At 69.7% G+C, this 49380-nt stretch carries 39 protein-coding genes, 1 pseudogene and 1 riboswitch; of the genes and pseudogenes, 20 read left to right on the top strand and 20 right to left on the bottom strand.

Going from position 1 to position 49380, the window contains the following annotated elements; genetic code table 11:
• Positions 1-700: 700 nt before the first annotated feature.
• The 3 genes from AVS7_RS05350 (at position 701) to nrdR (ending at position 3455) form a co-directional block, all read left to right on the top strand.
• Positions 701-1537, top strand: a complete 837-nt coding sequence (locus AVS7_RS05350) for a lytic transglycosylase domain-containing protein (RefSeq protein WP_034690066.1) — start codon at positions 701-703, stop codon at positions 1535-1537.
• A gap of 22 nt (positions 1538-1559) precedes the next feature.
• Positions 1560-1698: riboswitch (ZMP/ZTP riboswitch) on the top strand.
• 38 nt (positions 1699-1736) lie between these two features.
• On the top strand, positions 1737-2981 hold the full coding sequence (glyA, locus tag AVS7_RS05345; RefSeq protein WP_020227393.1) for a serine hydroxymethyltransferase: 1245 nt from the start codon (positions 1737-1739) through the stop codon (positions 2979-2981).
• A gap of 24 nt (positions 2982-3005) precedes the next feature.
• Positions 3006-3455: a transcriptional regulator NrdR gene (nrdR, locus tag AVS7_RS05340; protein WP_024000986.1), complete on the top strand. Its 450-nt coding sequence runs from the start codon at positions 3006-3008 to the stop codon at positions 3453-3455.
• A gap of 63 nt (positions 3456-3518) precedes the next feature.
• On the opposite strand, the gene aroC is transcribed toward nrdR, so the two are convergent.
• The 3 genes from aroC to AVS7_RS05325 form a co-directional block, all read right to left on the bottom strand.
• Positions 3519-4613 (bottom strand): chorismate synthase, encoded by a 1095-nt coding sequence (gene aroC / locus AVS7_RS05335; protein ID WP_020227391.1) that lies wholly within the window; start codon positions 4611-4613, stop codon positions 3519-3521.
• 84 nt (positions 4614-4697) lie between these two features.
• The gene (locus AVS7_RS05330) at positions 4698-6458 is read right to left on the bottom strand and encodes a bifunctional UDP-sugar hydrolase/5'-nucleotidase (RefSeq protein ID WP_020227390.1); all 1761 of its coding nucleotides are present in this window, start codon (positions 6456-6458) and stop codon (positions 4698-4700) included.
• An 80-nt stretch (positions 6459-6538) separates the two neighbouring features.
• Positions 6539-6997 (bottom strand): CBS domain-containing protein, encoded by a 459-nt coding sequence (locus AVS7_RS05325; RefSeq protein ID WP_020227389.1) that lies wholly within the window; start codon positions 6995-6997, stop codon positions 6539-6541.
• A 99-nt stretch (positions 6998-7096) separates the two neighbouring features.
• Here AVS7_RS05325 and AVS7_RS05320 point away from each other — a divergent pair, with 99 nt between their 5' ends.
• From AVS7_RS05320 to AVS7_RS05310, 3 genes are all read left to right on the top strand, one after another.
• Positions 7097-8410, top strand: coding sequence for an O-acetylhomoserine aminocarboxypropyltransferase (locus AVS7_RS05320; protein WP_024000985.1), 1314 nt, complete (start codon positions 7097-7099; stop codon positions 8408-8410).
• On the top strand, positions 8410-9216 hold the full coding sequence (locus AVS7_RS05315) for an alpha/beta fold hydrolase (protein ID WP_020227387.1): 807 nt from the start codon (positions 8410-8412) through the stop codon (positions 9214-9216). The genes AVS7_RS05320 and AVS7_RS05315 overlap by 1 nt, the downstream gene beginning before the upstream one ends.
• Before the next feature lie 200 nt (positions 9217-9416).
• Positions 9417-12152 (top strand): cation-transporting P-type ATPase, encoded by a 2736-nt coding sequence (locus AVS7_RS05310; RefSeq protein WP_020227386.1) that lies wholly within the window; start codon positions 9417-9419, stop codon positions 12150-12152.
• Here the strand turns inward: AVS7_RS05310 and AVS7_RS05305 are convergent.
• Entirely contained in the window at positions 12124-12849 is a 726-nt protein-coding gene (locus AVS7_RS05305) for an HAD-IA family hydrolase (RefSeq protein ID WP_034690075.1), read from the bottom strand. The two genes, AVS7_RS05310 and AVS7_RS05305, sit on opposite strands and share 29 nt — an antisense overlap.
• Positions 12850-12974: 125 nt before the next feature.
• On the opposite strand from AVS7_RS05305, the gene AVS7_RS05300 reads away from it, so the two are divergent.
• Positions 12975-14090 (top strand): helix-turn-helix transcriptional regulator, encoded by a 1116-nt coding sequence (locus AVS7_RS05300; RefSeq protein ID WP_024000983.1) that lies wholly within the window; start codon positions 12975-12977, stop codon positions 14088-14090.
• Positions 14091-14095: 5 nt separating this feature from the next.
• Positions 14096-15205, top strand: a complete 1110-nt coding sequence (locus tag AVS7_RS05295; RefSeq protein WP_020227383.1) for a helix-turn-helix transcriptional regulator — start codon at positions 14096-14098, stop codon at positions 15203-15205.
• 55 nt (positions 15206-15260) lie between these two features.
• Here the strand turns inward: AVS7_RS05295 and AVS7_RS05290 are convergent, their stop codons facing one another.
• A complete protein-coding gene (locus tag AVS7_RS05290) occupies positions 15261-15629 on the bottom strand; it encodes a hypothetical protein (protein ID WP_020227382.1) in 369 nt (122 codons plus the stop codon).
• A gap of 77 nt (positions 15630-15706) precedes the next feature.
• Positions 15707-17176 carry a hypothetical protein gene (locus tag AVS7_RS05285; RefSeq protein WP_020227381.1) on the bottom strand — a complete coding sequence of 490 codons (1470 nt, stop codon included), beginning with the start codon at positions 17174-17176 and terminating at the stop codon, positions 15707-15709.
• 367 nt (positions 17177-17543) lie between these two features.
• Between AVS7_RS05285 and AVS7_RS25420 the strand changes: the two genes are divergently transcribed.
• Together AVS7_RS25420 and hemH are read left to right on the top strand one after the other, a co-directional pair.
• Complete coding sequence (locus AVS7_RS25420; protein ID WP_369799081.1) at positions 17544-20351, top strand: IPTL-CTERM sorting domain-containing protein; 2808 nt, start codon at positions 17544-17546, stop codon at positions 20349-20351.
• Between the two features lie 33 nt (positions 20352-20384).
• Positions 20385-21377 (top strand): ferrochelatase, encoded by a 993-nt coding sequence (hemH, locus tag AVS7_RS05275; protein WP_020227379.1) that lies wholly within the window; start codon positions 20385-20387, stop codon positions 21375-21377.
• 58 nt (positions 21378-21435) lie between these two features.
• Here the strand turns inward: hemH and AVS7_RS05270 are convergent, their stop codons facing one another.
• From AVS7_RS05270 to AVS7_RS05215, 12 genes are all read right to left on the bottom strand, one after another.
• On the bottom strand, positions 21436-22314 hold the full coding sequence (locus tag AVS7_RS05270; RefSeq protein WP_020227378.1) for an alpha/beta fold hydrolase: 879 nt from the start codon (positions 22312-22314) through the stop codon (positions 21436-21438).
• Positions 22315-22346: 32 nt separating this feature from the next.
• Entirely contained in the window at positions 22347-23501 is a 1155-nt protein-coding gene (locus AVS7_RS05265) for an ABC transporter substrate-binding protein (protein WP_020227377.1), read from the bottom strand.
• A gap of 7 nt (positions 23502-23508) precedes the next feature.
• Complete coding sequence (locus AVS7_RS05260) at positions 23509-25710, bottom strand: 3-hydroxybutyrate oligomer hydrolase family protein (RefSeq protein ID WP_034690061.1); 2202 nt, start codon at positions 25708-25710, stop codon at positions 23509-23511.
• Between the two features lie 51 nt (positions 25711-25761).
• On the bottom strand, positions 25762-26826 hold the full coding sequence (locus AVS7_RS05255; RefSeq protein WP_024000982.1) for a branched-chain amino acid ABC transporter permease: 1065 nt from the start codon (positions 26824-26826) through the stop codon (positions 25762-25764).
• Between the two features lie 4 nt (positions 26827-26830).
• The gene (locus AVS7_RS05250) at positions 26831-27811 is read right to left on the bottom strand and encodes a branched-chain amino acid ABC transporter permease (protein WP_020227374.1); all 981 of its coding nucleotides are present in this window, start codon (positions 27809-27811) and stop codon (positions 26831-26833) included.
• A gap of 68 nt (positions 27812-27879) precedes the next feature.
• Positions 27880-28614 carry an ABC transporter ATP-binding protein gene (locus AVS7_RS05245; RefSeq protein WP_200405912.1) on the bottom strand — a complete coding sequence of 245 codons (735 nt, stop codon included), beginning with the start codon at positions 28612-28614 and terminating at the stop codon, positions 27880-27882.
• Between the two features lie 11 nt (positions 28615-28625).
• Positions 28626-29393, bottom strand: coding sequence for an ABC transporter ATP-binding protein (locus AVS7_RS05240; RefSeq protein ID WP_020227372.1), 768 nt, complete (start codon positions 29391-29393; stop codon positions 28626-28628).
• A gap of 67 nt (positions 29394-29460) precedes the next feature.
• Positions 29461-30663, bottom strand: coding sequence for a substrate-binding domain-containing protein (locus tag AVS7_RS05235; RefSeq protein ID WP_020227371.1), 1203 nt, complete (start codon positions 30661-30663; stop codon positions 29461-29463).
• Between the two features lie 157 nt (positions 30664-30820).
• Positions 30821-32317: a sigma-54-dependent Fis family transcriptional regulator gene (locus AVS7_RS05230; RefSeq protein ID WP_020227370.1), complete on the bottom strand. Its 1497-nt coding sequence runs from the start codon at positions 32315-32317 to the stop codon at positions 30821-30823.
• Positions 32318-32457: 140 nt separating this feature from the next.
• Positions 32458-33993 carry a tripartite tricarboxylate transporter permease gene (locus AVS7_RS05225; RefSeq protein WP_020227369.1) on the bottom strand — a complete coding sequence of 512 codons (1536 nt, stop codon included), beginning with the start codon at positions 33991-33993 and terminating at the stop codon, positions 32458-32460.
• A 267-nt stretch (positions 33994-34260) separates the two neighbouring features.
• A complete protein-coding gene (locus AVS7_RS05220) occupies positions 34261-34809 on the bottom strand; it encodes a tripartite tricarboxylate transporter TctB family protein (protein WP_020227368.1) in 549 nt (182 codons plus the stop codon).
• A 168-nt stretch (positions 34810-34977) separates the two neighbouring features.
• Entirely contained in the window at positions 34978-35937 is a 960-nt protein-coding gene (locus tag AVS7_RS05215) for a tripartite tricarboxylate transporter substrate binding protein (RefSeq protein ID WP_020227367.1), read from the bottom strand.
• A gap of 158 nt (positions 35938-36095) precedes the next feature.
• Here AVS7_RS05215 and AVS7_RS05210 point away from each other — a divergent pair, with 158 nt between their 5' ends.
• The 4 genes from AVS7_RS05210 to AVS7_RS05195 are packed head-to-tail and all read left to right on the top strand — an operon-like array spanning position 36096 to position 39179.
• Positions 36096-36779: a response regulator gene (locus AVS7_RS05210; protein WP_020227366.1), complete on the top strand. Its 684-nt coding sequence runs from the start codon at positions 36096-36098 to the stop codon at positions 36777-36779.
• A complete protein-coding gene (locus AVS7_RS05205) occupies positions 36776-38209 on the top strand; it encodes a sensor histidine kinase (protein WP_020227365.1) in 1434 nt (477 codons plus the stop codon). The genes AVS7_RS05210 and AVS7_RS05205 overlap by 4 nt, the downstream gene beginning before the upstream one ends.
• Positions 38206-38649 carry an RNA-binding S4 domain-containing protein gene (locus AVS7_RS05200; protein ID WP_034690059.1) on the top strand — a complete coding sequence of 148 codons (444 nt, stop codon included), beginning with the start codon at positions 38206-38208 and terminating at the stop codon, positions 38647-38649. The genes AVS7_RS05205 and AVS7_RS05200 overlap by 4 nt, the downstream gene beginning before the upstream one ends.
• 17 nt (positions 38650-38666) lie before the next feature.
• Positions 38667-39179 carry a GNAT family N-acetyltransferase gene (locus tag AVS7_RS05195; protein WP_020227363.1) on the top strand — a complete coding sequence of 171 codons (513 nt, stop codon included), beginning with the start codon at positions 38667-38669 and terminating at the stop codon, positions 39177-39179.
• Between the two features lie 69 nt (positions 39180-39248).
• Here AVS7_RS05195 and AVS7_RS05190 read toward each other — a convergent pair whose 3' ends face one another.
• Positions 39249-40688, bottom strand: a complete 1440-nt coding sequence (locus tag AVS7_RS05190) for a short-chain fatty acyl-CoA regulator family protein (protein ID WP_020227362.1) — start codon at positions 40686-40688, stop codon at positions 39249-39251.
• 112 nt (positions 40689-40800) lie between these two features.
• On the opposite strand from AVS7_RS05190, the gene AVS7_RS05185 reads away from it, so the two are divergent.
• From AVS7_RS05185 to AVS7_RS05165, 5 genes are read left to right on the top strand one after another with little or no spacing between them, the layout of a single operon-like run.
• Positions 40801-41196, top strand: a complete 396-nt coding sequence (locus tag AVS7_RS05185; RefSeq protein WP_034690055.1) for an acyl-CoA thioesterase — start codon at positions 40801-40803, stop codon at positions 41194-41196.
• Positions 41193-42350 carry a 2-methylcitrate synthase gene (prpC, locus tag AVS7_RS05180; RefSeq protein ID WP_020227360.1) on the top strand — a complete coding sequence of 386 codons (1158 nt, stop codon included), beginning with the start codon at positions 41193-41195 and terminating at the stop codon, positions 42348-42350. Before AVS7_RS05185 ends, prpC begins: the two co-directional genes overlap by 4 nt.
• A gap of 21 nt (positions 42351-42371) precedes the next feature.
• Positions 42372-45002 (top strand): Fe/S-dependent 2-methylisocitrate dehydratase AcnD, encoded by a 2631-nt coding sequence (gene acnD / locus AVS7_RS05175; RefSeq protein ID WP_034690069.1) that lies wholly within the window; start codon positions 42372-42374, stop codon positions 45000-45002.
• 27 nt (positions 45003-45029) lie between these two features.
• Entirely contained in the window at positions 45030-46208 is a 1179-nt protein-coding gene (gene prpF / locus AVS7_RS05170; RefSeq protein ID WP_020227358.1) for a 2-methylaconitate cis-trans isomerase PrpF, read from the top strand.
• Positions 46205-47062 carry an oxaloacetate decarboxylase gene (locus tag AVS7_RS05165; RefSeq protein WP_020227357.1) on the top strand — a complete coding sequence of 286 codons (858 nt, stop codon included), beginning with the start codon at positions 46205-46207 and terminating at the stop codon, positions 47060-47062. Before prpF ends, AVS7_RS05165 begins: the two co-directional genes overlap by 4 nt.
• Positions 47063-47108: 46 nt before the next feature.
• Here AVS7_RS05165 and AVS7_RS05160 read toward each other — a convergent pair whose 3' ends face one another.
• Positions 47109-48038: a LysR family transcriptional regulator gene (locus AVS7_RS05160; RefSeq protein ID WP_020227356.1), complete on the bottom strand. Its 930-nt coding sequence runs from the start codon at positions 48036-48038 to the stop codon at positions 47109-47111.
• Between the two features lie 97 nt (positions 48039-48135).
• Here AVS7_RS05160 and AVS7_RS05155 point away from each other — a divergent pair.
• A pseudogene (locus AVS7_RS05155) lies at positions 48136-49380 on the top strand (5-methyltetrahydropteroyltriglutamate--homocysteine S-methyltransferase); the annotation flags it as partial.

Genomic DNA, 49380 nt, shown 5'->3' with positions numbered 1-49380 from the left:
TCCGCATGGCAAACCCACTCCGTCAACGCGTTGGCCCACATACTACCAACACAGATTTGTGACAGAGCCAAAAAGAAAGCCCGGTGAGCGGAATTCTCCGGTCACCGGGCTTGATGGCAGACACAAGGTCTCTTGCCATCTTTTTGCGCCATGGAGATAGCTGTCCACGGTGCAGGAGGCAACGATTGCCTCCAGGGGGTGCCAAGAATGGGGCGGCCTGGCTGGACGGTGCACTGCATGCAAGCCATCCAGAAGACGTTGCCTCATCCGGCGGATGCCTGAATCGATCAGGCAGGGATAAGGTACCAGACTTGCACGGCAGGTGCCAACAGCTTCTTTCAATGGCACCGGCGCCACGATTGCGTGTTTCATTTGCGGCGCCTGCTGGCCTGAAATTCGTCAAAAACTGTGCTTTTTTACAAGTTGTATAGAATTTTTAATTCTAAAAACCTCAATCATCAGTATTGACCTGGAATTTGAGGAACTCCTAGAATCCGCCAGCTCCAAAAACGGACCTCAGCAGAAACCCTCATCCGCTGCCATCCCGGCTACCACAGCCTGCCCTTTCCCCGGCGCGACGCGCCAGACACAGGCTATCGATGGCACCCCCCACCGGGCAACACCGCCTGGCAAGACCGAGTCTTCCGAGCTTTCTTCGGGCCACAGCGCCCCTCGGGACTCGACTCAGAAAGGAAGAGCTATGACAGCGTCAGGAAAAGCGGTTGCCGGCATGCGCACCTTCGCGGCCGATGTGGCCAGCGGTTTTCTTGAAGTAACCCACAGCGGCTTCGCCCTCCTCGGGCTGGCCGTGGCCTTCGCCGCCATCGCGCTGACGGCGCGCCCCGACCTGCGCCAGGCAGGCGAGGAGCAGCTCATGGGCTGGCTCCAGGCGCGCCAGGTCGCGGTGATCGGCTTCCCCGTGGAGCCCGGCGCCAGCGAACGCGCCACCGCCAGCAACCCCAAGGACCTGCCCCGCGAGCAGGCCGCCGTGGCGTACTGGCTCAGCAAGAAGTACCGCGTGGCGCCGGAGCCCCTGGCCGTGCTGGTGGCCGAGGCCTACGACATCGGTGCCCGCACCAAGCTCGACCCGACGCTGATCCTGGCCGTGATGGCCGTGGAGTCCAGCTTCAACCCCTTCGCCCAGAGCCCCGTGGGCGCGCAAGGGCTGATGCAGGTGATGACCCGCGTGCACACCGACAAGTACGAGGATTTCGGCGGCCGCTTCGCCGCGTTCGACCCCGTGGCCAACCTGCGCGTGGGCGTGCGGGTGCTGCAGGAGTGCATCGCGCGCGCCGGCTCGCTGGAGGGCGGCCTGCGCTACTACGTGGGCGCTGCCAACCTGCCCGAGGACGGCGGCTATGCGGCCAAGGTGCTGGCCGAGCACTTCCGCCTGCGCCAGGTGGCCGGCGGCCGGGCCCCGGCGACGCCCCCGGCCCTGGTGACGCCGCCTACGCTGTCCACCAAGGCCGCGCCCGACGCCGCCGTGCCCGCGGCGCAGCCGGCCGCGCAGAAGGTGGCCCTGCTGGAAGGCGTCTGACCTGCCGGCCGTCCGCTACACTAGCGGGGTACGCAACTGGCGATAGGCGCGGCGCCCCTCCAGGCCCGCCGCTGACGTGGAAATCCGGCAAAGACCTCTTTGCAAACCACTGGGGAGCGTACCGCGCACCGCGCGATCCGTCGTTCGCCTGGGCAGCCCTTGAAGATTCCCAAGGGACACACCCGTTCATCTGACTGCCATGTACCAACGCAACATTCTTGTCGAACAAACCGACCCCGAGGTGTGGGCCGCCATCCAGGCCGAGAACCTCCGCCAGGAAGAACACATCGAGCTGATCGCCAGCGAGAACTACGCCTCCCCCGCCGTGATGGCCGCGCAGGGCTCGCAGCTCACCAACAAGTACGCCGAGGGCTATCCCGGCAAGCGCTACTACGGCGGCTGCGAGAACGTGGACGTGATCGAGCAGCTCGCCATCGACCGCATCAAGCAGCTCTTCGGCGCCGAGGCCGCCAACGTGCAGCCCAACTCGGGCTCGCAGGCCAACCAGGCCGTGCTGATGGCCTTCCTCAAGCCCGGCGACACCATCCTGGGCATGAGCCTGGCCGAAGGCGGCCACCTCACGCACGGCATGCCGCTGAACATGAGCGGCAAGTGGTTCAACGTGGTCTCCTACGGCCTGAACGCCAAGGAAGAGATCGACTACGACGCCATGGAAGCCAAGGCGCGCGAGCACCGCCCCAAGCTCATCATCGCCGGCGCGTCGGCCTACTCGCTGCGCATCGACTTCGAGCGCTTCGCGAAGATCGCCAAAGAAGTCGGCGCCATCTTCTGGGTGGACATCGCCCACTACGCGGGCCTGGTGGTCGCGGGCGAATACCCCAACCCCGTGCCGCATGCCGACGTGGTGACCTCCACCACGCACAAGAGCCTGCGCGGCCCGCGCGGCGGCATCATCCTGATGAAGGCCGCGCACGAGAAGGCCCTCAACTCCGCCATCTTCCCCGGCCTGCAGGGCGGCCCGCTGGAGCACGTGATCGCCGCCAAGGCCGTGGCCTTCAAGGAAGCGCTCTCGCCCGAGTTCAAGGCCTACCAGCAGCAGGTCACGAAGAACGCCAAGGTGTTCGCCGAGACGCTGATCCAGCGCGGCCTGCGCATCGTGAGCGGCGGCACCGAGAGCCACGTGATGCTGGTGGACCTGCGCGCCAAGGGCATCACCGGCAAGGAGGCCGAGGCCGCCCTGGGCCAGGCCCACATCACGATCAACAAGAACGCGATCCCCAACGACCCCGAGAAGCCCATGGTGACCAGCGGCATCCGCGTGGGCACGCCCGCGATCACCACGCGCGGCTTCAAGGAAGAGGAAACGCGCATCACCGCCAACCTGCTGGCCGACGTGCTGGACAACCCGCGCGACGAGGCCCACATCGCGGCCGTGCGCACCAAGGTGAACGCGCTCACCAGCCGTTTCCCAGTCTACCGCTGACCCGGCGCCCGACGCCCCGCCGCCATGAAGTGCCCTTTCTGCGGCCACCCGGACACCCAGGTGGCCGAAACCCGCGTATCCGAGGACGGGGACTTCGTGCGGCGCCGACGCCGCTGCAGCGCCTGCGACAAGCGCTTCACCACCTATGAGCGGCCGGAAGTCAACTTCCCTGCCATCGTCAAGAAGGACGGCCGCCGCGTGGAATACAACCGCAGCAAGCTGCTGGATTCGTTCAACCTGGCGCTGCGCAAGCGCCCGGTGAGCACCACGCAGATCGACAGCGCCATCGAGCGCATCGAGGAAAAGCTGCTCAACCTCGCGCAGCGCGAGGTGCTCTCCAGCCGCATCGGCGAGCTGGTGATGCGCGAGCTGAAGAAGCTCGACAAGGTGGCCTACGTGCGCTATGCCAGCGTCTACCGCAGCTTCGAGGACATCGACGAGTTCCGCGCGCTCGTCGACGAAGTGCGCAAGTAGCCCCGCGCTCCTTCATTCATAGCTGCCTGCGCTTGACTGGCAAGCGCTGGAGCCCTTTTCCATTCAAATGCTGGCCGGAATCGGCGGCACCGGCTGCGCCACGTCGCCGCACTGCGCGCGGTGGCGCAGCGCGTGGTCCATGAGCACCAGGGCCAGCAGCGCCTCGGCGATGGGTGCGGCGCGGATGCCCACGCAGGGGTCGTGGCGGCCCTTGGTGACGACCTCGGTGCTCTGGCCGTGGATGTCGATGGACTCGCGCGGGCTGATGATGGAGCTGGTGGGCTTGATGGCGAGGCTGACCTCGATGTCCTGCCCCGAGCTGATGCCGCCCAGGATGCCGCCCGCGTTGTTGCTCGCGAAGCCCCGGGGCGTGAGCGAATCGCCGTGCGTGGTGCCGCGCTGCGCCACGCTGGCGAAGCCCGCGCCGATCTCCACGCCCTTCACCGCGTTCAGGCCCATCATCACGTGGGCGATGTCGGCGTCCAGCTTGTCGTAGAGCGGCTCGCCCAGGCCCACGGGCACGCCCGTGGCCTGCACGCGGATGCGCGCGCCGCAGGAGTCGCCCGCCTTGCGCAATGCGTCCATGTAGTCCTCGTAGGCCTGCACGTCGGCCACGGGGGCGAAGAAGGGGTTGTGCGGCACGTGCTCCCAGCCCTCGAAGGGAATCGGCAGCTCGCCGATCTGCGTCATGCAGGCGCGCAAGCGGGTGCCGAACTTCTCGGCCAGCCACTTCTTGGCCACGGCGCCCGCCGCCACGGTGGGCGCCGTCAGGCGGGCCGACGAGCGGCCGCCGCCGCGCGGGTCACGGATGCCGAACTTGTGCCAGTAGGTGTAGTCGGCATGGCCGGGGCGGAAGCTCTGCGCGATGTTCGAGTAATCCTTGCTGCGCTGGTCCTGGTTGCGGATCAGCAGCGCGATCGGCGTGCCGGTGGTCTTGCCCTCGTAGACGCCCGAGAGGATCTCCACCGCGTCGGGCTCGTTGCGCTGGGTGACGTGGCGGCTGGTGCCGGGGCGGCGGCGGTCGAGGTCGGCCTGGATGTCGGCCTCGGAAAGCTGCATGCCGGGCGGGCAGCCGTCGATCACGCAGCCGACCGCCGGGCCGTGGGATTCACCGAAGTTGGTGACGCAGAAAAGGGTGCCAAGTGTGTTGCCGCTCATAGGGGCGCGATTATCCCAGAGCGGCTCACACTACCAAAAAAGGAGCTGCTCGCGCTTGCAGGACAAGCGCTACAGCCCTTTCATTCAAGAGCCGGCGCGCACGATGCGGCCCGCGCCCGGCGGCGCCACGGGGCTGTGCGTGCGGAAATAGTCCTCCAGCGCATCCAGGTCCTGCCCGCCGCCCACCGCGTCGCGCCCTTCGGTGAACACGGTGAAGTTATCGCCGCCCGAGGCCAGGTAGCTGCTGACGACCACGCGCAGCGTGTCGCCCGGCGCGATAGGCGCGCCATGCAGCGCGAGGCCGGACACGCGCTCGCCGCGTGGGCGCGAGAGGTCGTAGCGGTAGCCGAACCCCTCGGACACCGACAGCACGCGCGGGCGCTGCACGGTGTTGGTGCCACTGTCGAACTGCTGCTCCAGGATCTCGCGCAGCTGCGCGCCGCTGTAGCTGCGTACCTCCAGGCTGTTGCCGAAGGGCTGCACGGCGAAAAGCTGGCCGTAGCGCACCAGCCCCTGCCCGTCGGGCTCCAGGTCGGCGCGCACGCCGCCGGGGTTCATGAAGGAGATCTGCGCCCCGCCGCGCTCGGGCGCGCGCGTGGCGGCCAGTTGCGCGTCGGCGATCAGGTTGCCCAGCACCGACTCGCCCGAGGGCAGTTGCTGGCGCAGGAAGGCCCCGCTGGCCTGCCCCGCGGGCCGCTGCGCGAGCGGCACGGCGGCGGCGCGGTAGCGCTCCACCAGCGCCGCCACGCCCGCATCGGGCGCGAACACGGGAAATCCGGGGTGCAGTTCCACCCGCCCCTGCGCGCCCGTGAACGCCTCGCCTTGCACGATGACCTGGCGCGCGCTCTTGCGCGCCACGCGGCGCGTGCGCGTGTCCACGGCCAGGCGGATCTCGGTGAGCAGCGTGCCGTAGACACCCGCGCTGGTCAGCAGGAAGGGCCGCGCGGAATCGACGCGCCCATAGTCGCAGATGTAGGCCCGGTGCGTGTGGCCCGAGACGACCACGTCCACCTCGGGGCTCAGGCGCTGCAGGATGGGCACGATGTCGCCGCTCAGGCCCTCGCAGCCCGGCTCGGTGATGGGCGCGGTAGTGCTGCCGCCTTCGTGGATGACGGCCACGATCACGTCCGCGCCCTGCGCACGCAGCGCGGGGATGAGCGCGTTGGCCGTCTCGGCCTCGTCGGCGAAGCGCAGGCCCGCCACGCCGGCGGGCGTGACCATGGTGGGCGTGGTGCGCAACGTCAGGCCGATGAAGCCCACGGTGACCGTGGCGCCGTTCTCGGTGAAGCGCTTGAGGCCCGTGGCGGGCAGCAGCGGGCGGCCGTCCTCTTGCAGGGTGTTGGCGGTGAGGATGGGAAAGCCGGCGCCCGCGAAGGGCCGGCTGATCTGGCACGGCTCGCGCACGGTGTGCTTGTCGCAGCCGCCGTGCTGCAGGCGCAGCAGCTCGCGCCAGCCCCGGTCGAACTCGTGGTTGCCCGCGGCGTGGAAGTCGATGCCGATGGCGTTGAACGCCTCCACCGTGGGCTCGTCGAGGAACAGCGCCGACACCAGCGGCGACGCGCCCACCATGTCACCCGCCGACACCACCGCGTGGTGCGGGTGGCGCGCCTTGAGCGCGGCGATGGCGCTGGCGAAGTAGGCCGCCCCGCCCGCCGGCACCTGCGCGGCGCCGGTGGCCGCGGGCACGGGCACGGCCTGGCGCGGCGGCTCCAGCTGGCCGTGGAAGTCGTTGAAGCCGATCACGGCGATGTCCATGAGCGGCGGCGGCGCGCTGGAGCCGCAGCCCGCGATCAGCGACAGGCAAAGCGCCCATGCCGCCCCGTGGATGAATCTGTTGCTGCCCATGCCTGCTTGTGCTCCCCAAAAAAGAGCTGCCAGCGCTTGCTGTACAAGCGCTGGCAGCCGTTTCGACGGTTATTGCGCGATCAGCTCGCGGAGGGCGCTTCCTTTTCCTCCGGCCAGTCGCGGATGTAGGCCTTGAGCATCCTGTTCTCGAAGTTCTGCGCGTCCACCACGGCCTTGGCCACGTCGTAGAAGCTGATCACGCCCATGAGCATGCGCTGGTCCATCACCGGCATGTAGCGCGCATGGCGGCCCAGCATCATGCGGCGCACCTCGTCCATGTCGGTCTCCATGGTGCAGGTCAGCGGCGCGTCGTCCATCGCCGTGCGCACCAGCGTGGTGCCCACGCTGCCGCCGCTCCTGACCAGCAGCTGGATCACCTCGCGGAAGGTGAGCATGCCCACCAGGTCGCCGTGCTCCATCACCACGAGCGAGCCGATATCCTTCTCGGCCATGGTCTCCAGCGCGCGCGCCAGCGGTTCGTCGGGGGTGACGGTGTAGAGGGTGTTGCCTTTGACGCGCAGGATGTCGCTGACTTTCATGGGATGTGTCTCTCTCGTACTCGGTATAGCGGTGCTCCGGAAAATATAGCCCACAAATCCCCCACAATGGCGCACGAATTCACCACATTGGAGACATGGATGCCCGGATATTCCGACCCCGGCTTCGACACGCTCGCGCTGCACGCGGGCGCGCAGCCGGACCCCGCCACCGGAGCGCGCGCCGTGCCGATCCACCTGAGCACCTCGTTCGTGTTCGAGTCGAGCGACCACGCCGCGGCCCTGTTCAACCTGGAGCGCCCCGGCCACGTCTACAGCCGCATCAGCAACCCCACCAACGCGGTGCTGGAGCAGCGCGTGGCCGCGCTCGAAGGCGGCGTGGGGGCCATCGCCGTGGCCAGCGGCCAGGCGGCGCTGCACCTGGCGGTCAGCACGCTGATGGGCGCGGGCGGGCACATCGTGGCCAGCACCGCGCTCTATGGCGGGTCGCAGAACCTGCTGCACTACACGCTGCGCCGCTTCGGCATCGAGACCACCTTCGTCAAGCCGGGCGACATCGACGGCTGGCGCGCGGCGGTGCGGCCGGAGACGCGCCTGTTCTTCGGCGAAACCGTGGGCAACCCGGGCCTGGAGGTGCTGGACATCCCCACGGTGGCGCAGATCGCGCACGAGGCCGGCGTGCCGCTGCTGGTGGACTCCACCCTCACCTCGCCCTGGCTCATCCAGCCCTTCGCGCACGGGGCCGACCTGGTCTACCACTCTGCCACCAAGTTCCTCTCCGGCCACGGCACCGTGATCGGCGGCGTGCTGGTGGACGGCGGCAGCTTCGACTGGGAAGGCTCGGGGCGCTTCCCCGAGCTGACGCAGGCCTACGAGGGCTTCCACAACATGGTGTTCAGCGAGGAATCCACGGTGGGCGCCTTCCTGCTGCGCGCGCGCCGCGAGGGCCTGCGCGACTTCGGCGCCTGCATGAGCCCGCACACGGCCTGGCTGATCCTGCAGGGCATCGAGACGCTGCCGCTGCGCATGGAGCGCCACGTGCGCAACACCGAGAAGGTGGTGCAGTTCCTCGCCAGCCACCCGTTCGTGGCGCGCGTGGGCCACCCGCTGCTACAGGCGCACCCCAGCCACGCGCTCGCGCGCAAGCTGCTGCCGCGCGGCGCGGGCTCGGTGTTCAGCTTCGACCTCAAGGGCGACCGTGCGCAGGGCAAGAAGTTCATCGAGACGCTCAAGGTGTTCAGCCACCTCGCCAACGTGGGCGACTGCCGCTCGCTGGTGATCCACCCTGCCAGCACCACGCACTTCCGCATGAGCGACGAGGCGCTGGCGGCGGGCGGCATCGGCCAGGGCACCATCCGCCTGTCGATCGGCCTGGAAGATGCCGACGACCTGATCGATGACCTGCAGCGCGCACTCAAGGCCGCGGAAAAAGCGGCAGAAAAGGCAGGTGCCTGATGTACATCGAAGTCAACGGCGCCCGCACCTTCTGCTACACCGGCGGCAAGCCCTTCGACGCGGCCAAGCCCACCGTCGTGCTCATCCACGGCGTGCTCAATGACCACAGCGTCTGGGGCTGGCAGAGCCGCTACCTGGCCCACCACGGCTGGAACGTGCTGGCCGTGGACCTGCCCGGCCACAGCGCCAGCGCCGGCGAGGCGCCTGCCAGCGTGGAGCAGGCGGCGGACTTCATCGCCGCGCTGCTCGATGCGCTGCACATCGACCGCGCCGCGCTCGTGGGCCACAGCTGGGGCTCGCTGATCGCGCTGGAAGCCGCCAGCCGCCTGGGCGCGCGCGTGAGCCACCTGGCGCTGGTGGGCACGGCGTTCCCGATGAAGGTGTCGCCCGCGCTCATCGACGCTGCGCTGAACGCGCCCGAGAAGGCGCTCAAGATGGTCAACGTGTTCTCGCGCAGCACGCTCGCGCCGCCCTCCGGCGCGGGCTTCTGGGTCTACGGCGCGGGCATGGCACTGGGCCGGCGCGTGCTGCGCAGCAACCCGCAGGTCAACGTGTTCCACCGCGGCTTCGTGGCCTGCGACAGCTATGGCGGCGGCGAACAGGCCGCCGCCGCGCTGCAGTGCCCCGTGCTGTTCGCGCTGGGCACGCAGGACCAGATGACGCCGCCCAAGGCCGCTCAGGGCCTGATCCAGGCCGCGCGCTCCGCCGGCGTGCCCGTGAAGGTGGCGCACCTGCCCGTGGGCCACCACCAGATGAGCGAGGCGCCCGACGCCACGCTGTTCGCATTGCGCGATTTTTTGATGTGAATCAAAAACGGCTGCAGCGCTTATCCAGCAAGCGCTAGCAGCTATCGATTCAGAAGCATTCGGCATGTGAAGGCGGCGGTTTCCCGCCCCGCGCTCTGGGGCATTGCCGCGCCGCCCGGCGCCGCGCCCTAGACTGGGCCGCTCCGCCCTCCACCACCCGCGTGGCCTGGCGCGCGCAACGCCGGGCACGCGGCCACCGCATGCCACCGACACCACCGACCGGACACAGCGACACCCCCTGGCACGCCCTGCCCGCCGGCGCCGCCGCCGAGCGCCTGGCCACCGACGCGCAGCACGGCCTGCCCCACGCCGAGGCCGCGCGGCGCCTGTCCGTGCACGGCCCCAACCGCCTGCCCGCGCCGCCGCGCCGGCCCGCATGGCTGCGGCTGCTGGCGCAGTTCCACAACGTGCTGATCTACGTGATGCTGGTGTCGGCCGCCGTCACCGCCGGGCTGGGGCACTGGATCGACACCGGCGTGCTGCTGGGCGCGGTGGTCATCAACGCCCTCATCGGCTTCGTGCAGGAAGGAAAGGCCGAGTCGGCGCTGGACGCCATCCGCCGCATGCTCTCGCCGCAGGCCACGGTGCTGCGCGGCGGCGAGCCGCAGCTGGTCGCCGCCGAGCAGCTCGTGCCGGGCGACATCGTGCTGCTGGCCTCCGGCGACAAGGTGCCGGCCGACCTGCGCATCGTCTCGGCCAGGAGCCTGCGCGCCGACGAGGCGGTGCTGACCGGCGAATCCGTGCCCAGCGACAAGAACGACGCCCCCGTGGCCGGGGACGCGCCGCTGGGCGACCGCCACGGCATGCTCTATTCGGGCACGCTGGTGGCCGCGGGCACGGCCACGGGCGTGGTGGTGGCCACCGGCTCGCACACCGAACTGGGCCGCATCAGCGCGCTGCTGGCGCAGGTGGAAACGGGCACCACGCCGCTGCTGCGCCAGATCGCGCGCTTCAGCCGCTGGCTGGCATTGGCCATCCTGCTGTTCGTGGCCGCCACCTTCGCCATCGGCGTGCTCTGGCGCGGGCAGGCGCCGGCCGACATGTTCATGATGGCCGTGGCGCTGGCCGCATCAGCCATCCCCGAGGGGCTGCCCGCCATCATGACCATCACGCTGGCGCTGGGCGTGCGCCGCATGGCGCAGCACCGCGCCATCATCCGCCGCCTGCCGGCGGTGGAGACGCTGGGCTCGGTCACCGTGATCTGCTCGGACAAGACCGGCACCCTCACCTGCAACGAGATGACGGTGCAGCGCGTGGTGACCGCCAGCCACGTCTACGACGTGACCGGCAGCGGCTACGCGCCGCAGGGCGGCTTCCACGTGGGCGGCGCGGCCGTGCCGCCCGCCGAGCACCCCACGCTGCAATGCATGGCCCGCGTGGCGCTGCTGTGCAACGACGCCGCGCTGCACCAGGGCGCCGAGGGCTGGCAGCTCACGGGCGACCCGACCGAGGGCGCGCTGCTCGCCTTCGCCCTCAAGGCCGGGCTCGACGGCCCGGCCACGCACGCGGCGCTACCGCGCATCGACGCGATCCCGTTCGAGTCCGAGCACCGCTTCATGGCCACGCTGCACCACGACCACGCGGGCCACGCGCTCATCCTGGTCAAGGGCGCGCCCGAGCGCGTGCTGGACATGTGCAACACACAGCACGGCGGGCAAGGCTGCGAGCCGCTGGACCACGACTACTGGCGCCGCGCCGCCAACGACTGCGCAGCGCGCGCGCTGCGCGTGCTGGCCATCGCCGCCAGGCGCGTTCCTGCCCGGCAGCACGCACTGGACTTTGCCGACATGGAAGGCGGCTTCACGCTGCTCGGGCTGCTGGGCAGCATGGACCCGCCGCGCCCCGAGGCCATGGCCGCCGTGGCCGAATGCCACGCGGCCGGCGTGCGCGTGAAGATGATCACCGGCGACCATGGGGAGACCGCACGCGCCATCGGTGCGCAGCTCGGCATCGGCCTGGGCCGCCCCGCCCTCACCGGCGCAGAGATCGAGCTGATCGACGACGAAGCGCTGCGCGAGGTGGTGGACAGCGTGGACGTCTTCGCCCGCGCCAGCCCCGAGCACAAGATCCGCCTGGTGCGGGCCCTGCAGGCGCGCGGCGAAGTCGTCGCCATGACGGGCGACGGCGTCAACGACGCCCCCGCATTGAAGCGCGCCGACGTGGGCGTCGCCATGGGCAGGAACGGCACCGAGGCCGCCAAGGACGCCGCCGCCATGGTGCTGGCCGACGACAACTTCGCCACCCTGGGCGCGGCCGTGCGCGAGGGCCGGGGCGTCTACGACAACGTGCGCAAGTTCATCCTGTTCATGCTGCCCACCAACGGCGGCGAGGCGCTGGTGGTGTTCTTCGCCATCGCCTTCGGGCTGGTGCTGCCGCTCACCGCCGCGCAGGTGCTGTGGATCAACCTCGTCACGTCGAGCACGCTGGGCGTGGCGCTGGCCTTCGAGCCCACCGAGAGCGACGTGATGCGCCGCCCGCCGCGCGACCCGCGCGAGTCGCTGCTGTCGGGCCTGTTCGTGTGGCGCGTGGTGATGGTGTCGGTGCTCATGGCCTGCGCGGCGCTGGGCCTGTTCCTGTGGGAGCTGGGGCGCGGTTCGAGCCTGGAGACCGCGCGCACCGTGGCCGTCTGCGCCGTGGTGGCCGCCGAGATGCTCTACCTGCTCAACAGCCGCCACATCCTGCGCAGCGCGCTCTCGCGCGAAGGGCTGCTGGGCAACCCGCAGGTGCTGCTGGCCATCGGCGTGTGCGCGCTGCTGCAACTGGCCTTCGTGCACGCGCCGTGGCTGCAGGCCGTGTTCGGCTCCACCGACCTGTCGCCCGGCGAATGGCTGCGCGTGCTGCTCGCGGGCGCAGGGGTGTTCGCGGCGGCGGAGCTGGAGAAGTGGGCGCTGCGCAGGCTCGGCCGCGCTACGCCAGCCACTGGCACAGCACGGTGAGGCTGGGCACCGTGGCGTGGGGCGCCGCGCCCTCGTGCGCCCAGGCGGCGCCGGCCGTGTTCAGCCACGCGGCCTGCATGCCGGCATCCAGCGCGCCGCGGCAATCGAGCAAGGCATCGTCGCCCACATGCAGCACCGCGCCGCACGCCACGCCCGCGGCCTGCGCGCCCGCCTGGAAGATGCGCGCATCGGGCTTGGCCACGCCCAGCACCGTGGCGCTCAGGCTGGCCTTGAAATAGCGGCCGATGCCGATGCGATGCACATCGGCGTTGCCGTTGGACACCGCCACGACGGGATAGCGCGCCGCCAGGAATTCCAGCGCCTTCAGCGCATCGTCGAACAGGTCCACGCGCTGGCGCTCGGCGAAGAATAAATCGAACGCGGGCTCGGCCAGCCGCGGATCGTCGCCCGCCTGCGTGAGCGCCAGGCGGATGGACTCGCGCCGCAGCGCGCTCAGGTCGTGCAGCAGATCGGGCCGCAGCGCCTCCACCTGCACGCGCACGGCACGCAGCGCCTTGGCATCGGCATACATTGCTGCCGTGGCGGGCGCATGCACGGCCAGCCAGTCGACCAGCGCAGCCTCGGCCCGCGCGATGGTGGGCCACACGGGCCAGAGCGTGTCGTCCAGGTCGAGGGTGACGGCACGGATGCGGCCCACGTCCATGCTGTGGGGATGAGTCCCTGCGGATTGCGTCATGGCCGCGAGCATATCCCGCGCAGCCCGAGCGCCTTTCAGCAAGGGCAATGCCAGCCAGCCCGGGAAAACCCAAGGTGCAACCACCAACAACTGGTTACTAAAATGGCACAGGCAAGGGGAGTGCCATGCAAGAACAAGCAAAACGCATCGCAGGGCTGCTGTATGACGGCGTGCTGTCGCCGCAGGATTGGTACGACGGTCTTGATGGTTTGCGCGAAGCCCTGGGTGCTGGATTGTTCGACTATTTCACGCTGAGCACTATCAGTTCTCAGGCTTCCGGCAGCGTGAACAACCAGGGCTATGTGGGCCTGCATGCCGAGAAACTGCGCGAATATCAGGCTCATTACATCGGTCAGGACCTGCGCATGGCCGCCCTGGTGCAATTGCCCGTGGGGCAACCCATGCTGGACCACGAGCACATCAGCACGCGCGAGATGTCGCGCAACATCGTGTACACCGACTTTCTGCGCCCCCACGGCTTTCAACACACGCTGGGAGCGCTGGTGCGCGACGAAGGGGGGTCGCGCGATTTCCTTGGATTCATACGCCCGTCGGACCATACGCCTTATGGCGCGAACGACAAGGCGCTGGTTGAACGCCTGATGCCTGACCTGACCCGCGCCGCCCGGCTGCGCGCCCGTACCGGGCAACTGGCCCGCCATGCCGCGCTGGGCCTGGCCGCGCTCGACGCGCTGCCGCAAGGCATCGCCGTGGTGGATGCGCAGTGCCGCATCCAGTATTCCAACCCCGCCGCCGACCGCCTGCTGGCCCGCCCTGGCGCGATGAGCGTGCGCCACGGCCGCCTGTCGTGCCACGACGGCAATGCCCAGGCGCGCTGGCAATCCATCGTGGCGGCCGCCTGCGGACGTCAGGGAACGGGCATGGCCGGGGCACTGCAGCCCGCGCCCGGCGCGCGCAGCTTCGTGGTCACCGTTCTGCCGATCAATGCCCGGCATCCCATGGCCTTGCACCAAGCCCCTATGGCGCTGGCAGTCCTGCACGACCCTGCCGCTCCCAACGGCATCAACCCGCGCCTGATCGGAGAGATGCTCGGCCTGTCGCCTACCGAAACCCGGCTGGCGCTGCTGCTGGCAGCCGGCAAGACCGTCAAGGATTTCGCTGCCGCCGAAGGCATGAGCTGGCACACGGCGCGCTCGCACACCAAGAACCTCCTGCGCAAGACAGGCTGCCGCCGCCAGTTGGAGCTGGTGGCCCTTCTGCAATCGCTGCGCATCGGCTGACGCACATGCAGAGCGAAACCCAGGCCATCGCGGGACTTTTCTACGACGGGGTGCTGCAGCCCCAGGCCTGGCACGCGGCCATGGATGCGATGTGCACCCGGCTGCAGGCGGGCGTCTTCCACAGCTTCACACTGGACGAAAGCAGCGCGCCAACGCCCGAGAGCGCCGGCAACCTGGAGCAGTTCGGGCTGCACGCCAGGCACATGGCCGAATACGAAACCCAGCATGCCGGCAATGACCCGCGCCTGGCGGCCACGCTGCGCCTCGCGACAGGCGGGGTCATGCTCGACCATGAGCATTTCAGCGCACGGGAAGCGCTGCGCAACCCTGTCTATGCAGACTGGCTCATTCCCCTGGGCCTCAAGCACACGGCGGGCACCGTCGTGCGCCTGGAGGGCAGCGCGCTCGACATCATCAGCTTCATGCGCCCCAGAGACGCCAGGCCGTATTCCGACGATGACAAACGCTTCATCGAACGCCTGGTGCCCGACATCGCCCGCGCGGCCAAGCTGCGCGCGCGCATGGTCACGCTGTCGCGCAGCGCCCACCTGGGCATGGCGGCGCTGGACAGCCTGCGCCAGAGCATCGTGGTCGTGGACGCGCAATGCCGCATCCATCACGCCAACGCCGCCGCCGAGCGCCTGCTGACCCTTCCGGGCGCGCTGGGCGCGCGTCACGGCCGGCTGCGGTGCACCGTGGGCGCGGCACATGAGCGGCTGGAACAGCTGGTGCGCGGCGCATGCGCCACGCCAGCCAAGACCGGCGCCATCGCCCTGGCGGACGGTCCACAGCGGCTGGTGGCGGCCGTGCTGCCACTGCAGGCCAGCCATGCCTGGGCCGGCATGCAAGCGCCCATGGCGCTGGTCGTGGCCGCCATGCCAGGCGCGGCATCCAGCCTGGACCCTCGGCTGGTGGGCGACATGCTGGGCCTGTCACCCACCGAGACGCGCCTGGCGTTGCTGCTGGCAACCGGCAAGACCGTCAAGGACTTCGCCGCCATCGAGGGCATGAGCTGGCACACGGCGCGCTCGCACCACAAGAACCTCCTGCGCAGGGCGGGCTGCCATCGGCAGACGGAGCTGGTGCAGTTGCTGCAAACGCTGCAATTCGCTTGACGGCCTATTGCCATTCGACGGCTCATGGCGGCCTTCGCCTCTCAGCCTCCATGCGTCATTTCAGCTGAAAACTCACCACCTCGCCGCTGTTGCGCTTCAGGTAGAGCACGCCGTCCTTGCGCCGCATTTCATTGCAGCCCACGTTCTTGCCCGAGTCCAGGCACAGGCTGCTTTCCTTGGTGCTCCATTGGCCGGAGTCGGAGTAGTTGCCCACGCTCAGGTAGAAACGGCCTTCGTTCTTGAACTGCCATTGCCACTTGGGGCCTTGGGCCGGGGCTGTCGAGAACACCTTGTCCGCCAAAGCCTCGCGCAGCGCCTCTTGCGTCAGCAGTTCGGCCCCTTCGGGGTAGGCGGTGGTTTGTGCGGCGGCGCTGGCGCCGAGCAGGGCCAATGCCATGGCAGAGGCCGATAGGAATTGCTTCATGGCGGTTTTCTTCATTGAGTCTTGAGAGTGCAGCAAGGAGCGCCGCCACCGGGCGCCGCCCTTGCCGGGGTTGTGCCTTACTGGGCTTCCAAGGTGAAGTGCATGTCCCGCCCATTGCGGTCCGTATAGGTCAGGCCGAATTCGGCATAGGTGGTGGCCGATGCGCCATCCGGCTTGCCACCGAAGGGGATGGAGGCCGTCTTGCCGTCCGCCGCCATCGTGCCCGGCATGCTGGCCGTGCGCACCACGGCCGGGCCGCTGGCCGATGCGTCCTTGGGTCCCTGGCGGAAGGAGTACAGCGCCGATCGCGCCATGGGCAAACCGCCAGCCGGAGGCTTTGCCGCCTGCAACTCGGCCTGGGCTGTACCACCGCTGGCCTTGAAGGCCGCCACGATCTCGGCTTCGCTGGGCGAGAGATCCAGGAACCGGGGGAAGGCCTCCACATCGAACTGCGCGAAGGGGTACGAAGGGTTCTTGAGCTTCACAACGTAGGTGGCGATGGGTGTCTTGCCCTGCTGGCCGTTGACGGCCTTCCAGCCGTCGTCGGCATAGAGGGCGAAGGTCACATCGGCGCCTGCCTTGTCCAGGCCCCAATTGGCAAACCGGGTGTCGCCCCCGGCAAAGCCTTCGGCATCAAACCGGGTCACTGCAGAGCCCCAAGCATCGGTGCGCACACCCAGTTTGGCGCAATCGGCCGTGGCGGCGTTGGCTTCGGTGTTGTCGGCGTTCGAACGGCAGTTGCGGAAGCGGTCGCCATCCGTCCAGTTGGCATTGCCAACCAGGCCCTGCATCTCGGCCGCATCGCGGGCGATGCGCGGCGACAGCAGCTTGAGCGAATGGGGGGCTGCACCCGCCTTGCCCGAAGCCCAGGACACCACGGCATAGGTAGCCACCTTAGCGGGGTCGGTCACGCTGAACAGCACCTCCCGCCGCAACTGGTACGGTGTGTTGGCCGACGCGCCATCCGCCAGCTTGCGGAATACCTGCAAGCGGTTGCGCGACACCAGTCCCACAGCCGCCACGCGCCGGTTGCCCAGTTCGCGCAGGGCCTCGCCCGTCTGCGGCGTGGCGCAGGCGCCGCTGCTGCTGCCTGAGACAAGGGTCTGCACCTGCCCCGTGACGGACGTTCCGTCGGTGTACTGCTCGTCGTAGCCTATGTCCACCTCATGCCGGGCTGAGCCGTCGGCGTTGGTGGTCTTGCGCTCGGCCAGCACCTGCACGTTGGCCATCTTGCGGCCCACCAAGTGGGCGGAGTTTTGCGCCTGCGCAGCGCTCCAGTTCGCCACCAGCATGGCCTTGGTGCTGCCATTGCCCAGGTAGCACGCATCCACCAGGGAATAGCGCTCTGCCCCGCCGTCGGGCATGCGCTGCGCCAGCAGCGCCTCGCTGGCCTGCACGTACTTCTGCACCAGCTCTTGCGTGCTGGGGCCTGCGGGCGGCGGGGTGGAGGGTCCGCTGCCGTCGCTCCCACCGCCGCAGGCGGCAAGGGCGATGACAGCGCTGGCGACTGCCGTGCAGCGCCACAGGGTGGTGGGTTGGTTTTTCATGGTTGCTTGCCTTTCTTGAGCTTGGAGTCGCGGGATGGATGCGGCAGATGCCTCCCTCATCCCCCGCGATGCAGGCTACCCAGGCGCCCCTGTGCGCACCATCCCGCATTTGTGGGATGGCGTGCGGCCTTGCGCCCACGGATAGTGTTGGGAACTTCGCCATGAATTTTCAAAGATGACTACAAAAATGAGAGCTGCCAGCGCATGCCTGGAAAGCGCTAGGACCCAAAAACATTCCAAACTCTTTGCCTGGTGCCTGCGCTGGCTGCTGGCGCTGTGGCTAGGCCTGGGGGGCGGCGCTGCGGCCTGGGCGGTGGATGCGTGGGCACCTACGGGTCCTTGGGGTGGGAATGTTCGAGCCTTGGCCGTGGGCAGCGACGGCCAGACGGTGTTTGCGGGCACCACCTATGGCGGCGTTTTCAAGAGCACCGATGGCGGCACGAGTTGGGCAGCGGCCAATACGGGGATGGGCACTGATGGCGTGCTGTCCCTGGCGCTGGGCAGCGATGGCCAGACTGTGTTTGCGGGCACCGGCGCCGGCGTTTTCAGGAGCACCGATGGCGGCGCGAGTTGGGCTGCGGCCAATACAGGGCTGGGCAATCTGTCCGTGCTCTCCCTGGCGCTGGGCAGCGGCCAGACCGTGTTTGCGGGCACCGGCGGCGGCGTTTTCAAGAGCAGCGATGGCGGCACGAGCTGGGCGGCGGCCAATACGGGGATGGGCTATCAGCAAGTGCTGTCTCTCGCACCGGGCAGCGACGGCCAGACGGTATGGGCGGGCACCTTTCACAGCGGCGTTTTCAAGAGCACCGATGGCGGCGCGAGTTGGGCGGCGGCCAGTACGGGAATGGGCAATCAACGCGTGCGCTCCCTGGCGCTCGGCAGCAATGGCCAAACGGTGTTTGCGGGCACCGAAGCCGGCGTTTTCAAGAGCACCGATGGTGGCACGAGCTGGGCAGCGGCCAATACGGGGCTGGGCAATCTGTACATGAGCGCCCTGGCGCTGGGCAGCGACGGCCAGACGGTGTTTGCGGCCACCAATGACGGCGTTTTCAGGAGCAGCGATGGCGGCACGAGCTGGGTGGCGGTCGGTCCGATGGGTACCACGCCCGCCCTGGCGCTGGGCAGCGACGGTCAGACGGTGTTTGCGGGCACCGCTGGCGGCGGCGTTTTCAAGAGCAGCGATGGCGGTGCGAACTGGGTGGCGGCCAATACGGGGTTGGGTAGTTATTACGTGCAGTCCCTGGCGCTGGGCAGCGATGGCCAGACGGTGTTTGCGGGCACCGCTGGCGGTGGCGTTTTCAAGAGCAGCGATGGCGGCACGAGCTGGGCGGCGGTCAATTCGGGGTTGGGTAGTTATTACGTGCAGTCCCTGGCGCTGGGCAGCGATGGCCAGACGGTGTTCGTCGGCACCCACAGCGGTGTTTTCAGGAGCAGCAATGGCGGCACGAACTGGACAGCGGTCAATACGGGATTGAGCAATCTGAACGTGTACGCCCTGGCGCTGGGCAGCGATGGCCAGACGGTATGGGCGGGCACCGCTGACAGCGGTGTTTTCAGGAGCAGCAATGGCGGCACGAACTGGACAGCGGTCAATACGGGATTGAGCAATCTGAACATGTACGCCCTGGCGCTGGGCAGCGATGGCCAGACGGTATGGGCGGGCACCAATGACGGCGTTTTCAGGACCAGCAATGGCGGCACGAGCTGGGCGGCGGCCCATACGGGGATGGGCAATCTGACCGTGTATTCCCTGGCGCTGGGCAGCGATGGACAGACGGTGTTTGCGGCCACCAATGGCGGCGTTTTCAGGAGCAGCAATGGCGCCACGAGCTGGGTGAGGGTCGGTCCGATGGGTGCCACGTACGCCCTGGCGCTGGGCAGCGACGGCCAGACGGTGTTTGCGGGCACCGCTGGCGGTGGCGTTTACAAGAGCAGCGATGGCAGTGCGAACTGGGCGGTGGCCAAGAGGGGGATGGGCAATCAGGCCGTGTATTCCCTGGCGCTGGGCAATGGCGGCCAGACGGTGTTTGCGGGTACCTCTGGCCGCAGTGTTTTCAAGAGCCCCAACGGCGCCCTCTCCAGCGAGTCGCGGCTACTGAACCTGGTCTTGTCCGTGGGCGGCTCCCCCGTGGCCCTGTCGCCCGCCTTCAACAGCGGCACGCCGGGCTACACCGCCACCGTGCAGGGTGCGGGCGGCGCCACGCTCACGCCCACGGCGTGGATCAATGACCAAACCATCACCGTCAACGGCACGCCCGTTGCCAGCGGCAGCGCATCGGCGTCCATCGTGCTGAACCCGGGCAGCAACACCCTGAGCGTGGTGATCACGTCGGGCGACGCAACGTCCACTAGCACCTACACCATCACCGTCACCCGCCAGGTCGTCGCCCCCGCCGCACCCACCAACGTGCAGGCCGTGCCCACGGGCGGCGGGCAGGTCACGGTGACGTGGCAACCGCCCGCCGACGTGGGCAGCGGTATCACCGGCTACGTGGTCACGGCCCAGCCGGGCGGGCAGACCTGCGTGCCTAGCCCGGCCACTGCCACCACCTGCACGTTCACCGGCCTGCCCAACGGGCAGACGCAGACCTTCGCCGTGGAGGCCACGAACAGCGCGGGCAGCGCCACGTCAGCAACGCCATCGAACCCGGCGACGCCGCTGGCCGACGCCAAGGCGTTCTCGGCTCCGTCGCCCATGGGCACGGGCCCCGTGGGCGTGACGGTGGCGGGTGGCGGCGCCACCTGCGCATTCGAGAGCGTGCAGCTCGTGTCCGCCGCCAGCGCCGGAGCGCCCGCGACGCGCAGCTTCCCACACGGGGTGCTGGACTTCGTGCTGCACGCCTGCGACGCAACACCCGTCACGGTCACTGTCACCTATCCCCCCGGCTCGCCGCTGCAGGGCGCGCAGTACTGGAAGCGCCAGGGCGGCACGTGGGCACCGTTCGCAGGCGCCGTGCTGGGTGCGAACACGGCGGTGCTGACGCTCACCGACGGCGGCACGGGCGATGATGACGGCGTGCCTACGCCCAACGGCCGCATCGTTGATCCGGGCGGCATCTCGGTGCTGGCGGCGGCCGGCGGCGCAGCGCCCATTCCCACGCTCGGCGAATGGGCGCTGGCGCTGCTGGCGGTGCTGCTGGGCCTGCTGGCCTGGCGACGCCAGCGGCATGCCTAGACCCGCCCAGGGCCTGCCACAATCGCGGCCCATATGTCTGCACACACCGCCATCCTGCTCTGCAACCTGGGCACGCCCGACGCGCCCACCGCCCCCGCGCTGCGGCGCTACCTCGCGCAGTTCCTAGGCGACCCGCGCGTGGTGGAGATCCCCCGCGCGGCGTGGCTGCCGATCCTGTACGGGATCATCCTGCGCACGCGGCCGGCGAAGTCCGCCGCCAAGTACGCGACGATCTGGACACCCGAGGGCTCGCCCCTGGCCGTGTGGACATCCAAGCAGGCGCTGATGCTGCGCGGCTGGCTGGGCGAGGCCGGCGTGCGGGTAGCGGTGCTGCCCGCGATGCGCTACGGCCAGCCGGCCATCGGCGCGCAGCTGCAGGCACTGCACGATGAAGGCGTGCGGCGCGTGCTGGTGCTGCCGCTCTACCCGCAGTATTCGGGCACGACCACGGCCAGCGTGGTGGACGACGTGGCCGCGTGGGTGCGCCGCTCGCGCAGTTTTCCCGAGCTGCGCTTCGTGAACGACTACCACGACGACTCCGGCTACATCGCCGCGCTGGCCGACAGCGTGCGCGCGCACTGGCAGCGAAGCGGCGGGCCGGCCGAGAAGCTGGTGATGAGCTTCCACGGCATTCCCGAGCGCAACGTGCGCCTGGGCGACCCCTATGCCGACCAGTGCCGCGCCACCGCGCGCCTGCTGGCCGGGGCGCTGGGCCTGGCGCCGGAGCAGTACCTGCTCACCTTCCAGTCGCGCTTCGGCAAGGCGAAGTGGCTGGAGCCCTACACCGAGCCCACGCTGGTGGCGATGGCCCAGGGCGGCCTGCGCCGCGTGGACGTGATGTGCCCCGGCTTCACCGGCGACTGCCTGGAGACGTTGGAGGAGATCAACCAGGAGGCGCGCCACGCCTTCCTGCAGGCGGGCGGGCAGGAGTTCCGCTACATCCCCTGCCTGAACGACGGGCACGCCTGGATCGGCGCCCTCTCCCGCATCGCGCAGAGGCACCTGGCGGGCTGGGTGGACTCATAGTCGAATCGGCCTCTAGCGCTTATACAGCAAGCGCAAGCAGCTCCTTTTTCAGGAGCAATCAGAAGCCCCGTGCCTCCGCATCGGCCAGGAAGCGGTCCACCAGCGCATAGTGCTGCGGCACGTTGAGCGCGGGCGCATGGCCACAGCCCGGCACCTCCACCACCTGGGCAAGGCCGCGCGCACCGGGGCCGCGCGCGAGCATTTCGGCCGTGGTCTCGCGCAGCACCAGGTCGGAATCCACGCCGCGCAGGCACAGCACGGGGATGGCAAGCCGGTCGTAGTCGTCCCAGATCAGGTAATCGTTCTCGTGCGCCGTGAACTGCCGCACCATGGCCGGGTCGTAGTGCGGCGTCACGCGCCCGTCGGGCAGGCGGCGCGTGGAGGTTTCCGTGAGGCGCCGCCACTGCGCCTCGCTGAGCCAGCCATAGGGCGCATACACCTGCCGGAAGAACGCCTCCAGTTCCTGCACGGTGCCGAACGCGGGCGGCTGGCCCGCATAGGCGCGGATGCGCGCAAGCGCCGCGTCGGCCAGTCGCGGCGCGTTGTCGTTGAGCAGCAGGCTGCGGATGCGTCCGGCCAGACGCGGCTCGGCGCGGCCGGCGGCGCACACGGTGCCGATGGCGCCGCCCATCGAGGTGCCCAGCCAGTGCGCGCGCTCGATGCCCAGCCGCTCGAACAGGTCGCCCGCCAGGCGCGCGTAGAACGCCAGGCGGTATTCCTCGTCGGGCCGCGCGGCCCACTGGCTCAGGCCGCGGCCCAGCGTGTCGGGGCAGATCACGCGGTAGCGGCCGGCCAGGTGGGCGGCGATCTCGTCCATGTCGCGCCCCGTGCGCGCCAGGCCGTGCCAGGCGATCACTACCGGGGCATCGGGCGCGCCCCAGTCCATGTAGTGGATTTCATAGCCGGCGCAGGTGGCGTAGTGCGACGAGGGAGACATGGTGGACCGCCTTGTGGGAGCAGGGAAGAAAGCTATTTCATGAGCCGGCCGTTGGCGCCGATCACGGTGACCTCGACGTAGCGCGAGCCCACGCGGCTGGTGGGCGAGTAGCCGACGGAGACGCCGCCCAGGTCGAAGCCCTGCAGCGATTCGAGCGCCTTGACGACCTTGGCCCGCGTGGGCGCGGGGCCCGCGCGGCGCAACGCCTCGACCAGCACCTTGGCGCCCAGGAACTCCTCGAAGCTGGTGTAGTTCACCTCGGCCCCCGGGGCGTACTTCTTCAGGAGCTGCTGGTATTCGCGCACCACGGGCAGCAGCGGCCGGTAGGGGTACGGCACCACCTGGCTGATGCCCAGGCCGTGCGCGTTCTTCAGTCCGGCGATCTTCACGATCTCCGCCGGATCGACCACCGAGATGCTGTAGAGCTGCGCGCCGCCGCCCAGCTCGCGGTAGCGCTTGACGAACGCGGCCGCGGGCTTGTTGATGGCGATCATGATGACGGCCTGCGCGTCCACGGCCTTGATGGTCTGGGCCGCCGCCTCGACCTGGTCCGTGTTGCGCTCGTAGCCCGCCGATGCCGCCAGCGTGAGCCCGCGCCTGGCCAGCGCCGCCTCCACGCCGGCCAGGCCGGCCTTGCCGAAGCCGTCGTCCTGGTACATCACGGCCACGCGGTCCATGCCCAGCGTGGCGAGCTGCTGCACCATGTGCTCGGCCTCGTCGGCGTAGCCCGCGCGCACGTGGAAGATCCAGGGGTTGAACGGGCTGCGCAGCGACTCGCCGCCCGTGTAGGGCGCCACCAGCGCCGCCCCGCCCTGCTCCAGCACGCCGTCGGCCAGCAGCTGCGTGACGTTGGCCGTCCCCGCGAAGCCGAACAGCGCCACCACCTCGGGCCGCGCGAGCAACGCGCGCGTGAGGCGCACCGTCTCGGGCACCTTGTAGCCGTCGTCCACCACCTCCTGGCGGATGGCGGCACCGTGCACGCCGCCCTGGGCGTTGACCCAGTCGAAGTAGATCTTGCCGCCCAGCACCATCTGCTGGCCCGTGGAGGCCAGCACCCCCGACAGCGGCGCCACCTGGCCCACCACCACCTCGGCGGCCAGGGCCGGGCAGCCCGTGGCGCCGAGGGCGCACAGCGCCAGGGCGGCGAGCAGCCCCCTGGCGCGCATGCCGATGCGCAGCGCTTTCATGCCGGCGTCAGCGGGGCACCGTGATGGACGTGCCCGCGAAGCCGATCTGGTCGGCCGCCGCGGGCGCGGCCACGAACGGCGGCACGTTCGCCGCGGTGATCGCGGGCGCCGCGCCCGGCGTGCCGCCGCGCGGCGTGGTGCGCACCACCTGGTTGGCGGGCAGCGCGGCGCCGCTCTTGAGGTGCGCCCACATCGCGTCCATGGCCTGGTTGAAATACGGGTGCAGCGGCACGAAGCGCGTGTCGAAGCCCGCGAACGGCAGGAAGGCGTCGAAGTGCTGGCCGTTCAGGACCTCGATGTAGCGCAGCTTGCTCGACGCGCCCTCCACGGTGCGGTTGAGCGCCGTGTAGGCGCGCGCATTGTTGTTCACCGGCACCAGCGCGTCGCTGCGGCCCGCGACGATGATGGCCGGCTTGCCGCGCAGGTTGGCGCTGTGCAGCACCTCGGCGATGCCCGCGCGCACCTTGTCGCTGTCGGCCTTGGTGGGCGTGCTCGACGCCGTGAGCGCGGCACCCGTCGCCGGGTCCTTGCCGCTCACCAGCGCGTGCTGGCACAGCGCGTTGTCCAGCCCCAGGTCGGCCACGCCGGTGGAGGGCGAGACGGCGAACTGCCAGGCCTTGGCGCCGCCCACCGAGTCGTTGTAGACCACGGTGGCCGGCGTGCCGTTGGCGGTGCCGTTGGCGGTGGCGAAGCTCTGTACCAGCGCTGCGGGCGCCGCGGCAACGACGTCGCCAGTCAACAAGTTGGTGGCCGCGAAACTCGTGTCGCACAAATTGGCATCGGCAGCGAAGCGGCCGTAGGCCATGGTGTACATGGCCGAGAGGATGGGACCGTTGCCCAGGCCGTGGTGGGCGTTGTGCATGGTGTCGTTCTCGGCCGTCCAGCCATAGGCGTGCAGCTTGGCCAGCGCATCGGTCGCACGCTCGGCCGTGGTGGCGCCGGCCACCAGGCCCTTGGAGGCCAGACCGTCGCAGCGGGCCGTTGCGCGCGCGGCCAGGTCGATGCCGAGCAGCGCCTTGTAATAGGCGTAGTAGCCGTAGACCGAGGTTTCGCCGACCGCCGCATCGGCCGCCAGCGCCGCGCAGGGCTGGTAGATGTTGCCGTAGGTGGTGTATTCGGCCAGCGTCTTGCCGTAGCCCGCCACGGCCGCGCCGCCGAACTGGATGCCGTAGCCGCTCGCGGTGGGCATCTCGGTCACGGGCTCGGAGGCCACCACGCCGTCGATCAGGCCGTCGCCATCCTGCTCGGCCGCGCGCAGCGAGGCCGCGCCGCCGTTGGAGGCCGAGCCCGCGATCACCAGCGTGTTGCCCTTGGTGAACGGCACGGGGTCGGTGGCCGTGCCGTAGCGCGCGTTGAGCACGTACAGCGCGTAGCGGCCCGCGGCCAGCGTGTCGCTGCCCCAGTCCTTCTCGGGGTTCTGCTGCGAATGCGCGTGCTTGATGGCGATGCGGTTGGGGAAAGCCGCGTCGTAGGCCGCGCGCGCCGCATCGCCCAAGGCGGTGAAGAAGCTGGATGCGCCCGCCGCGCTGCGCGTGGCGCGCGTGCCGTCGATCTGGTTCACGGTGTCGTCGGCCAGGTTGTGCAGGCCCACGCCCTTGCCCGCGTCGGTCAGCGCCACGGCGCAGCCCTTCTTCAGGCCCCACTCGCCCGCCGTGCCGATGGCGCCGTACACGCCGCGCGAACCCGACGAGGGGCCGAGCACGATGCAGGGATTGCTGGCGCTGAAGCTGTCGGGCACCTGCACGGCGATCACGGTCTGCTTGCGGCCCGAACCGTCGTCGAGCACGGCCACGTATTCGCGTCCCGGGATCAGGCCTTCGCCGGCCGTCACCTGGCCGCCGGCCGTGACGTTGGGGCCGTAGAGCGTGCCGTAGCCGCCGGCGGGCAGCGGGTCGAGGATGCCGCGGTAGTTGGAATACAGCGCGTTGCGGCGCAGCTCGGCCGCCGTGGGGCGGGCCGGGTCGGCATAGGCCGGCGCGGCGGCCGCGCCCAGGCCGGTCTTGCCGATGCCGCCCGTCAGCAGGTCCTGCGTGGCCGCCGTGGCGCCCGTGCCCGCCGTGGTGGCGGGGTAGACCGTGGCGCCGATCTCCTTGATGCCCTTGGGCAGTTCGTTCGACGGTCCGGAAGAGCCGCCGCCGCAGGCCGCCAGCGCCGCCACGGCCAGGGCCGTCGCGGTGCAGCGCATCGTCACTCGTTCGTTCACTCGCATGTTGTCTCCTTGGGGGTAATGGTTGTCATGCAGGGACGGAAAGGCACATCGCTAGCGGATGCGCAGGGAACGCAGGCGCCCCACCACGCCGGTGGGGAAGTAGTAGACGGACAGCACGAACAGCAGGCCCAGCCACAGCAGCCAGCGGTCGGGCGACAGCAGCGCGGCCAGCCACGGCAGGCCGGCGGCGGCCTCCGAGCCGATGCGCAGCAGGTCCTGCAGGTAGCTCTGCGCCACCACGAACAGCACCGAGCCGATCACGGCGCCGTAGATGGTGCCCATACCGCCGATCACGACGATGAGCAGGCAGTCCATCATGATCTCGAAGCTGAGCGAGGTGTCCGGCCCGTTGTAGCGCAGCCAGAGCGCGAGCATGGCGCCCGCGAGCGTGGCGAACAGGGCGGAGAGCACGCTGGACGTGGTGCGGTAGACCACGACGCGGTAGCCGATGGCCTCGGCGCGGAACTCGTTCTCGCGGATGGCCTGCAGCACGCGGCCGAAGGGCGAGTTCACGATGCGCAGCAGCGCCAGCACCAGCACCACGGCGACCGCGAACAGCAGGTAGTAGGTGACGATGCGCCCGTCGATCAGCACGCCCAGCACCTCGTCCTCGAACGGCTCGAAGCTGGGCGACAGCAGCAGCGGCAGCTTGAAGGTCAGCCCGTCCTCGCCGCCCGTCCAGTCGGAGAGCTGCGAGGCCAGCGTCTGGAACGCCGCCGCCACGGCCAGCGTGATCATGGCGAAGAAGATGGCCCGCACGCGCAGCGAAAACAGGCCGATGGCCAGCGCCAGCAGCAGCGACAGCGCCAGCGCCGCGCCCAGCCCCACGGCCAGCGCTCCCCAGGTAGCGCCCATGCGGCTGGTGGCGATGGCGATGCCGTAGGCGCCGATGCCGAAGAACATGGTGTGCGCGAAGCTCACGATGCCGGTGTAGCCCAGCAGCAGGTCGAAGCTGGCCACCAGCACCACGAACACCAGCACCTTGGCCGCCACGTTGAGCGCCTTCACGCCGGGAAAGACGAAGGGCGCCGCCGCCAGCCCGAGGAAGACAGCCACGAGCAGCACCGCCAGCACCCTGCTGCGCGGATAGTCGCCGGAAAGAATGCGGTTCATCATGGTCTCAACGATTCGCTACGGGGTACACACCTTGCGGCCGCCACAGGAGCACGGCCACCATGAGCGCGATGTTGGAGAACAGCGCCACCTTGGGCACGAGAAAGCCCGTGTAGTTCGCCATCAGCCCCACGAGCAGCGCGCCGATCAGCGCCCCACCGGTGCTGCCCAGCCCGCCGATGATGATGACGATGAAGATCAGCACGTTGACCTGCGCGCCCATCTGCGGCACCACGTTCTGCTGGTACAGGCCCCACATCACCCCGCCCAGGCCCGCCAGCGCGCTGCCGGCCACGAACACGCCCACGAACAGGCGCCGCACGCGGTAGCCCAGGCTCTCGACCATCTCGCGGTCCTGCACGCCCGCGCGGATCAGCAGGCCCACCTTGGTGCGCGAGAGCGTCCACGCCAGCAGCGCGAAAACGCCCAGGCCCACGCAGACGGCGAGCACGCGGTATTTCTCCACCGCCGCGTCGCCCACGATCCACGCGCCCTTCATCGCCTCGGGCAGCGGCAGCGGGATCTGCTGCGGGCCCCAGATGACCTTGATGAGCTCCTCGCCGATGATCATGCCGCCCATGGTGATGAGGATCTGCTTGAGGTGCTGCCCATAGACAGGCCGCACGATGCAGCGCTCGAACGCCAGCCCCACCGCGCCCGCCACCAGCATGGCGACCACCATCGCGGGCAGCACGGCGAGCAGGTTGCGCCAGAGTTCGGCGCTTTGCGTGTAGTCGCCCATGGCGCCGAGCACGCTGGTGGCCACGAATGCGCCCAGCGCGATGAACACGCCGTGGCCGAAGTTCAGCACGTCCATGAGGCCGAAGACCAGCGTGAGGCCCGAGGCGATGATGAACACGATCATGCCCATGGCCAGCCCCGCCACGGTGAGCGTGGCCCAGGTGCTGGCCGAGCCGATGAAGGGCAGCGGGGCCAGCATCAGCGCGGGCACGAGGGCGATGGGCAGCCAATCGATGTCGCGCGCCATCGCTTCTTTTTTGATAGCTGGTTGCGCTTTATTGGCGGGCGCTATGGCCTGATTTGGCTTGTATCCGCTCATAGCGCCAGCCCCAGCAGCGACTGCTGCAATGCCTCGTCGGCGGCCAGCGCGGCCATGGGGCCGGCGTGCACCACCACGCCGTCGTCCATCACCGCCACGTGGTCGCCCAGGCGCTTGGCGAAGTGCAGGTTCTGCTCCACGAGCAGGATGGTGGTGCCGCTTGCTTTCAGTTGCGCAAAGGCGTCGATCATGTTGTTCACGATGGCGGGCGCGAGGCCCTTGCTGGGCTCGTCCACGATGAGCAGTGCGCGCGGCTCGACGATGGCGCGGGCCACGGCCACCATCTGCTTTTGCCCGCCGCTGAGCTTGCCGGCCGGGTGGTTCCAGAACTTCTGCACGGCGGGAAAGAGGCCGAAGATCCACTCCAGCCGCGCCTCGTCCATCTGCGCGGCGGTGCGCGCGCCGCGCGCAGCCAGCAGCAGGTTTTCCTTCACCGTCAGGTCCGCGAAGATGCCCATGTTCTCGGGCACGTAGGCGATGCCCTGCTGTGCGATACGCGGCGTGGGCCAGCCAGCGATGTCGGCGCCGTCCATCACGATGCGGCCCTGGCTGGCCTGCCACAGGCCCATGATGGTGCGCAGCGTGGTGGTCTTGCCCGCGCCGTTGCGGCCCAGCAGCATGGTGAGCTGCCCGCGCGGCACGGCGAGGTTGACGCCGTGCAGGATGTGGTAGGCGCCGATGTGCGTGTGCACGCCGGAGAGCTCCAGCAGGTTCGTGCTCGCCGTGGTCATGCTGCCCTCCTTCATGCGGCCTCCTTCGCGGCGGTGCCCAGGTAGGCCTCCTGCACGATGGGCGAGGCGATCACCTCGGCCGGGTCGCCGTCGGCCACCAGCGTGCCGTTGTGCAGCACGATGATGCGGTCGGCCAGCTCGCGCACCACGTCCATCTTGTGCTCCACGAGCAGGATGGTCTTGGTCTTGTCCTTCTTCAGCGCGCGGATGAGCTGCAGCACCACTGGCGCCTCGTCGTGGCTCATGCCGGCGGTGGGCTCGTCGAACATGTAGACCTGCGGCTCCAGCGCCATGAGCAGCGCCACCTCCAGCTTGCGCTGGTCGCCGTGCGGCAGGCTGGCGACGGGCGCGTCCTGCCGGTGCATCAGCGCCACGGCGCGCAGGATCTCCTGGGCGCGCGCCGTGAGCTGCGGGTGGTCGCTCCACACGCTCCACAGGTTCAGGCCGCGCCGGTGCGCGCCCTCCCGGGTGGCCTGCACGGCCAGGCGCACGTTCTCCAGCACGCTGAGGTGGGGAAACAGGTTGGTGAGCTGGAACGCGCGGCCCAGCCCGGCGCGCGTGCGTGCCGAGGCGGGCAGCTCCGTCAGGTCGCGCCCGCCCAGCGACACCGTGCCCGCCGTGGCCTTGAGCTGGCCCGAGATCAGGTTGAAGTACGTGGTCTTGCCCGCGCCGTTGGGGCCGACGATGGCGGTGAGCGTGCCCGGCGCGAAGGCACAGGTCACGGCGTTCACCGCCACGTGGCCGCCGAAGCGCACGGTCAGGTCCTGGGTTGCAAGCATTGTTTGAATGAAAATGGCCTCCAGCGCTTGATGGACAAGCGCTGGCAGCTATCGAAACAGGAGTGGATCAGCGGCCGTTGCGGATCGGCACCTGCATCTCTTCGGGCTTGATCTCGCGCACCAGCTCCGGCACGCCCCAGGCGAAGGCCGGGTCGTTCTTGATGCGGAAGTGGTACATGCTCTGCATGGCCTGGTGGTCTTCCTTGCGGAAGGTCATGGTGCCCTTGGGCGTCTCGAAGCTCATGCCCTCCATGGCCTTGATGAGGGTGTTGCTCCTGGTGTCGCCGTTCGTCTTCTTGAGCGCGGTGACGATGGCCATGGCCGCCGAGAAGCCACCGGCGGTGAAGAAGTCCGGCGGCGTCTTGTACTGCTTGTAGTGCATGGAGACGAGCGCCTCGTTCACCGGGTTCTTGGGGATGCCGAAGTAGTAGTACGTGGCGCCCTCCATGCCCGGCATGCCCTTGTAGGCGGCCATGGCCGGCAGGATGTTGCCGCCCGTGGCGATCTCGATGCCGTAGCGCTTCAGGTCCATGTCGTTGATCTTGAACGGGTTGCCCGCGCCCGCCCAGACGATCCAGATGACCTTCTTGCCCGGCTGGTCCTTGAGCTTGTCGATCAGGCGCTGCGCGCCGGCCGTGAAGTCGGTGGTGGCGGCGGGCAGGTATTCCTCGTGCACCAGCTTGCCCTTCTTGATGGCGTCCTTGAACGCCTTCACGCCGTCGCGGCCGAAGGCGTTGTCCTGCGCCAGCGTGGCGATGGTGGTGCCGGGCTTGTCGATGGCGACGGCGTTGCCGATCGCGTCCTGGCTGGAGTTGCGGCCCGTGCGGAAGATGTACTTGTTCCACTTGTCGCCGGTGATGGAGTCGGCCACGGCGGGCTCGACGATCAGCACCTTCTTGTACTCCTCGGCCACCGGCAGCATGGCCAGCGCCACGCCCGAGGCGCTGGGGCCCACGGCCAGGTCGGCCTTGTCGTCGGAATACGCGGTGGCGAGCTGGCTCTTGCCCAGGTCGGGCTTGCCCTGGTCGTCCTTCTCGATCACCACCAGCTTCTTGCCGGCCACCGCCATGGTGCCGCCGGTGGCGTATTCCAGGCCCATCATCAGGCCCGCCTGCGTCTGCTTGCCGTAGGCCTCCAGCGGGCCGGTCTTGCTGTAGACGTGGGCGATGCGGATCTCCTGCTGGGCCATGGCGGCGGACGGCCCCCACGCGGCGGCCAGGACAGCGGCCAGAGCGCAGGCGCGGACGGCGAAGGTGCGGCGATGGTGCATGTGTGTCTCCTCTTGAATCGTTGGGCAATGCCGCCCCGTGATTGCACACACCATGCCAGCCTGTCTGCAGGCGGTTTTTCTGCGAAATGGCGCAAAAGCCACTGGTTTTGTTTGTTTTTGAGACAAATCAATGCCTGAAAAACAGACAATTGCCTGATTATTTATCAGGGTTTTCCATGCGTTCGTACAGCGTGGCGCGTGAGATGCCCAGGTGCCGCGCCGTGGCCAGCTTGTTTCCGCCGTGCAGCGCCAGCGCGGCAGCGATGGCACGCTGCTCCAGCTCCGCCACCTGCACGGCCAGGGGCCGCAGCAGGCGCGCGGCCTCGTCGGGCTCGGCATGCTCCAGCGCAGGCGCCGGGGCGGCGGGCTCCACGCCGCTCTCGCGCAGCACGTCGTGCAGCTGCTGCGCGCCGATGGCCAGGGTGTCGCTGCGCATGGCCGCCTGCTCCAGCACGTTGCGCAGCTCGCGGATGTTGCCGCGCCAGGCCTGGCCTGCCAGCAGCGCCAGCGCGTCGGGCAGCAGCTCGGGCGGCGCGGCGGCGCTGCGCAGGGCCAGGTCTTCGCCCAGCGCTTCCACGAGCGCGGGGATGTCCGAGCGCCGCTCGCGCAGCGGCGGCACGCGGATGGGCAGCACGTGCAGGCGGTAGAACAGGTCTTCGCGGAAGCGCCCCTCGCGCACCAGCGCGGCCAGGTCGCGCGAGGTGGCGGCCACCACGCGAACGTCGAACGGCACGAGCTGGTTGCTGCCCAACGGCTCGATCTCGCCCTCCTGCAGCGCGCGCAGCAGCTTGGCCTGCAGGCTGGGCGGCATGTCGCCGATCTCGTCGAGGAACAGCGTGCCGCCGTCGGCCAGCTTGAACTTGCCCTCGCGCCCCTTGGCCGAGGCGCCGGTGTAGGCGCCCGGCGCCACGCCGAAGAACTCGGCCTCCAGCAGCGTGTCGGGCACGGCCGCGATGTTCACGCTCACGAAGGGCCCGGCGGCGCGCGCCGAGGCCGCGTGGATGGCATGCGCCAGCAGCTCCTTGCCCGTGCCCGTCTCGCCCAGCAGCAGCACCGGGCTTTGCGACTGCGCCGCGCGGCGCGCCTGGCGCTTGACCTCCACAGCCGCGGGGCTGGCGCCCACGAAGCTGGCGAAGGTGTGCTTGGCCCGGCGCGCGCCCTGCCCCGCGGGCAGCCGGCTGCGCTGCGCGGCCAGCTCGCGGCGCGCCTCGTCCAGGTCGCGCTGCAGCCGGGCGAACTTGCCGATCAGCGGCTGCAGCGTAGTCTCGGGGTGGTCGAACAGCACGATGCCGATGGCGCCGATCACCTGGCCGCCCTCGCCGCGCAGCGGAATGCGGCTGACCACGAAGGTGCCGGCCTTGTTGGTGAGCAGATCCACCAGCACGGGCTGGCCCGTCTCCAGCACGCGGCGCATCTGGGTGTTGGGAATCACCTCCTCCACCATGCGGCCCACGAAGTCGTTGACGGAGCCCACGCCCAGGTCCGGCAGGAAGCGCCGGTAGCCCTCGTTCACCCACACGATGCGCCCGCTCAGGTCCACCAGGAACATGCCCTGGCTCATGCTGGAGAAGAGCTGGAACATGGAGCGCGCGGCCAGTTCCAGGATGCCCTGCGCATCCAGCGGCAGGGGCGAGGCGTCGGTGTTCAGCGGCATGGGGCGATGGTAGCGCGGCGCCCCATGTTGACCATTATTAACAAGAACGATTCTCAATCACGTGCTACACTCCGCGCCCGTGCAAGCACACTCTCTGGTGGGGAGTCCCGGGGGCGGCCAAGCCCCCGGGTGCTGGCCCGTCAGACGATGTCGTCGGCGGACTGGTAGTGGTGGCGGCGAGCTGCCTTGCGCACCGCCCAGTGGCGCAGCACGCGCGGCACGATGAGCACGGCCAGCACGATCACCACCAGCGCCAGCGACATGGGCCGCTGCAGGAAGATCCACCAGCTCCCCTCTCCCAGCGCCACGGCGTTGCGCATCTGCGCCTCGGCCAGCGGCCCCAGGATCATGCCCACCACCACCGGCGCGGTGGGGAAGTCGAAGCGCCGCATCACCACCCCCAGCACGCCGATGGCGTACAGCAGGAACAGGTCGAACGCGCTCTGGCGCATGCCGTAGGCGCCCACCGTGGCGAAGATCAGGATGCCCGCGTAGAGCTGCGGGCGCGGCACCTTGAGCAGCTTGACCCACAGGCCCACCATGGGCAGGTTCAGCACCAGCAGCATGAGGTTGCCGATGTAGAGCGACGCGATCAGCGCCCACACCAGCGCGGCCGAGCTGCTGAACAGCTGCGGCCCCGGGTTGATGCCGTAGTTCTGGAACGCGCCCAGCAGCACCGCCGTGGTGTTGCTGGTGGGAATGCCCAGCGTGAGCAGCGGGATCAGCGCGGCCGTCACCGTGGCGTTGTTCGCGGCCTCCGGGCCGGCCACGCCCTCGATGGCGCCCTTGCCGCCGAACTCGGCCTTGTCCTCGCCCTTGGCGAGCTTCTTCTCGGTCGCGTAGCTCAGGAAGGTGGGGATCTCGGTGCCGCCCGCGGGGATGCAGCCGAATGGCGTGCCGATGGCCGTGCCGCGCAGCCATGCGGGCCAGGAGCGCTTCCAGTCGCGCGCCGACATGTGCACGCGGCTCAGCTTGTTCTGCGTCTCGACCACGCGGCCCTCGTAGAGCGCCGCGTAGAGCACCTCGGCCACGGCGAACAGGCCCACGGCCACGAGCACGATGTCGATGCCGTCCAGCAGCTCCATTTGCCCCGCCGTGTAGCGTGCGGCGCCCGAGATCTGGTCCATGCCCACGCAGCCCAGCGCCAGGCCCAGGAACAGCGCCGTCATGCCGCGCAGCGCGCTCTGGCCCAGCACCGCGCTCACGGTGGTGAAGGCCAGCACCATCAGCATGAAGTATTCGGGCGGGCCCAGCTTCACGGCGAACTCGGCAACCGAGGGCGCGAACAGCGTCACCACCACCGTGGCCACCGTGCCCGCCACGAAGGAGCCGATGGCCGCCGTGGCCAGCGCCGCCCCCGCGCGGCCGCTCTTGGCCATCTTGTTGCCCTCCATGGCGGTGACCATGCTCGCCGTCTCGCCCGGCGTGTTGAGCAGGATGGAGGTGGTCGATCCCCCGTACATGGCGCCGTAGTAGATCCCCGCGAAGAAGATCATCGAGGCCGTGACCTCGACCTTGGCCGTGATGGGCAGCAGCATGGCCACGGCCACGGCCGGCCCGATGCCGGGCAGCACGCCCACGGCCGTGCCCAGGGCGCAGCCCACCAGGGCCCACAACAGGTTGGCAGGGGTGATGGCGGTGGCGAAGCCCGCCAGGAGTGCGTCGAAGATTTCCATTGAGAACCTCTTTGTGGCCTTTTTATGGGGTGCGCATGGCAGCAAACGGCCACGATCTAGGCGCCCACCGCAGCCCATGCTGGCGGCCTGGGCAAGGTGGGCAACAACGAGCGTGGCCGTTTGCTGCCATGCCCGAAGGGTTGCCCTGCCACGGCAGCGTCTGCCGCGTTGCAAATCCTCGCCGGGCCACCAGCCCGTCTGCGGTTTGCGCTTTGCAGCCACTGCCGTGGCGGGGCAACGTACCCCATAAAAGGGCCATAAAGAGGTTCATAGCCACCCCGTTTCAGTGAGACCCGGCAGGTTGATCGCCAGGAACTGCGTGAAGGCCCAGAACACCGGCGCGGAGATCAGCAGCCCCGTCGCCACGTCCTTGGCCCAGGTGGCGGGCGTGCCCGCCAGCGGCTGGCGCCCCGCGCGGCGCAGGCCCTGAACGGCCAGCACATAGCACACGGTGCAGCTCACGATGAAGCCCACGGTGCCGATCAGCGCCGCATTGACCAGCAGGCCCGTGGACACCCAGACGAAGGGGCCGATATCGGCCCGGGGCTGCCCGCCCGGATCGGACGCCTCGCGAAAGCCTCCGGTGCGCGCCTCCCACACCAGCCAGGCGCCGCACACGGCCAGCACCACGGCGCACAGCCACGGCAGGAAGTTGGGACCGACGCCGCCGTAGCCGGCCTCGGACGAGATCTGCAGCGCGCCGAAAGCCATGCCGGCGGCCACGAGCAGCACGCCGACGCCGACGACGGTCTGCGCGCGCGGCGAGGGAATGCAATCCGGCGCCTCGTCGGCGCCGGCAAGAGAGGGATCGGACATGGCGACTCCTGAAAACAAAAAAAGCATCGCCCCTGAAACTGGCGCGGCCCAAGCCAGGACACCCGTGGAGCTGGCTGTGCCAGGCCACTGGGTACGTCCCCCTGCCCGCATTGCGGAGCAATGCGAGAGCGGGGGGAAGGCGCGCAGCACCCAGGGGGTGTACCTGCGCTACACCATGCCGGACTTGACCATCGTGGCACGCAGGCTCGCGAACTCGGCATCCACGAAGGCGGCGAACGCATCGCCGGCCAGCCACGCGGGCGTCCAGTCGTTCTTCTGCAGCGCCTCGGCCCAGGCCTTGCTCTTGGTGGCTTTCTCGATCAGCGCGATCAGCGCATCCCGCTGGGCCTTGGAGATGCCTGGCGCGCCATAGACGCCGCGCCAGTTGCCGATCTCGACGTTGATGCCCTGCTCCTTGAGCGTGGGCACGTTCACGCTCGGCAGGCGGGTGCCCGAGGTCACGCCGATGGGGCGCATCTTGTCCGCGGCGATGTACTCGGCGAACTCGCTGTAGCCGCTGCCGCCGATGGTCACATTGCCGCCCAGAATGGCCGCCGTGGCCTCGCCGCCCCCACGGAAGGCCACGTAGTTGATCTTGGCCGGGTCCACGCCCACCTCGCGCGCGATCATGGCCGCCGCGATGTGCTCAGTGGAGCCGCGCGAGCCGCCGCCCCACTTCACGCTGCCCGGGTCCTTCTTGAGCTGGGCCACCACGTCGGCCATGGTCTTGAAAGGCGAGTTGGCGGGCAGCACGAACACGTTGTATTCGCTGGTCAGGCGCGCCAGCGGCGTCACCCGGTCCAGGCCCACGGGCGGCTTGCCGGTGATGATGCCGCCGAGCATCACGGCGCCCATCACCATCATGGCGTTCGGGTCGCCCTTGCTGCCGTTGACGAACTGCGCCAGGCCGATGGCGCCGGCCGCGCCGCCCTTGTTGTCGTACGTGACCGACGAGGCCACACCCGCGTCCTGCAGCGCCTTGCCCAGGGCGCGGCCGGTGGTGTCCCAGCCGCCGCCGGGGTTGGCGGGGATCATCATCTTGACGGCCACGGCCGCCTGGGCCGACAGCGGCAGGCTGCCGGCGGCGGCCAGCGCGGCCAGGGATTTCAGGAAGGTGTCGCGGCGCATGGAGTCTCCTTGTGCATCATTGGTTGAACCGACCGGACGATGATGCGCGCGCAAGCTGTCAAACCGCTGTCCTGGCGCTAGGGGTTATCACGCATCCGCGCACGCTCCGCCGGCGCCGCCGCCCCGCGCCGCGCCGCAGGCCGGACAATCCGCGCACCATGCAACTGCTCCTCGTCGAAGACGATGCCACCATGCAGGCCACGCTGCAGCGCTCGCTCACGCGCCGGGGCATGGCCATCACCGCCTTGTCCGACGGCCGCGCCGCGCTGGCCGAGTGGCGCGCCCGCCCGCCCGACGCCGTGGTGCTCGACCTGACCCTGCCCGGCCTGGACGGCCTGCAGGTGCTGCAGCAGGCGCGCGCCGCCGGCCTGCGCACGCCCGTGCTGCTGCTCACCGCGCGCGGCACCGTGGGCGACCGCGTGCTGGGCCTGAACGCCGGCGCCGACGACTACCTGCCCAAGCCTTTCGACCTGGACGAGCTGGAGGCGCGCCTGCGCGCCCTGGTGCGCCGCAGCAGCGACGCGGCCGAGGCCAGGCCCGCCCCCGCCGCCGCCACGCTGGGCGTGCTGCGCCACGACAAGGACAGCGGCGCCATCTATGCCCACGACGCGCCCATGGACCTCACCCCGCGCGAGCTGGCCCTGCTGCGCGCGCTGCTGGCCCAGCCCGGGCGCGCCGTGGCCAAGGAGCGGCTGTACGAGCTGGTCTTTCCCGGACAGAGCGACGTGCAGTACGAGGCCATCGAGGTCGTGGTCTACCGCGTGCGCAAGAAGCTCGCGGGCACCGGCGTGGTGCTGATGACGCTGCGCGGCCTCGGGTACCTGCTGAAGGCCGAGGCGTGAGCCGCCCCCGCTCGCTGCGCCGCCAGCTGCTCGTGGGTATCCTGCTGCCCACGCTGCTGTTCGTCGCCGTCAACACCTACAGCTTGCACCGCCAGGCGCTGGCCGCGCTGCACACGGCCTACGACCGCACGCTGCTGGCATCGGCCAAGACCATCAGCGAACAGCTCGACGTGCGCGGCTGGGACGAGCTGGCCGAGCTGCACGCCACCGTGCCCTACGCGGCGCTGGAGGCCTTCGAGGCCGACAACCAGAGCCGCATGTTCTACCGCGTCTCCAACCTGCACGGCGAGATGGTCTCGGGCTTCGCCGAGCTGCCCGTGTGGCGCGGCGCCATCCCCGCGCGGCCGCCCTATGCGGCGCTGGTGGACTTCTACGACGACCAGTTCCGCGGCGCGCCCGTGCGCGTGGCCGTGCTGCTGCAGCCCGTGGCCAGCAGCGAGGGCCGGGGCATGGCCGTGGTGCAGGTGGCCGAGACGCTGGAGCTGCGCGAGGCCGCCGCGCTGCAGATCCTGCGCACCACCCTCACCCGCCAGGCGCTGCTGCTGGGCCTGATCGCGCTGCTCGTGGTGCTGGTGGTGCAGCGCGCCACGCGGCCCGTGCGCCAGCTCAGCGCCGACCTGCGCGCGCGCCCCGAGGGCGACCTGGCCCCCATCGCCGCGCCCGCCGCGCCGCGCGAGCTTCAGCCGCTGATCGACGCCACCAACGCCGTCATGCAGCGCCTGTCGCACCTGCTCGCGCACCAGCAGCGCTTCGTGCGCGATGCCTCGCACCAGCTGCGCACGCCGCTGGCCGTGCTCAAGGTACAGGTGCAGTCCGCGCTGCGCGGCGACACGCCCGCGCCGCAGGCGCTGCACGAGATCGGCGACACCGTGGACCGCGCCACCCAGCTCGCCAACCAGATGCTGGCCCTGGCCAAGGTGGAGCAGTTGCGCCAGCAGGGCGCCGTGCCCGTCACGCGCCTGGACGCTGTGCTGCGCGAGATCGCGCTGGAGCTCTCGCCCCTCGTCGCCCAGGGCGACCTGGACTTCGGCATCGACACCTGCGCCGCCCCCGTGCATGCGCACGAATGGATGCTGCGCGAGCTGTGCCGCAACCTGCTGCACAACGCCATCCGCCACGCCCCGCCCGGCACCGAGCTGGCCGTCGCCCTGCGCGCCGACGGCCGCCACGGCGATGGCCGCCATGCCATCCTCACCATCGCCGACGGCGGCCCCGGCATCGACGACGAGCTGGCCGCGCGCCTGTTCCAGCCCTTCTCGGCCGGCGACGTGCGCACCGGCTCCGGCCTGGGGCTGGCCATCTGCCGCGAGATCGTGCAGGCCCTGGGCGGCACCATCGCCCTGGCCAACCGCCGCGAGGGCGCGCGCATCCTCGGATTGGATGCCGTCGTACGCCTGCCCCTGGCGCCGTTGGCGACAATTGCGCCATGACCCTTCCTCCCGAATCCATGCGCCTGGACAAGTGGCTGTGGTGCGCCCGCTTCTACAAGACACGCGCCCTGGCGGTCGAAGAAACGGCCAAGGGCCGCGTCACCGTCAACGCCCAGGCCGCCAAGGCCTCGCGCGAGCTGCGCGTGGGCGACACCGTGGCGCTGCGCCAGGGCCCGGTGGCGCGCACCGTGGTCGTGCGCTCCCTGAGCAACTACCGCGGCCCCGCTCCCGTGGCCCAGCAGCTCTACGAGGAAACCGCCGGGAGCATCGCCGCCCGCGCCCAGGCCGCCGAGGCGCGCCGCCTGGCGCCCGAGCCCGCCGCCAGCCTGCGCGAAGGCCGCCCCACCAAGCGCGACCGGCGCAGCATGGACGAGCTGGAGCGCGGCTGGGGCGACCGGTGGAGCGCATCGTTGGACGACGAGCCGCCCGCCAAGTTTTGAATCCGAGGAATCCACGCATGCCCGACCTCTCCACCCCCGCGGCCGATACGGAAAGCATCGTCATCGCAAACTGGGCCCACCCGCCGCACGCCCAGGCCGTCGTGCAGCTTCTCGACGCGTACGCGCAAGACACCATGGGCGGCGGCGCCCCGCTCCCCGGTTTCGTGAAGGACAACCTCGTCGCCGAACTGCGCAAGCGCCCGCAGGCCCTGGCGATATTGGCGTTCGTCGGCAGCGAGCCGGCCGGCCTGGCGATCTGCATCGAGGGATTTTCCAGCTTCGCCTGCATGCCGCTGCTCAACGTCCACGACATGGTGGTCGCGCCCCGGTTCCGCGGCCGCGGCCTCTCGCAAAAGATCCTCGCCAAGGCCGAGGAATGCGCCCGGGAGCGCCAATGCTGCAAGCTGACCCTGGAGGTGCTGGAGGGCAACGCCGTGGCGCAGCGCGCCTACCGCGCCTTCGGCTTCGCGGGCTACGAGCTCGACCCGGCCATGGGAAAAGCCATGTTCTGGCAGAAGAAGCTGGCCTGACCTGGATTCAAGTCTTTCCGGCCTCCAGCGCTTATCCACCAAGCGCGAGCAGCTCCTTATTCGATAGCGCTACGCCACCCGGTACGGCACCAGGCTGCTGCGGTCTTCCTGCACCTCCAGCGCGCGCCCGATGGGCGGGAACGCCCGCTGCGGGCAGGCCGTGCGCTCGCACACCTTGCAGCCCATGCCGATGGGCACGGCGGCCCCGGGGTCGGCCAGGTCCAGCCCGCGCGCGTAGACGAGCTGGTCGGCGTGCTGCACGTCGCAGCCCAGCGCCACCGAGAAGGTCTTGTCCGGCGCGCCCCAGCCGCCCGCGCTGCGCGTGACGGTGCGCGCGATCCACAGGTAGGCGCGGCCGTCGGGCATGCGCGCCAGCTGGCGCACGATGCGGCCGGGCTGGGCGAAGGCCTCGTACACGTTCCACAGCGGGCAGGTGCCGCCGATCTTGCTGAAGTGGAAGTGCGTGGCCGACTGGCGCTTGCTGATGTTGCCCGCGCGGTCCACGCGGATGAAGAAGAACGGCACGCCGCGCGCGCCGGGGCGCTGCAGGGTGGACAGGCGGTGGCACACGGTCTCGAAGCCCACGCCGAAGCGCTGGCCCAGCCGCTCGATGTCGTAGTGCAGCGCCTCGGCCGCATGCAGGAAGGTGGCATAGGGCAGCAGCAGCGCGCCCGCGAAGTAGTTGGCCAGGCCGATGCGCGCGAGCGAACGCGCCGCATCGCCCGACAGGCCCGCGCCCTGCACGATGCGGCGCAACTGCGGCTCCATCTCCAGGAAGGCCAGTTGCGTGGCCATCTGGAAGGCGCGCTGCGCGCCCTGCAGCGCGGGCGACAGGTACAGCACGCGCGCGGCCGCGTCGAAGCGCCGCTGCGTGGCCTCGCCCTCATGGCCGGGGCCGGGCTCGGCCAGCAGGGCCACGCGCACGCCGTGGGCGGTCTCCAGCCGGTGCAGCAAACCGGGCTCGGGCGCGCCGAGCGGCAGGCGCCATTCGAAGGCCAGGCGCTCGGCCGCGTCGTCCAGCTCGGCGATGTGGTTGTGCCGGGCGAAGAAGAAGTCGCGCACCTCCTCGTAGGCCATGGGCGCCTGCGCCGCCGGGCCCGCGCGGTCGTCGCCCAGGTGCTGCGACAGCGCCTCCAGCCGCTCGCGCGCCTCGCGCCGCCCCTCGTGCAGGGCGAGCAGCGTACGCGCCACGGCGGGCATGTTGGCGGCCAGCTCGCGGATCTCGGCGAGCGACACCGCATCGCCCGGGCTGGCGGCGGCCACATCGGCCATCACGTCGCGCAGGCCGGCGATCAGGCGCGCCTCGTCGTCGTCGGAAAAGCGCTGCACGTCCACGCCGAACACGGCGTTGATCTTGAGCAGCACGGGCACGGTGAGCGGGCGCTGGTTCTGCTCGATCTGGTTCAGGTAGCTGGCCGACAGGTCGAGCGCGCGCGCCAGCGCCACCTGGGTCATGCCGCGCTCCTCGCGCAGGCGGCGCAGGCGCACGCCCATGAAGGTTTTTTTCATCGCTCTCTCTTGCTGATCTTTCGCAATATTCGCAAAACCCGGGGGAAAAGTTCACAACCATTCGCCAATTCAGGCCTTATGCGGGGGAGCTATTGTGCGTAGATTGCGAAGCATGACAACCCCCCAAGGCACCGCCGAGACGGCGGACATGGTGTTTCCCGGAGATGCCAACCACCACGGCACGCTGTTCGCCGGCAACGGGCTGAACCGCATGGCCCGTGCTGCTTTCCTGGCCGCGCGCGGGGCGGCGCAGCGCGAGGTGGTGATGGCCAGCGTGACCCGCGTGGACTTCCTCGCCCCCGTGGGCGTGGGCCAGCAGCTCCTGCTGCGCGCCTGGGTCAGCCGCGTGGGCCGCAGCTCGCTCACCGTGTGCGTGACCGGCCTCGCGCAGGCCCCGGGCACGCCGACCGAAGAAGTGCTGAAAGGGGTTTTCGAGATGGTGGCCGTGGACGCCCACGGCCGCCCCGCGCCCATCGCCAACGCCTACCTGAAACCGGAGACCACATGACCACCGCCACCACGACCGCCGCCCCCAAGGCGAAGAAATCCGTCGCCCTCTCGGGCGTGACCGCCGGCAACACGGCACTGTGCACCGTGGGCCGCACGGGCAACGACCTGCACTACCGCGGCTACGACATCCTGGACATCGCCGAGGTCTGCGAGTTCGAGGAAATCGCCCACCTGCTGGTGCACGGCAAGCTGCCCACGCGCGCCGAACTCGCCGCGTACAAGGCCAAGCTCAAGGCGCTGCGCGGCCTGCCCATCAGCGTGAAGCAGGCGCTGGAGCAGCTGCCCGCCGCCAGCCACCCGATGGACGTGATGCGCACGGGCGTCTCCGCCCTGGGCTGCGCGCTGCCCGAGAAGGACGACCACAACCTGCCGGGCGCGCGCGACATCGCCGACCGGCTCATGGCCTCGCTCGGCTCCATGCTGCTGTACTGGTACCACTTCAGCAGCTCGGGCAAGCGCATCGAGGTGGAGACGGAGGACGACTCCATCGGCGCGCACTTCCTGCACCTGCTGCACGGCAGGAAGCCCAGCGCAGCGTGGGAGCGGGCCATGCACACTTCGCTCAACCTCTATGCGGAGCACGAGTTCAACGCATCGACCTTCACCGCGCGCGTGGTGGCGGGCACGGGCAGCGACGTGTACTCGGCCATCACCGGCGCCATCGGCGCGCTGCGCGGCCCCAAGCACGGCGGCGCGAACGAGGTGGCCTTCGAGATCCAGAAGCGCTACGACAACCCCGATGAGGCGGAAGAAGATATCCGCCGCCGCGTGGAGGCCAAGGAAGTGGTGATCGGCTTCGGCCACCCGGTCTACACGGTGAGCGATCCGCGCAACGTCGTCATCAAGGGCGTGGCCAAGCGCCTGTCCGACGAGGCGGGCTCGACCAAGATGTACGACATCGCCGAGCGGCTGGAGCAGGTCATGTTGGAAGTGAAGAAAATGTTCCCCAACCTCGACTGGTTCAGCGCCGTGAGCTACCACATGATGGGCGTGCCCACCGCCATGTTCACCCCGCTGTTCGTGATCGCGCGCACCAGCGGCTGGGCGGCGCACATCGTCGAGCAGCGCATCGACAACAAGATCATCCGGCCCAGCGCGAACTACACGGGCCCGGAAGACCAGACCTTCGTCCCGATCGAACAACGCCGCTGATCCCTGCCTCGCTCCACGATGATGAACAACGCATTCCGCAAGCGCCTGCCCGGCACGGCGCTTGACTACTTCGACGCGCGCGAGGCCGTCGAGTCCCTCCGGCCCGGCGCCTGGGACACCCTGCCCTACACCGCCCGCGTGCACGCCGAGAACCTGGTGCGCCGCGCCGACCCGGCGCAGTTGAACGGCTACCTGCGCCAGCTCACCCTGCGCAAGCGCGAGCTGGACTTCCCCTGGTTCCCGGTGCGCGTGGTGTGCCACGACATCCTGGGGCAGACCGCGCTGGTCGATCTGGCCGGCCTGCGCGATGCGATTGCGCAAGAAGGCGGCGACCCCGCTGCCGTGAACCCCGTCGTGCCGGTGCAGCTCATCGTGGACCACTCGCTGGCCGTGGAATGCGGCGGCTACGACCCCGATGCGTTCGCCAAGAACCGCGCCATCGAGGACCGCCGCAACGAGGACCGCTTCCACTTCATCGAGTGGACGAAGAAGGCCTTCGCCAACGTGGACGTGATCCCGGCGGGCAACGGGATCATGCACCAGATCAACCTGGAAAAAATGTCTCCCGTGGTCTACGTACAGGACGGCGTGGCCTTCCCCGACACCTGCGTGGGCACCGACAGCCACACGCCGCACGTCGACGCGCTGGGCGTGATCGCCGTGGGCGTGGGCGGGCTGGAGGCCGAGAACGTGATGCTGGGCCGCGCCTCGTGGATGCGCCTGCCCGACATCGTGGGCGTCAGGCTCACCGGCAGGCGCCAGCCGGGCATCACCGCGACCGACATCGCCCTGGCGCTGACCGAGTTCCTGCGCAAGGAGAAGGTGGTGGGCGCGTATGTGGAGTTCTTCGGCGAGGGCGCGGACAGCCTCTCGATCGGCGACCGCGCGACCATCTCGAACATGTGCCCCGAGTACGGCGCCACGGCGGCGCTGTTCTACATCGACCAGCAGACCATCGACTACCTCAGGCTCACCGACCGCAGCCCCGAACAGATCGCGCTGGTCGAGAACTACGCCAGGCAGGCGGGCTTCTGGCGCACGGCGCTGCAAACCGCGCAGTACGAGCGCGTGCTGGCGTTCGACCTGTCCAGCGTGGTGCGCAACATGGCCGGCCCGTCCAACCCGCACCGCCGCCTGCCCACGTCGGCGCTGGTGGACCGCGGCATCGCGGGCCCCATCAAGCTGGAGATGGCGCGCTCGGAAGAAGCGCGCGGCCTGATGCCCGACGGCGCCGTCATCATCGCCGCCATCACCAGCTGCACCAACACCAGCAACCCACGCAACGTGATCGCCGCCGCGCTGCTGGCGCGCAACGCCAACCGGCTGGGCCTGGTGCGCAAGCCCTGGGTCAAGACCTCGCTCGCGCCAGGCTCCAAGGCCGTGGAGCTGTATTTGGAGGAAGCGAACCTGCTCGGCGATCTGGAAAAGCTCGGCTTCGGCATCGTCGCCTTCGCCTGCACCACCTGCAACGGCATGAGCGGCGCACTCGACCCGAAGATCCAGCAGGAGATCATCGACCGCGACCTCTACGCCACAGCCGTGCTCTCGGGCAACCGCAATTTCGACGGACGCATCCACCCGTATGCCAAGCAGGCGTTCCTGGCCTCGCCGCCGCTGGTGGTGGCCTATGCGATCGCGGGCACGGTGCGTTTCGACATCGAGAACGACGTGCTCACGGTGGTGGACGGCAAGGAAATCCGCCTGAAGGACATCTGGCCCAGCGACGAGGAGATCGACGCCATCGTCGCGAAGGCGGTCAAGCCCGAGCAGTTCCGCAAGGTCTATGAGCCGATGTTCACCATCCGTGTCGATGACGGCGAAAAAGCCGCGCCGCAGTACGACTGGCGCCCGCAGTCCACCTACATCCGCCGCCCGCCGTACTGGGACACGGAAGGCGTGGGCGCGCTGGCGGCCTTCCCGCGCACGCTCAAGGGCATGCGCCCGCTGGCCCTGCTGCCCGACAACATCACCACCGACCACCTGTCACCGTCCAACGCGATCCTGCTGGACAGCGCCGCCGGCGAGTACCTGCACAGGATGGGCCTGCCCGAGGAGGACTTCAACTCCTACGCCACGCACCGCGGCGACCACCTGACCGCCATGCGCGCCACCTTCGCCAACCCGCAGCTCGTCAACGAGATGGCCGTGGTCGATGGCCAGGTGAAGAAGGGGTCGCTGGCCCGCATCGAGCCCGAAGGCCAGGTGGTGCGCATGTGGGAGGCCATCGAGACCTACCTGAACCGCCGCCAGCCGCTCATCATCATCGCCGGCGCCGACTACGGCCAGGGCTCCAGCCGCGACTGGGCCGCCAAGGGCGTGCGCCTGGCGGGCGTGGAAACGGTGGTGGCCGAGGGCTTCGAGCGCATCCACCGCACCAACCTGATCGGCATGGGCGTGCTGCCGTTGGAGTTCAAGCCGGGCGTCAACCGCCTCACGCTGCAACTCGACGGGACAGAAACGTATGACGTGGAGGGCGACCTGCAGCCGCGCGCCGACCTCACGCTGGTCATCCACCGCAGGAACGGCCAGACCGATCGCGTCGACGTCACCTGCCGCCTCGACACGGCCGAGGAAGTCTCGGTGTACGAAGCGGGCGGCGTGCTGCAGCGCTTCGCCCAGGACTTTCTGGCCCAATCGGCCTGCAGCGCTTGATGCTCAAGCGCCACCAGCTATTGAAAAATGAGCAACTCACCGCAAATCAAGATCCCCGCCACCTACCTGCGCGGCGGCACCAGCAAGGGCGTGTTCTTCGACGCGAAAGACCTGCCCCCGCCCGGCCCGCAGCGCGACGCCATCCTGCTGCGCGTGCTGGGCAGCCCCGACCCCTACGGCAAGCAGATCGACGGCCTGGGCAACGCCTCGTCCAGCACCAGCAAGGCCGTCATCCTCTCCCGCAGCACGCGGCCCGGGCACGACGTCGACTACCTGTTCGGGCAGGTCAGCATCGACCGGCCCTTCGTCGACTGGAGCGGCAACTGCGGCAACCTCTCCGCCGCCGTGGGGCCGTGCGCCATCCACCTGGGGCTGATCGACGCGGCGCGCATTCCCATCCAAGGCAGCGTGACCGTGCGCATCTGGCAGGCCAATACGGCCAAGACCATCGTGGCCCATGTGCCGATCAGCAACGGCCAGGTGCAGGAGACGGGCGACTTCGAGCTGGACGGCGTGACCTTCCCCGCCGCCGAGGTGCCGCTGGAGTTCCTTGAACCTGCCGATGAGAGCGGCGCGATGTTCCCCACCGGCAACGTGGTGGACACGCTGGAGGTGCCGGGAGTCGGCAGCTTCCAGGCCACGCTCATCAACGCGGGCATTCCCATCATCTTCCTCAATGCCAGGGACATCGGCTACACCGGCACCGAGCTGCAGGGCGACATCAACGAGGACCGCGCCGCGCTCGCGCGCTTCGAAATCATCCGCGCGCACGGCGCCGTCAGGATGGGCCTGATCCGCGACGTGGCCGAGGCCGCCCAGCGCCAGCACACGCCAAAGATCGCCTTCGTCGCCCCGCCCGCCGGCTACACCGCGTCCAGCGGCAAGCGCATCGAAGCGGGCGACATCGACCTGCTCGCGCGCGCCCTGTCCATGGGCAAGCTGCACCACGCCATGATGGGCACGGCGGCCGTGGCCATCGGTACGGCGGCGGCTATTCCGGGCACGCTGGTCAACCTGGCAGCCGGTGGCGGCACACGCAACGCCGTGCGCTTCGGCCACCCCTCGGGCACTTTGCGCGTGGGCGCCGAAGCACAGCAAATCAATGGCCAGTGGACAGTCACCAAAGCCCTCATGAGCCGCAGCGCCCGCATCCTCATGGAAGGCTGGGTACGCATCCCCGCCGACACTTTCCAGGCATCCGCATGAACACCAAGCAGCAACTCAAGGCCCTCGCCGAAGCCCGCCGGGGCGTCATCGTCCCTGGCGCATTCAACGCCCTCTCCGCCCGTGTCGTCGCCGACCTGGGCTACGAGGCGATCTACGTCACCGGCGCGGGGGTCACCAACATGTGGTTCGGCCTGCCCGACCAGGCCTTCATGGGCCTGACCGACATCGCCGACCACACCGCCCGCATCCGCGACGCGGTGGAGGTGCCGTTGATCGTGGACGCCGACACCGGCTTCGGCAACGCGCTCAACACCTACCACGCCGTGCGCACCCTGGAGCGCGCGGGCGCGGACTGCATCCAGCTCGAAGACCAGGTGAGCCCGAAGCGCTGCGGCCACTTCAACGGCAAGGCCGTGATCGAGGCTGGCGAGATGGTCGGCAAGATCCGCGCCGCCGTGGATGCGCGCCGCGACGGCCTGCTGGTCATGGCCCGCACCGACGCGGCGGCCGTGCACGGCTTCGACGCCGCCGTGGAGCGCGCCCAAGCGTACGCCGAGGCGGGCGCCGACATCCTCTTCGTCGAGGCCGTCACCACGGCGGAACACGTGCGCGCCCTGCCCCAGCGCCTGCAAGCGCCCCAGCTCATGAACATGGTCATCGGCGGCAAGACGCCCATCGTGGGCGCCGACGAGCTGGGCCGGCTCGGCTACGGCTTCGTGCTCTACGCCAACGCCGCGCTGCAGGGCGCCGTGGCCGGCATGCAGAAGGTGCTGACCCAGCTGCGCGACGCGCGCGAGGTGCGCGAAGACCCGGCGCTGGTCGCCCCGTTCGCCGAGCGCCAGCGGCTGGTAGGCAAGCCGTTCTGGGATGCGCTCGAAAAGAAATACGAATGAGATCAGTCTCTAGCGCGTATCCAGAAAGCGCAAGCAGCTATCAAAACTAAAGCAGCTCTACGCCCTTGAGCGTGACGAAGCTCGTCTCGCGCGTCACGCGCACGAAGTCCTGCAGGAAGGGCCTGGGCGAGAGCTGCGGCAGGCAGGCCGCGTGCAGTTCGCCGCGCAAGCCGCGCGCGCCGATGGGGCGCGCGGCCACGTAGCCCCGGTCCAGGTAGCCCTGCACCGCCCACAGTGGCAGGGCGGCCACGCCCCGGCCGCTGGCCACGAGCTGCAGCATGGCCACCGTCAGCTCGGTGGTGCGCCGGGGCGGGCGCACGCCGGCGGGCTCCAGCACCTGGCGCACGAGGTCCAACATCTCGTCGGGCACCGGGTAGGTGATGAGGGTCTGGTCCGCGAAGTCCTGCGCCTGCAGGAAGGGCTTGTCCAGCAGCGGGTGGCCGTGGGCCAGCAGCGCGCGGATCTCGAAGCCGAACAGGGGGTGGTAGTCCACGGCGCCCGCCTCCCCGGCGTCCAGCTCGGAGACGATGGCCAGGTCCGCCCGGCCCTGGTGCAGCAGGCCCACGGGGTCGGCGTGGAAGCCGCTCACGATGTCCAGCTCCACCTCGGGCCAGCGCGCGCGGAAGGCGTCCATGGCGGGCATCAGCCAGTCAAAGCAGGTGTGGCACTCCACGGCGATGCGCATCTGCCCGCCCTGCCCCTGGGACAGCCGCGCCACATCGCGCTCGGCCGCCTCCACCTGCGGCAGCACGGCGTCGGCCAGCTGCAGCAGGCGCGCGCCGGTGGCGCTGAACTGCGGCGGCACGGACTTGCGCTCGAACAACGGCGTGCCGTAGCGGTCCTCGAGCAGCTTGATCTGGTGCGACAGCGCCGACTGCGTGAGGTTGAGCAGCTGCGCCGCCCGCACCAGGCTGCCGCTGTCGCGCAGGGCCTGCAGCGTGCGCAGATGGCGGACCTCCAGGATGGACTGCATCATTAGAAATATTCAAGCTGACAAGACAAAACTTTCGTTTGAATCATAAACGCGCTTGGCCGACCATCGCGGTTTTCTCTTGCACAAGGACTTCCGGACCATGGCCGCCTCCCCCATCTTCACCCACACACTGGGCTTTCCCCGCATGGGCGCGCAGCGCGAACTGAAAACGGCGCTGGAGCGCCACTGGCGCGGCGAGATCGACGCCGCCGCGCTCGAAGCCGTGGGCGCCCAGCTGCGCGCGCGCCACTGGCAGGCCCAGCGCGACGCGGGCCTGGCCTTCGCTACGGTGGGCGACTTCGCCTATTACGACCACATGGCCCACCACATCCAGATGCTGGGCTGCGAGAGCCCGCGCTTCGGCTTCGCGCCCGGCACGCCGGAGCTGGCGCGCTACTTCGCCATGGCGCGCGGCGTGCAAGGCCACGGTGCCGAGGCCTGCGGCGCGGGCTGCGCGCACGCGCCACATTCCGGCGAAGGCCAGCCCGCGCTGGAGATGACCAAGTGGTTCGACACCAACTACCACTACCTCGTGCCCGAGCTGCACGCCGGCACCGCGTTCCGCCTGGCCAGCGAGCGCCTGTTCGACGAGGTGGCCGAGGCCCAGGCGCTGAGCCACCGCGTGAAGGCGCAGCTCGTGGGGCCGCTCACCTTCCTGTGGCTGTCCAAGGAGAAGGGCGAGGCGCCGTTCGACCGGCTGGCTTTGCTGGAGCGCCTGCTGCCCGTCTACGCGCAGATCCTCGCGCGCCTGAAGGCCCAGGGCGTGGAGTGGGTGCAGATCGACGAGCCCATCCTGGGCCTGGACCTGCCCTCCGCCTGGACACAGGCCTTCGAGCCCGCGTACTGGCAGCTCGGCAAGGCCGGCCCGCAGGTGCTGCTGGCCACCTACTTCTCGCCCCTGGAGGGCCACCTGCGCCTGGCCTGCCAGCTGCCCGTGGCCGGCCTGCACGTGGACGCCGTGCGCGCCCCGCAGGAGCTGACGGGCGTGGCCGACTGGCTGCCGGGCTACAAGGTGCTGTCGGTGGGCGTGGTGGACGGGCGCAACATCTGGCGCACCGACCCCGACGCCGCCCTGGCCCTGCTGCGCCCCGTGGCCGCCAAGCACACCGGGCCGCTGTGGGTGGCGCCCTCATGCTCGCTGCTGCACGTGCCCGTCAGCCTGGCGGGCGAGGATGCGCTGGACCCCGAGTTGCGCACCTGGCTCGCATTCGCCACCGAAAAGCTGGGCGAAGTGGCGCTGCTCGCCGGCCTGCTGGACGGCCGCGTGGCCGACGCCGACCCGCGCCTGGCCGCCGCGCGCGCCGCCATCGCCAGCCGCCGCGCCAGCCCGCGCGTGCACCGCCCC

Origin of the sequence: Acidovorax sp. MR-S7 (assembly GCF_000400995.2) — a bacterium.
In the GTDB taxonomy this organism is placed as follows: Bacteria; Pseudomonadota; Gammaproteobacteria; order Burkholderiales; family Burkholderiaceae_C; genus MR-S7.
This window is presented reverse-complemented; position numbering and strand designations above follow the sequence as displayed.

Bases quoted from the DNA above. Each gene is read 5' to 3' on its own strand.
- AVS7_RS05285 (WP_020227381.1), bottom strand. From the start codon at position 17,176: ATGAAAAACCAACCCACCACCCTGTGGCGCTGCACGGCAGTCGCCAGC.
- AVS7_RS05200 (WP_034690059.1), top strand. From the start codon at position 38,206: ATGACCCTTCCTCCCGAATCCATGCGCCTGGACAAGTGGCTGTGGTGC.
- AVS7_RS05210 (WP_020227366.1), top strand. From the start codon at position 36,096: ATGCAACTGCTCCTCGTCGAAGACGATGCCACCATGCAGGCCACGCTG.
- AVS7_RS05315 (WP_020227387.1), top strand. From the start codon at position 8,410: ATGTACATCGAAGTCAACGGCGCCCGCACCTTCTGCTACACCGGCGGC.
- prpF (WP_020227358.1), top strand. From the start codon at position 45,030: ATGAGCAACTCACCGCAAATCAAGATCCCCGCCACCTACCTGCGCGGC.
- AVS7_RS05265 (WP_020227377.1), bottom strand. From the start codon at position 23,501: ATGAAAGCGCTGCGCATCGGCATGCGCGCCAGGGGGCTGCTCGCCGCC.
- AVS7_RS05305 (WP_034690075.1), bottom strand. From the start codon at position 12,849: ATGACGCAATCCGCAGGGACTCATCCCCACAGCATGGACGTGGGCCGC.
- AVS7_RS05235 (WP_020227371.1), bottom strand. From the start codon at position 30,663: ATGCACCATCGCCGCACCTTCGCCGTCCGCGCCTGCGCTCTGGCCGCT.
- AVS7_RS05310 (WP_020227386.1), top strand. From the start codon at position 9,417: ATGCCACCGACACCACCGACCGGACACAGCGACACCCCCTGGCACGCC.
- AVS7_RS05300 (WP_024000983.1), top strand. From the start codon at position 12,975: ATGCAAGAACAAGCAAAACGCATCGCAGGGCTGCTGTATGACGGCGTG.
- glyA (WP_020227393.1), top strand. From the start codon at position 1,737: ATGTACCAACGCAACATTCTTGTCGAACAAACCGACCCCGAGGTGTGG.
- aroC (WP_020227391.1), bottom strand. From the start codon at position 4,613: ATGAGCGGCAACACACTTGGCACCCTTTTCTGCGTCACCAACTTCGGT.
- AVS7_RS05255 (WP_024000982.1), bottom strand. From the start codon at position 26,826: ATGATGAACCGCATTCTTTCCGGCGACTATCCGCGCAGCAGGGTGCTG.
- AVS7_RS05295 (WP_020227383.1), top strand. From the start codon at position 14,096: ATGCAGAGCGAAACCCAGGCCATCGCGGGACTTTTCTACGACGGGGTG.
- AVS7_RS05290 (WP_020227382.1), bottom strand. From the start codon at position 15,629: ATGAAGCAATTCCTATCGGCCTCTGCCATGGCATTGGCCCTGCTCGGC.
- AVS7_RS05270 (WP_020227378.1), bottom strand. From the start codon at position 22,314: ATGTCTCCCTCGTCGCACTACGCCACCTGCGCCGGCTATGAAATCCAC.
- AVS7_RS05220 (WP_020227368.1), bottom strand. From the start codon at position 34,809: ATGTCCGATCCCTCTCTTGCCGGCGCCGACGAGGCGCCGGATTGCATT.
- AVS7_RS05320 (WP_024000985.1), top strand. From the start codon at position 7,097: ATGCCCGGATATTCCGACCCCGGCTTCGACACGCTCGCGCTGCACGCG.
- AVS7_RS05215 (WP_020227367.1), bottom strand. From the start codon at position 35,937: ATGCGCCGCGACACCTTCCTGAAATCCCTGGCCGCGCTGGCCGCCGCC.
- AVS7_RS05225 (WP_020227369.1), bottom strand. From the start codon at position 33,993: ATGGAAATCTTCGACGCACTCCTGGCGGGCTTCGCCACCGCCATCACC.
- prpC (WP_020227360.1), top strand. From the start codon at position 41,193: ATGACCACCGCCACCACGACCGCCGCCCCCAAGGCGAAGAAATCCGTC.
- AVS7_RS05325 (WP_020227389.1), bottom strand. From the start codon at position 6,997: ATGAAAGTCAGCGACATCCTGCGCGTCAAAGGCAACACCCTCTACACC.
- AVS7_RS05185 (WP_034690055.1), top strand. From the start codon at position 40,801: ATGACAACCCCCCAAGGCACCGCCGAGACGGCGGACATGGTGTTTCCC.
- hemH (WP_020227379.1), top strand. From the start codon at position 20,385: ATGTCTGCACACACCGCCATCCTGCTCTGCAACCTGGGCACGCCCGAC.
- acnD (WP_034690069.1), top strand. From the start codon at position 42,372: ATGAACAACGCATTCCGCAAGCGCCTGCCCGGCACGGCGCTTGACTAC.
- AVS7_RS05260 (WP_034690061.1), bottom strand. From the start codon at position 25,710: ATGCGAGTGAACGAACGAGTGACGATGCGCTGCACCGCGACGGCCCTG.
- nrdR (WP_024000986.1), top strand. From the start codon at position 3,006: ATGAAGTGCCCTTTCTGCGGCCACCCGGACACCCAGGTGGCCGAAACC.
- AVS7_RS05165 (WP_020227357.1), top strand. From the start codon at position 46,205: ATGAACACCAAGCAGCAACTCAAGGCCCTCGCCGAAGCCCGCCGGGGC.
- AVS7_RS05245 (WP_200405912.1), bottom strand. From the start codon at position 28,614: ATGACCACGGCGAGCACGAACCTGCTGGAGCTCTCCGGCGTGCACACG.
- AVS7_RS05240 (WP_020227372.1), bottom strand. From the start codon at position 29,393: ATGCTTGCAACCCAGGACCTGACCGTGCGCTTCGGCGGCCACGTGGCG.
- AVS7_RS05250 (WP_020227374.1), bottom strand. From the start codon at position 27,811: ATGGCGCGCGACATCGATTGGCTGCCCATCGCCCTCGTGCCCGCGCTG.
- AVS7_RS05330 (WP_020227390.1), bottom strand. From the start codon at position 6,458: ATGGGCAGCAACAGATTCATCCACGGGGCGGCATGGGCGCTTTGCCTG.
- AVS7_RS05160 (WP_020227356.1), bottom strand. From the start codon at position 48,038: ATGATGCAGTCCATCCTGGAGGTCCGCCATCTGCGCACGCTGCAGGCC.
- AVS7_RS05350 (WP_034690066.1), top strand. From the start codon at position 701: ATGACAGCGTCAGGAAAAGCGGTTGCCGGCATGCGCACCTTCGCGGCC.
- AVS7_RS05190 (WP_020227362.1), bottom strand. From the start codon at position 40,688: ATGAAAAAAACCTTCATGGGCGTGCGCCTGCGCCGCCTGCGCGAGGAG.
- AVS7_RS05195 (WP_020227363.1), top strand. From the start codon at position 38,667: ATGCCCGACCTCTCCACCCCCGCGGCCGATACGGAAAGCATCGTCATC.
- AVS7_RS05230 (WP_020227370.1), bottom strand. From the start codon at position 32,317: ATGCCGCTGAACACCGACGCCTCGCCCCTGCCGCTGGATGCGCAGGGC.